Annotated in this window: 44 protein-coding genes and 1 tRNA gene (1 of these 45 only partly in view); 16 read left to right on the forward strand and 29 right to left on the reverse strand. The window is 70.6% G+C overall.

The genetic code is table 11. From position 1 onward, the window contains the following. Nucleotides 1–1648, forward strand: partial view of a putative bifunctional diguanylate cyclase/phosphodiesterase gene (locus tag ASF60_RS23070; RefSeq protein ID WP_056190722.1) — the 3' portion only. The gene continues 683 nt to the left of window position 1, outside the view; 1648 of the gene's 2331 nt are visible here — the last part of the coding sequence; its start codon lies off the left edge, out of view; it ends in the stop codon at nt 1646–1648. A 7-nt stretch (nt 1649–1655) separates the two neighbouring features. On the opposite strand, the gene ASF60_RS23075 is transcribed toward ASF60_RS23070, so the two are convergent. The 4 genes from ASF60_RS23075 to ASF60_RS23090 all read right to left on the reverse strand — a co-directional run bounded on the left by ASF60_RS23075 (nt 1656) and on the right by ASF60_RS23090 (nt 6359). Next, entirely contained in the window at nt 1656–3311 is a 1656-nt protein-coding gene (locus ASF60_RS23075) for an acyl-CoA thioesterase (protein ID WP_244478549.1), read from the reverse strand. Nucleotides 3312–3744: 433 nt separating this feature from the next. Then, entirely contained in the window at nt 3745–4539 is a 795-nt protein-coding gene (locus tag ASF60_RS23080; protein WP_056190627.1) for an ABC transporter ATP-binding protein, read from the reverse strand. A gap of 16 nt (nt 4540–4555) precedes the next feature. Next, nucleotides 4556–5359: an ABC transporter permease gene (locus ASF60_RS23085; protein WP_056190629.1), complete on the reverse strand. Its 804-nt coding sequence runs from the start codon at nt 5357–5359 to the stop codon at nt 4556–4558. A 7-nt stretch (nt 5360–5366) separates the two neighbouring features. Continuing rightward, a complete protein-coding gene (locus tag ASF60_RS23090) occupies nt 5367–6359 on the reverse strand; it encodes an ABC transporter substrate-binding protein (RefSeq protein ID WP_082508158.1) in 993 nt (330 codons plus the stop codon). 115 nt (nt 6360–6474) lie between these two features. On the opposite strand from ASF60_RS23090, the gene ASF60_RS23095 reads away from it, so the two are divergent. The 4 genes from ASF60_RS23095 (at nt 6475) to ASF60_RS23110 (ending at nt 11114) form a co-directional block, all read left to right on the forward strand. After that, nucleotides 6475–7413: a 3-hydroxyacyl-CoA dehydrogenase NAD-binding domain-containing protein gene (locus ASF60_RS23095; RefSeq protein ID WP_056190630.1), complete on the forward strand. Its 939-nt coding sequence runs from the start codon at nt 6475–6477 to the stop codon at nt 7411–7413. A 143-nt stretch (nt 7414–7556) separates the two neighbouring features. After that, nucleotides 7557–8492, forward strand: a complete 936-nt coding sequence (locus ASF60_RS23100; protein WP_056190633.1) for a dihydrodipicolinate synthase family protein — start codon at nt 7557–7559, stop codon at nt 8490–8492. A gap of 22 nt (nt 8493–8514) precedes the next feature. After that, entirely contained in the window at nt 8515–10233 is a 1719-nt protein-coding gene (locus ASF60_RS23105; RefSeq protein WP_056190636.1) for an IlvD/Edd family dehydratase, read from the forward strand. Between the two features lie 89 nt (nt 10234–10322). Beyond that, on the forward strand, nt 10323–11114 hold the full coding sequence (locus ASF60_RS23110) for a 2-keto-4-pentenoate hydratase (RefSeq protein ID WP_056190638.1): 792 nt from the start codon (nt 10323–10325) through the stop codon (nt 11112–11114). Nucleotides 11115–11152: 38 nt separating this feature from the next. On the opposite strand, the gene ASF60_RS23115 is transcribed toward ASF60_RS23110, so the two are convergent. After that, nucleotides 11153–12391, reverse strand: coding sequence for a CaiB/BaiF CoA transferase family protein (locus ASF60_RS23115; protein WP_056190640.1), 1239 nt, complete (start codon nt 12389–12391; stop codon nt 11153–11155). 154 nt (nt 12392–12545) lie between these two features. Between ASF60_RS23115 and ASF60_RS23120 the strand changes: the two genes are divergently transcribed. Continuing rightward, complete coding sequence (locus tag ASF60_RS23120; RefSeq protein ID WP_056190642.1) at nt 12546–13775, forward strand: acyl-CoA dehydrogenase; 1230 nt, start codon at nt 12546–12548, stop codon at nt 13773–13775. Between the two features lie 121 nt (nt 13776–13896). Further along, complete coding sequence (locus tag ASF60_RS23125) at nt 13897–14550, forward strand: TetR/AcrR family transcriptional regulator (protein WP_162241346.1); 654 nt, start codon at nt 13897–13899, stop codon at nt 14548–14550. A gap of 28 nt (nt 14551–14578) precedes the next feature. Here the strand turns inward: ASF60_RS23125 and ASF60_RS23130 are convergent, their stop codons facing one another. The 3 genes from ASF60_RS23130 to ASF60_RS23135 form a co-directional block, all read right to left on the reverse strand. Next, nucleotides 14579–14791, reverse strand: a complete 213-nt coding sequence (locus ASF60_RS23130; protein ID WP_056190646.1) for a hypothetical protein — start codon at nt 14789–14791, stop codon at nt 14579–14581. Continuing rightward, a complete protein-coding gene (locus ASF60_RS26065; protein ID WP_274533606.1) occupies nt 14791–14922 on the reverse strand; it encodes a hypothetical protein in 132 nt (43 codons plus the stop codon). Before ASF60_RS26065 ends, ASF60_RS23130 begins: the two co-directional genes overlap by 1 nt. A gap of 123 nt (nt 14923–15045) precedes the next feature. Next, complete coding sequence (locus tag ASF60_RS23135) at nt 15046–15420, reverse strand: hypothetical protein (protein WP_056190648.1); 375 nt, start codon at nt 15418–15420, stop codon at nt 15046–15048. A 144-nt stretch (nt 15421–15564) separates the two neighbouring features. On the opposite strand from ASF60_RS23135, the gene ASF60_RS23140 reads away from it, so the two are divergent. Then, nucleotides 15565–16644, forward strand: a complete 1080-nt coding sequence (locus ASF60_RS23140; protein WP_056190726.1) for a UV damage endonuclease UvsE — start codon at nt 15565–15567, stop codon at nt 16642–16644. Nucleotides 16645–16663: 19 nt separating this feature from the next. Here the strand turns inward: ASF60_RS23140 and otnC are convergent, their stop codons facing one another. Both otnC and ASF60_RS23150 read right to left on the reverse strand, forming a co-directional pair. Beyond that, nucleotides 16664–17380 (reverse strand): 3-oxo-tetronate 4-phosphate decarboxylase, encoded by a 717-nt coding sequence (gene otnC, locus ASF60_RS23145; RefSeq protein ID WP_056190650.1) that lies wholly within the window; start codon nt 17378–17380, stop codon nt 16664–16666. Between the two features lie 27 nt (nt 17381–17407). Continuing rightward, nucleotides 17408–18424 carry a LacI family DNA-binding transcriptional regulator gene (locus ASF60_RS23150; protein ID WP_056190652.1) on the reverse strand — a complete coding sequence of 339 codons (1017 nt, stop codon included), beginning with the start codon at nt 18422–18424 and terminating at the stop codon, nt 17408–17410. 225 nt (nt 18425–18649) lie between these two features. Here ASF60_RS23150 and ASF60_RS23155 point away from each other — a divergent pair, with 225 nt between their 5' ends. The 5 genes from ASF60_RS23155 (at nt 18650) to denD (ending at nt 24104) form a co-directional block, all read left to right on the forward strand. Continuing rightward, nucleotides 18650–19960, forward strand: a complete 1311-nt coding sequence (locus ASF60_RS23155) for an MFS transporter (RefSeq protein ID WP_056190729.1) — start codon at nt 18650–18652, stop codon at nt 19958–19960. A 133-nt stretch (nt 19961–20093) separates the two neighbouring features. Continuing rightward, nucleotides 20094–21011 carry an L-threonate dehydrogenase gene (gene ltnD / locus ASF60_RS23160; RefSeq protein ID WP_056190653.1) on the forward strand — a complete coding sequence of 306 codons (918 nt, stop codon included), beginning with the start codon at nt 20094–20096 and terminating at the stop codon, nt 21009–21011. A gap of 14 nt (nt 21012–21025) precedes the next feature. Beyond that, nucleotides 21026–21838, forward strand: a complete 813-nt coding sequence (gene otnI / locus ASF60_RS23165; RefSeq protein WP_056190656.1) for a 2-oxo-tetronate isomerase — start codon at nt 21026–21028, stop codon at nt 21836–21838. Continuing rightward, nucleotides 21835–23127, forward strand: coding sequence for a 3-oxo-tetronate kinase (otnK, locus tag ASF60_RS23170; protein WP_056190658.1), 1293 nt, complete (start codon nt 21835–21837; stop codon nt 23125–23127). Before otnI ends, otnK begins: the two co-directional genes overlap by 4 nt. A gap of 17 nt (nt 23128–23144) precedes the next feature. Beyond that, nucleotides 23145–24104, forward strand: coding sequence for a D-erythronate dehydrogenase (gene denD, locus ASF60_RS23175; RefSeq protein ID WP_056190660.1), 960 nt, complete (start codon nt 23145–23147; stop codon nt 24102–24104). Nucleotides 24105–24144: 40 nt separating this feature from the next. Here denD and ASF60_RS23180 read toward each other — a convergent pair whose 3' ends face one another. From ASF60_RS23180 to mdcA, 8 genes are read right to left on the reverse strand one after another with little or no spacing between them, the layout of a single operon-like run. Continuing rightward, nucleotides 24145–25149 carry an aldo/keto reductase gene (locus tag ASF60_RS23180; RefSeq protein ID WP_056190662.1) on the reverse strand — a complete coding sequence of 335 codons (1005 nt, stop codon included), beginning with the start codon at nt 25147–25149 and terminating at the stop codon, nt 24145–24147. 25 nt (nt 25150–25174) lie between these two features. Beyond that, the gene (locus ASF60_RS23185) at nt 25175–26134 is read right to left on the reverse strand and encodes an acyltransferase domain-containing protein (protein WP_056190664.1); all 960 of its coding nucleotides are present in this window, start codon (nt 26132–26134) and stop codon (nt 25175–25177) included. A 13-nt stretch (nt 26135–26147) separates the two neighbouring features. Continuing rightward, nucleotides 26148–27032 carry a triphosphoribosyl-dephospho-CoA synthase MdcB gene (mdcB, locus tag ASF60_RS23190; RefSeq protein ID WP_082508160.1) on the reverse strand — a complete coding sequence of 295 codons (885 nt, stop codon included), beginning with the start codon at nt 27030–27032 and terminating at the stop codon, nt 26148–26150. Nucleotides 27033–27035: 3 nt separating this feature from the next. Beyond that, nucleotides 27036–27752 carry a malonate decarboxylase holo-[acyl-carrier-protein] synthase gene (gene mdcG, locus ASF60_RS23195; RefSeq protein WP_244478550.1) on the reverse strand — a complete coding sequence of 239 codons (717 nt, stop codon included), beginning with the start codon at nt 27750–27752 and terminating at the stop codon, nt 27036–27038. After that, complete coding sequence (mdcE, locus tag ASF60_RS23200) at nt 27745–28470, reverse strand: biotin-independent malonate decarboxylase subunit gamma (RefSeq protein ID WP_056190666.1); 726 nt, start codon at nt 28468–28470, stop codon at nt 27745–27747. Before mdcE ends, mdcG begins: the two co-directional genes overlap by 8 nt. 1 nt (nt 28471) lies before the next feature. Continuing rightward, entirely contained in the window at nt 28472–29404 is a 933-nt protein-coding gene (locus tag ASF60_RS23205) for a biotin-independent malonate decarboxylase subunit beta (RefSeq protein WP_056190668.1), read from the reverse strand. Then, the gene (gene mdcC, locus ASF60_RS23210; RefSeq protein ID WP_056190670.1) at nt 29404–29715 is read right to left on the reverse strand and encodes a malonate decarboxylase acyl carrier protein; all 312 of its coding nucleotides are present in this window, start codon (nt 29713–29715) and stop codon (nt 29404–29406) included. The genes ASF60_RS23205 and mdcC overlap by 1 nt, the downstream gene beginning before the upstream one ends. 13 nt (nt 29716–29728) lie before the next feature. After that, entirely contained in the window at nt 29729–31375 is a 1647-nt protein-coding gene (gene mdcA / locus ASF60_RS23215) for a malonate decarboxylase subunit alpha (protein WP_056190673.1), read from the reverse strand. Between the two features lie 166 nt (nt 31376–31541). On the opposite strand from mdcA, the gene ASF60_RS23220 reads away from it, so the two are divergent. Continuing rightward, nucleotides 31542–32222 (forward strand): GntR family transcriptional regulator, encoded by a 681-nt coding sequence (locus ASF60_RS23220; protein ID WP_056190676.1) that lies wholly within the window; start codon nt 31542–31544, stop codon nt 32220–32222. A gap of 198 nt (nt 32223–32420) precedes the next feature. Next, nucleotides 32421–32687 (forward strand): hypothetical protein, encoded by a 267-nt coding sequence (locus tag ASF60_RS23225; RefSeq protein ID WP_056190679.1) that lies wholly within the window; start codon nt 32421–32423, stop codon nt 32685–32687. A gap of 84 nt (nt 32688–32771) precedes the next feature. Here the strand turns inward: ASF60_RS23225 and ASF60_RS23230 are convergent, their stop codons facing one another. Genes ASF60_RS23230 through ASF60_RS23275 form a run of 10 tightly spaced genes read right to left on the reverse strand, consistent with a single transcriptional unit; the run spans nt 32772 to nt 44215 of the window. Continuing rightward, nucleotides 32772–33098: an oxidase gene (locus ASF60_RS23230; RefSeq protein ID WP_056190682.1), complete on the reverse strand. Its 327-nt coding sequence runs from the start codon at nt 33096–33098 to the stop codon at nt 32772–32774. Nucleotides 33099–33108: 10 nt separating this feature from the next. Then, entirely contained in the window at nt 33109–33774 is a 666-nt protein-coding gene (locus ASF60_RS23235; protein ID WP_056190684.1) for a cytochrome c oxidase subunit 3, read from the reverse strand. Beyond that, nucleotides 33771–35450: a cytochrome c oxidase subunit I gene (locus ASF60_RS23240; RefSeq protein WP_056190686.1), complete on the reverse strand. Its 1680-nt coding sequence runs from the start codon at nt 35448–35450 to the stop codon at nt 33771–33773. The genes ASF60_RS23235 and ASF60_RS23240 overlap by 4 nt, the downstream gene beginning before the upstream one ends. Continuing rightward, entirely contained in the window at nt 35447–36433 is a 987-nt protein-coding gene (gene coxB, locus ASF60_RS23245; RefSeq protein WP_056190689.1) for a cytochrome c oxidase subunit II, read from the reverse strand. The genes ASF60_RS23240 and coxB overlap by 4 nt, the downstream gene beginning before the upstream one ends. Next, nucleotides 36430–36936, reverse strand: a complete 507-nt coding sequence (locus tag ASF60_RS23250; RefSeq protein WP_056190691.1) for a hypothetical protein — start codon at nt 36934–36936, stop codon at nt 36430–36432. The genes coxB and ASF60_RS23250 overlap by 4 nt, the downstream gene beginning before the upstream one ends. Beyond that, nucleotides 36933–37928, reverse strand: coding sequence for a hypothetical protein (locus ASF60_RS23255; protein ID WP_056190692.1), 996 nt, complete (start codon nt 37926–37928; stop codon nt 36933–36935). The genes ASF60_RS23250 and ASF60_RS23255 overlap by 4 nt, the downstream gene beginning before the upstream one ends. Continuing rightward, on the reverse strand, nt 37925–38479 hold the full coding sequence (locus ASF60_RS23260; RefSeq protein WP_056190694.1) for a c-type cytochrome: 555 nt from the start codon (nt 38477–38479) through the stop codon (nt 37925–37927). The genes ASF60_RS23255 and ASF60_RS23260 overlap by 4 nt, the downstream gene beginning before the upstream one ends. Further along, nucleotides 38476–40467 carry a quinol:electron acceptor oxidoreductase subunit ActD gene (locus tag ASF60_RS23265; RefSeq protein WP_056190695.1) on the reverse strand — a complete coding sequence of 664 codons (1992 nt, stop codon included), beginning with the start codon at nt 40465–40467 and terminating at the stop codon, nt 38476–38478. Before ASF60_RS23265 ends, ASF60_RS23260 begins: the two co-directional genes overlap by 4 nt. Nucleotides 40468–40472: 5 nt before the next feature. Next, nucleotides 40473–43556 carry a TAT-variant-translocated molybdopterin oxidoreductase gene (locus ASF60_RS23270; RefSeq protein WP_056190736.1) on the reverse strand — a complete coding sequence of 1028 codons (3084 nt, stop codon included), beginning with the start codon at nt 43554–43556 and terminating at the stop codon, nt 40473–40475. Beyond that, on the reverse strand, nt 43556–44215 hold the full coding sequence (locus ASF60_RS23275; RefSeq protein ID WP_056190697.1) for a cytochrome c3 family protein: 660 nt from the start codon (nt 44213–44215) through the stop codon (nt 43556–43558). Before ASF60_RS23275 ends, ASF60_RS23270 begins: the two co-directional genes overlap by 1 nt. Nucleotides 44216–44568: 353 nt before the next feature. Between ASF60_RS23275 and ASF60_RS23280 the strand changes: the two genes are divergently transcribed. Continuing rightward, nucleotides 44569–45360, forward strand: coding sequence for an SCO family protein (locus tag ASF60_RS23280; RefSeq protein ID WP_244478551.1), 792 nt, complete (start codon nt 44569–44571; stop codon nt 45358–45360). Nucleotides 45361–45407: 47 nt separating this feature from the next. Here the strand turns inward: ASF60_RS23280 and ASF60_RS23285 are convergent. Then, a tRNA-Met gene (locus ASF60_RS23285) sits at nt 45408–45484 on the reverse strand.

Consider the following 45484-nt stretch of genomic DNA (forward strand, 5'->3'; position numbering starts at 1 on the left):
CAGCGACTGGCTCTGGGAGACCAATTCCGACCTGCGCCTGCAATACGTGTCCCCGCGCCTGATCGAGGTCGCGGGCTCCTCCGAGCGCCAGCTCCAGGGCCTTCCGCTCGAACGGCTGCTCCTGCCCTCGCTTGCCGCGCCGTTCGGGCATCCGAGCGCGAGCCTGTGGAAGCATATCGAGGAGCGCCGCGCGTTCCGGAACATCCTGCTCCCCATCGACATCGCCGGCGAGGCGCGCACCTGGTCCTTGAGCGGCAAGCCGACCTTCAGCCGGAAGGGCGAGTTCGCGGGCTTCCGCGGCGTCGGCTCAGACGTCACCGAGAAGCGGCGCTCCGAGGAGCGGCTGTCGTACCTGGCCCTGCACGATTCCCTCACCGACCTCCCCAACCGCGTCCTGTTCCAGCAGCAGCTCGACAGCCTTCTCGCGGACCTCGGGGAGGCCGACCGGTTCGCCGTGCTGGCCCTCGATCTCGACGAGTTCAAGAGCGTGAACGATACCTTCGGCCACGCCACCGGAGACGCGCTGCTGCGCGCCATGGCCGAGCGGCTGCGCCGGGCCGCGCCCGACGTGCTCCTCGCGCGCCTGGCCGGAGACGAGTTCGCGATCCTGGCGACGGGGTCGCACCTGCGCGACGACTACGCCCTCGAGGCCCTGGCGAGCGGGATCGTCGAGGCCATCGCCCTGCCGTTCCACATCGAGGGCATCTGCGTCAGCGTGGGCATCAGCATCGGCATCGCGGTCGCCCCGAAGGATGGGCGCCGCGAGATCATGCACCGCGCCGACCTGGCGCTCTACCGGATGAAGAACGAGGGCCGCAACGGCTACCGCTTCTACGAAGCCGAGATGGACGAGCGCATCGAGGCCCGGCGCGCCCTGACGGCGGATCTGCGCGGCGCGCTCGATCGCGACGAGTTCGTCCTCTACTTCCAGCCCATCGTCAGTGCGGCGGACGGCCGGATCCACGGCTTCGAGGCGCTGCTGCGCTGGAAGCACCAGATTCGCGGCTTCGTCTCCCCGGCCGAGTTCATCCCCCTGGCGGAGGAGACCGGCATGATCATCCCGATCGGGGAATGGATCATCCGGGAGGCCTGCCGGATCGCCGCGAGCTGGCCGCGGGGCCTCCACATCGCCGTCAACCTGTCGCCGATCCAGTTCCGCCACTCCGACCTGACCCTGATCGTGCGCTCGGCCCTGCGGGACAGCGGCCTTCCGGCCGGCTGCCTCGAACTCGAGGTGACGGAATCGGTGTTCCTCGAGGCGACGCCGGCCGTCCACACCACCTTGATCAAGCTGCGCGAGATGAACGTCCGGCTCTCGCTGGATGATTTCGGGACGGGCTATTCGAGCCTGAGCTACCTGCGCCGCATCGCCTTCGACAAGATCAAGATCGACCAGAGCTTCGTGCGCGACCTGCCGCACGAGAAGAGCGGCGCCGCGATCGTGCGGGCCATCGTCGACCTGGCGATGAGCCTCGACATGACGATCACCGCCGAGGGCGTGGAGACCGAGGCGCAGCGCCTGTGCCTGGCCCAGCAGGGCTGCCACGAACTCCAGGGCTACCTGTTCAGCAAGCCCCTGCCCCTGAAGGAGGCCGCGGCGCTGGCGGCGCTGCGGGTGATCCGCCCGAGGCAGCCTCACGCGGCCTGATCCCGGCTCAGCGTCCCCCGATCGCCGCACTCTCCGCGGCCTGCTGCGGCTGGACCGTATGAGGCGAGGATTTCGGCCAGTAGGGCAGGAAGCCCTCGACGATCGAGCGGGGGATATCCAGGGGCCGGAACAGCTGCGTGTCCACGAACATCAGCGACTGCTCGCCCCGGCCGAGAAGGCCGTGCCGCTCGCTGTGGATCTCGTGGGCGAGAGTGACGAACTTGCGATTGTGGTTGGCGATCCGCAGCCGGACGACGATGGGCTCGAACTCCGCGGCCTCGCGCCGGAAATCGTGGGTGAAGGACTTGGTCAGGACGTAGAAGCTCGTCGTCTTCAGGTCGAACCGCGGCATGCAGATGTTGAAGAACAGCTCGCGCGTCTTGCCGACCCAGCGGACGTAGTTGGCGAAATAGACGTTCCCGACCGAATTGGTGTCGTCGTAGGTTGGGATCATCCGCATCACGAACCATTGCCCGTCGAACCCGTGCGACATGACCGCGTCCTCGCGCGCCATCGTCACCACGGGGGCGGCGATCGGGGCGGGCGCCTGCGGGACGGCGTTCGGGTCGGTCGCCGAGGCGACGGGCTGGGGCGCGGTCCAGCCGAAGAGATCCAGAATTGCCGGCAGCGCGCCGATCAGGCCGATCAGCGGCGCGATCGCCAGGAAGGCCGGAACGGGCGTGACGTAGCCCGCGAGGAAGATCAGCGCCGCGGTCAGGCCGATCATGTAGCTCAGCACCGGATCGTAGGGCCGTCTGGCACCGAGGGTCTCGCCGACGAGGCTGCCCGCAGCGCCGACCAGGAGCGTGGCGAAGGGGAGCATCAGGTACATCATCGACAGGTTGGCGGCGATCATCGCGAAGGCGAGCGCCAGCGCGGCGAACACGATCCAGACCGGGGAGGCGATGAGGCCCGCCGGGATGAAGGCGAGCAGCGGGGAGGAACTCCGCGCCGTGACCGCCGTCATGAACCAGCGCGTCGCGCCGTAGAAGCTGTCGAAGGTCGAGGCCGCCGCGATGACGGTCCACACCACGAAGGGCAGGACCACTCCGTCGAGGTGGCCGCGAGCGATCGCGAGGGCGACCGCCGGCTGCAATCCGGTGATCCCGTCGGCCGACACGATGCTGCCGGCCGACCCCGCCGCCGCCGCCAGCAGGGCGTTCATCGACAGAAGCCCGAAGAACAGGATCGCGCCGACGCCATAGGCCAGCCGGAGCGACGCGCCTTCGCGCCGGATCTCCACCGCCCGCTGCCAGTGCTGCACGTCCATCCACGGTCCGAGCAGGAAACCCACGAGGGTCGGGACGACGAGACCGGTGAAGCGATCGTCGAGGGCGAACAGCGGGAGGCTGGCGGCCTGCGAGGCCGGCCAGAAGCGCAGGAGCGCCACGCCGGCGGCGATCAGCCCGATGACCAGATACGCCGCGTGGAGTGTCTTGAGCCTCCGCAACGGAAGCGCGTGTCCGATCGAGCAGGCGGCCAGGATCAGAACGGAGAGTCCGAGTTCGGCCTGCGTGCCGAACAGCGGAATCCACGCGTAATACGCGAAACCGAACACTGTGATGGCGAAGGCAAACAGTTGGCACAATTGGAACAGGAGCGCGTATCGCGACCCGACATCGGCCAGGATCTTGGCAGGATTTCTCTGAGGCGCTCCGAGCATCCACCCGAATAGGCAAAGCCCTCCCGCATTAGGCAGTGCAAACGCAAGGAACCCAAGCCATCCATTGGTCAGGGTCACATGAATAGTATAGAAGAACCCCAATCCCCAGAACCATGACAAGGCGATGGTGGGCGACCACATTAGGGATCGAGAAAAACTAGACTGCATTTTAATCACTTGGCAGAGGATTACCTCGCGGTTTTTATCTGATCAGATCTCCAAGTGAAATACGATTATCATAAGAAAGGACGGGACGCTGAGGGTCGGCCGACAGACATTCGAAAGGTCGCGGTGCGCCGAGGCGCCGGGCCCATCGGGCGCGCGGATGAGGTGCGGATCACACGCGGATCGAAACGTCAGGATCCAGCCCTGATCAGGCCGGGGCGACGACCGGGCGAGCCCGGTTCCGGGTCCCACCGGCGGGGGTTGCAGTTCAGTCCACCGCGGCCCCGTGCAGCTCCGCGCTGGTGAAGCGCTGCTGCTCGGCCATCACCAGGCCGGCGAGTTCCCGCTTGAGGGCGTTGAACTCGCCCGAGGCGGTGTCGCGCGGGCGTGGGATCTCGACCGTGAGGTCGCGCTTGATGCGGCCCGGCCGGTAGGTCATCACCAGGATGCGATCGGCGAGATAGATCGCCTCCTCGATCGAGTGGGTGACGAAGATCACCGTCTTGCGGGACTCGGCCCAGATCCGTAGCAGCTCGTCCTGCAGGGTGCGGCGGGTCAGGGCGTCCAGCGCCCCGAACGGCTCGTCCATCAGCATCACGGGCGGGTCCAGCGCCAGGATGCGGGCGATGGCCACGCGCTGGCGCATGCCGCCGGACAGGTCCTTCGGGTAGCGCTTGCGGAAATCCGACAGGCCGAGGGTGGCGACGATGCGGTCCACCGTCACCGTGGCGTCGGCGCGCGGCACGCCCTGGATGTCGAGGCCGAAGCGGACGTTGTCCTCCACGTTCATCCAGGGAAACAGGGCGTATTCCTGGAAGACCATGCCCCGGTCCGGGCCCGGCTCCGTCACCGGGCGCCCGCCCATGCGGATCTGCCCGGCGCTGAGGGGCATGAAGCCCGCCACCGCGTTGAGCAGGGTGGACTTGCCGCAGCCGGACGGCCCGAGCAGGCAGAGGAACTGCCCCTCCGGCACCGTCGCGGTGATGTCGTCCAGCGCCGGCACGGCGCTGGCGCCCGTCCCGAACACCTTGCTGGCGTGGGCGATCTCGATCTGCGCCGACATGATCAGCCGTCCCGGTTCAGCGTTCAAGGCCGCGATGCCAGCGCAGGAGGTGGTCGTTGAGGCGCGACATCGCCCCGTCGATGATGAGGCCGAGGATGCCGATGGTGAGCATGCCGCCGATGATCTTGTCCGACCACATGTACTCGCGCGCCTCGAGGATGCGGTAGCCGAGGCCGTCCGAGACCGCGATCATCTCGGCCACGATGACCACGATGAAGGCGGTGCCGATGCCGATACGCATGCCTGCGAGCACGTAGGGGCTCGCCGCCGGCAGGATCACCCGGCGGAACATCGTCCAGGGCTTCGCCCCGAGATTGCGGGCGGCGCGGATGTAGATCGAATCCACCTGCCGCACGCCCGCGATGGTGTTGACCAGCACGGGGAAGAAGGTCCCGAGCGCGATCAGGAACAGGGCCGGCGGGTTGCCGAGGCCGAACCACACGATGGCCAGCGGGATGTAGGCGATGGGCGGAATCGGCCGCAGGATCTGGAGAAGCGGGTTGAACAGCCCATAGAGCCGGTCGCTGGTGCCGAGGATGAGCCCGACCGGCACCGCGAGCCCGGCGCCGACGCAGAACCCCATGAGGACGCGCGCGAGGCTCGCCACCGCGTCGTGCGGCATCTCGCCGGAGACCAGCCACTGCCCGTAGCTCTCCGTCGCCGGATCGTAGGGCAAGCCGGGCAGGAGGCCCTGGTACCACTTCACCGCCACCGCGCTCGGCGGCGGCAGGACGATCGGGGAGAACACGCCGGCCCGGCTGAGGATCTCCCACAGGACGAGGAGGACGAGGGGGACGAGAGCGCCGCGAAACCGGTTCATGGTCCGCTCAGTTCGTCTTGAGCTCGGCCTTGGCCTTGTCGAGGAGGTCGGTCTTCACCCACTCGGCGTCGGATTTCGGCGGGTTCACCATCTTCCCGAGGCCGTACTTCGTCATGTAGTCGGTCGTGGTCTGCATGTGCCCGGCCGGCACGTCGTAGGTGTACTTCGCGTTGGCCATGCCGTCGCGAAAATCCTGGCTCGAGAGCTGGCCCTTGAACACCGTTTCGCGGACGTACTTCTCGGCGAGCGCCGGATCGTCGATGAAGGCCTTGGTGGCGGCCACGAACAGCTTGAGGACCCTGGCGGCGACCTCGGGCCGCTCGTTGTACATCTTCTCGGTCATCACCAGCGGGCGCACCGGCACGCCGATGGGGGTGTCGTAGGGCTTGACCACCTCGGTGGCGTAGCCCGCGCTGATGGCCTGGGTCGATTGCGGCTCGCTCTGGCAGATCACGTCGACGTATTTCTGCGCGAGCGCCTGGTTCAGGTCGGCGTAGTTGTTGAAGTAGATCAGCTGCACGTCCTTGCCGGCCCGCTCGGACCAGGTCATCCCGTGCTTGTCGAGCTCGGCCAGCAGCATCAGATCCTGGGTGCCGCCCCGCACGGTGGCGACCTTGAGGCCCTTCACGTCCTTCAGGGTCTTGACCGTGTCGAGGTCGGGCCGGCGCAGGATGCGGACGCCGCCATTGGCGAAACCCGCCACCACGTAGAGCTTCACGCCGTTGCCGCGCGCCGCCACCGCGCCATCGGCGCCCGAGGCCGAGATGTCGATCTGGTCCACCGCCATGGCGGGGTAGATGTCGGCTCCCTTGGCGAAGACCTTCTCGTCGATCTTCAGGCCGTATTTCGGGGCGATCTCCTTCATGTAGGAGATCGCCCCGTAATGGGCGAACTTCAGGTTGCCGAGGCGCACCACGTCGTCGGCCCGGGCGCTGCCGAGAGCCCCCAGGGTCGCGAGAACGAACAGGGCTGCGCGCGTCGTCGCGTGGCGCTTGAACATCGGTGTCCTCCGGTCGCGGGTCGTGGCGCCCGCTTTGTCCGCCGTGAAAACGGTCGGTACAGTCTTGAGTTAAGCGTATTCTGGATTCGAATGTAAAGCGCCGGGAGGGAGAGTTTTGGCAGGCCTTGAAACGGATGAAATCGGCCGGGTCACCGTGCTGGGCTGCGGCACCCTGGGTGCCAGCTGGGCCGCCCTGTTCCTGGCTCACGGCCTCGATGTGGCGGCCTGCGATCCTGCGCCCGGGTTCGAGGCGAGCGCCGGCCGGGCGATCGAGGCGGCGCGCGCGCAGTTGGCCGAGCTGGGCTTGCGCGGGCAGGGCGCGCTGCAATTCTACGGCCGCCCGGAGGACGCCCTCGCCGGCACGGACTACGTGCAGGAGAACGCGCCGGAGAACGAGGCGGTGAAGCGCACCCTGCTGGCGGAGGTCGATCGCCTGCTGCCGCCCTCGATCCTCGTGGCGTCGAGCACCTCGGCGATGCTGCGCAGCGCCCTCGTGGCCGATTGCGTCCGGCCGGAGCGGATCCTGGTGGCGCATCCGTTCCACCCGCCCCACCTCGTGCCGCTGGTGGAGATCGTCGCCGGCACGCCCGCGGTGGCGGCGCGGGCCGCGGCCTTCTATGCCCGCCTCGGGCGCCGGCCCGTGATCCTCGACCGCGAGATGCCGGGCCACATCGCCAACCGCCTCGCCTCGGCCCTGTACCGGGAGGCGGTGAACCTCGTGGCCGAGGGCGTGGCGAGCGTCGCCGACATCGATGCCGCCCTGTGTAACGGTCCCGGCCTGCGCTGGGCCGCGATGGGCCCGCACATGACCTATCACCTGGGCGGCGGGGCGGGCGGCATCCGCCACTATCTCGACCATCTCGGCCCGAGCCAGGAGCGGCGCTGGGCCAGCCTCGGCACCCCGAGCCTGACGGAGGCGGTCAAGAACCGGATCGTGGACGGAATCGAGGCCGAGGCCGCCGGCCGCTCGCTCGAGGTCCTGGCCGAGCGCCGCGACCGGTCCCTCATCGAGATCCTCAAGGCCCGCATCGAGGTGGCAGGGGAGGGCTCCTGAAGCCTCGCGCGGACCGCCCGATCCGCGGCCGGCCGCGGTCCGACCTCGTCACCCCGGCAGCGCCGACGATCCCCCGACAATCCCCTGCCACTTCCTCGTCACTTGCCCGTTCCTCGGCCCCGCCGACCCCCAAGGAGGACACCATGGCTCTGACCAGCGCGATCAAGGGGGTGATCCCCATCGCCCCGACCCCCTTCCATCCCGACGGCCGGGTCGACGAGGCCTCCCTCGACCGGATGTGCGGGGTCTTCTCGGGCGCGGGCGTCGATGGCGTCACCATCCTGGGCCAGCTCGGCGAAGCGCCGAAGCTCGACCATGCCGAGGCGGTCGCCATCGCCAAGCGGGTCGTCGGGCGCCTGGATATCCCCGTCCTCGTCGGTGTTTCGGCACCCGGTTTCGCCGCCATGCGGTCGCTCGCCCGCGAGGTGATGGATCTGGGTGCGGCCGGCGTCATGATCGGGCCGCCCAACACCCTGCGCACCGACGATCAGGTGGTGGCCTATTACCGCAACGCCGCCGAGGCGATCGGCGCCGACGTGCCCTTCGTGATCCAGGATTACCCGCTGACCTTCTCGGTGGTGATGACCCCCGCGGTCATCCGCCGGATCGTCACCGAGAATCCGTCCTGCGTCATGCTCAAGCACGAGGATTGGCCGGGGCTCGACAAGATCACGGCGCTGCGCGCCTTCGAGCAGGACGGTTCGATGCGCCACATCGCGATCCTCACCGGCAATGGCGGCCTGTTCCTCGACTTCGAGATGGAGCGCGGCGCGGACGGCGCCAACACCGGCTACGCCTTCCCGGAGATGCTGGTCGACGTCGTGCGGCTGTCGAAGGCCGGCGCGCGCGATGCGGCGCACGACCTCTTCGACGCACACCTGCCGTATCTGCGATACGAACAGCAGCAGGGTCCCTTAGGCCTCGCGGTGCGCAAGTACGTTTTCCAGAAGCGCGGCATCTTCGCCTCGGATGCCCAGCGCAAGCCGGCCGCGAGCCTGTCGGCGCAGGGTAGGGCGGAGGTCGACTACCTTCTGTCGCGCATCGCCCGCGTCGACCCGCGCGCCCGCGTGGCGCCCTGACATCCGGAACGGGACACGCATCATGAGCAAAGGTCTGCGCAAGGGCCTCACCAGCTACGGCGACGCGGGCTTCTCCCTGTTCCTGCGCAAGGCCTTCATCAAGGCGGCGGGCTACTCGGACGATGCCCTCGACCGGCCCATCGTCGGCATCACCAACACGGCGAGCGACTACAACCCCTGCCACGGCAACGCCCCCGCCCTGATCGAGGCGGCCAAGCGCGGGGTGATGCTGGCCGGCGGCCTGCCGATGGTGTTCCCGACGATCTCGATCCACGAGTGCTTCGCCCACCCGACCTCGATGGTCCTGCGCAACCTGATGGCCATGGACACCGAGGAGATGCTGCAGGCCCAGCCGATGGACGCGGTCCTCGTCATCGGCGGCTGCGACAAGACTCTGCCGGCGCAGATCATGGCGGCGGCGAGCGTCGACCTGCCCACCGTGGTCATCCCGGTCGGCCCGATGGTGGTGGGCCACCACAAGGGCGAGGTGCTCGGCGCCTGCACCGATTGCCGCCGGCTCTGGAGCGCTCATCGGGCCGGCGCGATCGATGCCGAGGAGATCGAGCGGGTCAACAGCCGCCTCGCCCCCTCCGTCGGTACCTGCATGGTGATGGGCACGGCCAGCACCATGGCCTGCGTCACGGAAGCGCTCGGCCTGTCGCTGCCGATGAGCGCCACCGTGCCGGCGCCCCATGCCGAGCGCATCCGCATCGCCGAGGCGAGCGGTCGCCGCGCCGCCGAGATGGCGGTCTCGGGCGGCCCGCGGCCGAGCGAACTCCTGACACCGGCCGCCTTCCGCAACGCCCAGGTGGTGATGCAGGCGATCGGCGGGTCGACCAACGGCCTGATCCACCTGACCGCCATCGCCAATCGGACGCCGCACGGCATCGATCTCGACGCCTTCGACGCAATCGGCCGGGCCGTGCCCGTGCTGGTCGACCTCAAGCCCTCGGGCCAGCACTACATGGAGCATTTCCACCATGCGGGCGGCCTGCCGACCCTGCTCCGGAACCTGGGATCGCTGATCGATCGCGACGCCCGCACCGTGGCGGGCGGCACCTTGCGGGACGTGGTGGCGCAGGCTGAGGACGTGCCGGGCCAGACCGTGATCCGCTCCGCCGGAGACCCGATCAAGCCGGTCGGCGCCATGGCGGTCCTGCGCGGCAATCTCGCCCCACGCGGCGCCCTGATCAAGCACAGCGCCGCAAGCCCCGCCCTGCTTCAGCACACCGGCCGGGCGGTGGTGTTCACCTCGATCGCCGACATGACCACCCGGATCGACGATCCCGACCTCGACGTCGGACCGGACGACGTCCTCGTCCTCCAGAACGGCGGACCGAAGGGCGCCCCCGGCATGCCCGAGGCGGGCTACCTGCCGATTCCGAAACAGATCCTGGCGCGCGGGATCAAGGACATGGTGCGGATCTCCGATGCGCGCATGAGCGGAACCGCCTTCGGCACCATCGTCCTCCACATCACGCCGGAATCGGCCGTTGGCGGCCCCCTCGGCCTCGTCCGGACCGGCGACCTCATCCGCCTCGACACCGCGGGCCGGCGCATCGACGTGCTGGTCGACGATGCGGAGCTGGAGCGGCGCCGGATCGCGCTCGGACCGCCCGTCAGACCGGATTGGGCCAGGCGCGGCTACTTGCACCTGTTCTACGAGACGGTGCTGCAGGCGGACGAAGGCTGCGACTTCGATTTCCTGCGGGCCGAGCCTTCTCCGGACAGGGCGCGCTGAGGAAAGAGGCGCATTCGGGCGCAGGAATCCGGTAGAGAATCCGGGAGGGGATCGGTCGCGCTCCGCTCCGCCCGACAGCAAGGTCCGCCATGCCCGATACGTTCGATTCCGATACCTTCGATCCCCGGCCCGCCGCGGAGCTGCTGCGGGATGCCTATCGCGACGGGCGGCCCTTCGTCGAATTGCCGGAGGCCGTCCGCCCGCGCACGATGGCGGAGGGCTACGACGTCCAGGATCGGCTCCTGGCCGCCCTCGGCGCGGAATCCGTCGGCTGGAAGCTCGCCATCGGCAGTCACAAGGGCAAGCGCAGTTCCGGCGTCGGCCGCTCCATCGCGGGCCGGGTGCTGAAGGATCACCTTCACGCCGACGGCGCCGCGCTCCGGATGCCGCATGCCGGCGCGGTCACGATCGAGTTCGAGATCGCGTACCGGATCGCCCGCGATGTCGCCCCGGACGCTCCCGTGGTCCCGGCGGCCGACATCGTCGGCGAGACCTGCGCGGCGTTCGAACTCGTGCTGTCCCGGTTCTTCGATCGCCGCGCCGTCGGCTGGCCGAGCTTCGCCGCCGACAATTCCGCCTTCCAGGCCCTGGTGCTCGGCCCGGCGATTCCGGCGGCCGACCTCGCCGAGGTGGCGCGCAGCCTCGTGGTCGAGGTCGACGGGACCGAGCGGGTCCGCGCCGTCACGGGCGACGACGTGACCGACCCGCTCGCCGCGCTCACCGACCTGATGGCCGTGGCGCGCGAGCGCGGCATGACTCTTCCCGCCGGCAGCATCGTCTCCACCGGCACACTCTCGGTGCCGTTCGACCTGGCGGGGCCGGGCCGGATCACGGCGCGCTTCGCGGGCCGGAGCCTCGGGTTCACGCTGCTGCCGGTTTGAAGACGCCTGCGGGTTCGAGGGATCGCCCTCGGGTCGCGCTACGGTTTTCCGTCCACCGGCTCCGCCCGGATCTCTCCCACGCGCCGCGCGTCGGATTCCGCTCGGATCTCGGCGCTCGACGCCCCGAGGGCCGGCGGCATCAGGCGGACGGGCAGGCGCTCCCCGTCGAGGCGATAGGGCGGGGCGAGGACGTGGGCGCCCGGATGGGCGTCGCCGCCCTGGGGCAGCACGAGGGTACCGGCCCGCGCCCGATCGGAGGTCAGGGCCTCGTGCAGACCCAGCACCTCGCCGCAGGGAATACCCGCCGCGTCCAGCCGGGCGACGAGATCGGCCCGGGTCCAGCGGGCGAGTTCGGCCTCGAGCGCCGGCAGGAACTGCGACCGGTTGCGCGAGCGCTCCAGGTTGGTGGAAAAGCGCGGATCGGAGGCGAGGTCGGGACGCTCCAGCACCTGCTCGCACAGGCGGCGGTACTGGCCGTTGTTGCCCACCGCCAGGACGATCGGGCCGTCCCCGGTCTCGAACACGCCGTAGGGCGCGATCGACGGATGGGCGTTGCCGGCACGGACGGGATCGTGCCCCCGCACCATCGCCTCCAGGCCGCAATAGGCGGTGAGCGCCACGCCGCAATCGAACAGGGCCAGTTCGACGTGGCGCCCGAGCCCGGTGCGCTCGCGCTCGAACAGGGCGGCGAGCACCCCCTGGGTCGCGTATTGCCCGGTGAAGAGGTCGACCGCCGCGAGGCCGAACTTCAGGGGGGGCCGGTCGGCCTCGCCGTTCAGCGCCATCAGGCCGGCCTCGCCCTGCACCACGATGTCGTAGCCCGGCCGCGTCGCCTCGGGGCCGTCCGAGGCGTAGCCGGAGATCGAGCAGTAGATCAGGCGCGGGTTCTCGGCGCTGAGGTCCGCGTAGCCGAGGCCGAGGCGATCGGCGCCGCCGGTCTTGAAATTCTGCACCACCACGTCGCTGGACCGGGCGAGATCGCGCGCGGTCGCCAGCCCCTCCGGGGTGGCGAGGTCGAGGGTGATCGAGCGCTTGTTGCGGTTGGCGCTGTCGAAATACGAGGTGTTGGTGGCGCCCGTGCGCAGGCCCCAGTCGCGGGTGTCGTCGCCCCGCTCCGGGTGCTCGACCTTGATCACTTCGGCCCCGAGATCGCCCAGGCACATGGCGCACCAGGGGCCGGCGAGCACGCGCGAGAGATCGAGCACGCGGATGCCGGTCAGCGGCAGGGCCGGCGATGGGGGCTGTGGGCCGCCGTCCTGCGCCGTCGTCTCGCCCATACGTGTTCTCCCATCCCTGCGCCGCCCGGCACGACGCCCTCCGGCGCGGTGCCTGTCTACCAGGAATTCGCCCCGTTCCACTCCGGCGCCGCGCGGGTGGCCTCTCCGGCGCGGCCTGATAGGATCGCCGGAACAGACAATTCGAGGAACGCCGATGAACGCTCCGACGCGCCCGCCCGGCTCAGCCGCGCCGACAGCCCCCGCTTCCGCCGGCTTCGCCTGGGACGATCCCTTCCTGATGGACGACCAGCTCACCGAGGACGAGCGCGCCATCCACGAGGCGGCCCGGTCCTTCGCGCAGGAGGAACTCCTGCCCGGCATCGTCGAGGCCTACGCCCACGAGACCCCCAACCCCGAACTCTTCGCCAAGATGGGCGCGCGCGGGCTGCTGGGCGTGACCCTGCCGGAGGAATACGGCGGCGCCGGCGCCACGTACGTCGCCTACGGCCTCGTCGCTCGCGCCGTCGAGGCGGTGGATTCCGGCTACCGCTCGATGATGAGCGTGCAATCCTCGCTGGTGATGTACCCGATCCACGCCTACGGCTCGGACGACCAGCGCCGCAAGTTCCTGCCCAAGCTCGCCGCCGGCGAGTGGATCGGCTGCTTCGGCCTGACCGAGCCCGATGCCGGCTCGGACCCGGCCGGCATGAAGACGAAGGCCGTGAAGACCGACGGGGGCTATCGCCTATCGGGAGCCAAGATGTGGATCTCGAACGCGCCCTTCGCCGACGTGTTCGTGGTCTGGGCCAAGTCCGAGGCGCATGAGGGCGCGATCCGGGGCTTCATCCTGGAGAAGGGCATGCCGGGTCTCTCGGCCCCGACCCTGAAGGGCAAGCTTTCGCTCCGCGCCTCCACCACGGGGGAGATCGTGATGGCGGATGTCGAGGTGGGGGAGGACGCGCTTCTGCCCAACGTCTCGGGCCTGAAGGGGCCGTTCGGCTGCCTCAACCGGGCACGCTACGGCATCGCCTGGGGCGCCATGGGGGCGGCGGAGGATTGCTGGCACCGGGCGCGGTCCTACACCCTGGAGCGCCAGCAATTCGGCCGGCCGCTCGCCCAGACCCAGCTCGTTCAGAAGAAGCTCGCCGACATGCAGACCGAGATCGCCCTCGGCCTCCAGGCCGCACTGCGGGTCGGGCGCCTGTTCGACGCGGGGCGGATGGCGCCCGAGATGATCTCGCTGATCAAGCGCAACAATTGCGGCAAGGCCCTCGACATCGCCCGGGTCGCCCGCGACATGCACGGCGGCAACGGCATCATGGGCGCGTACCATGTGATGCGCCACGCCCAGAACCTCGAGACGGTGAACACCTACGAAGGCACGCACGACGTCCACGCGCTCATCCTCGGCCGGGCGCAGACGGGGCTGCAGGCGTTCTTCTGAAACGGCAGGAGGGGCGAGCCGGATCAACATGGCGGAACCGGGTCCACATGGCGTTGGTGCCGCCGCCCTGGTGTTCGCCGGGCAGGGCTGGCATCGTTTCCCCGGGGGAGGACACCGCGCCGTGACTCAGAGGGACGTGACGCCGTCGCCGGTCCGGCGCCTCGGCCGCCCGCCGCGCGGGACCGAGGGCGACGTCCTGCTGCGCGTCCTGGCCGCAGCCAAGGCGGTGTTCCTCAACGAGGGCTTCGAAGCGGCGAGCATCGACGCGATCGCGGGTTCCGCCGGCCTGTCGAAGAAGACGATCTACACGCGCTTCACCTCCAAGGTCGATCTTTTCGAAGCCGTCTGCGTGCGCTTCATCGAGGAGAACGTGCCCTCCATCGAGCGGGTGGCGGCCGAGGCGGGCTCCCTGGAGGAGCGGCTCCACCGCATTGCCCTCGCCATCCTCGAGACGGTCCTGACCCCCGACTGCATCGCGTTCCGGCGGGTGATGGTGGCCGAGGCTGCGCGCTTCCCGGAATTCGCCCGCGCGCTCCATGATTTCGGATTGGCACGCGTGGTGCCCCTGGTCGAGCGCTGCCTGGAGGAGGGGGTCCGGTCCGGCGAGATCGCCGTGGAGGATGTCCGGCACGCGGCGGACGCCTTCCTGGGGCTGACCATCCGGGGATTCGTCGACCGGACGGAACTCGGCCTGGAGCGGCCGGGCATGACCCACGTCAAGCGCGAGACGTTGAAGCGCTCGCTGGATTTCTTCCTGCGGGCCTGCCGGCCCTGAACGCGGTCCCCGCCGTGCGACGCGGGTCCTACGGCGCCTTGGCGGGCGGGAAGGCGGTTCCCGGACAATTGGCGGCGAGCCCCGTATCGCCGACCCGGTCGGGTGCGCAGGCGGGAATGGCCGGGCGGCCGCCACTCTCGATGCGCGCCTCCTGCAACCGCTCGAACTTCCACAGGCCGAGGCCGATCACCACCAGGATGGCGAGCAATGCGGCGCCCGCGAGCGGCAGCCAGCGCGGCATCAGCGGGCGCTCGCGCCGGCTTCCGGCACCGGCTGGGTGTGGGCGGTGTCGCCGTGCTTGACGAAGGTGAACAGGATCACCCCTGCCAGGAGAGCGACGGCGGCGATGAAGACGGGAAACAGGCGACGCATCGGAAGAAGACCACGCTGATCGAACGGAGCGCCGGGTGTGCGCCGGCGGAGGTGTGTAACGCGCGGACCGGCGCCTGGGTCGCAGGATCCGTCATCACGAATTGGGCGGCGGGGAAGATGGCGTCAGCCGCCCGCCGTGAGCCGCTGACCGGCCTCGCCGTAGCCGAGCCGCGCGCCCTCGCGATTGACGATCCCGAAGCGCAGGGTCGCCTGTTCGAGGTAGTCGATCGCCGCGACGAGGGCGCGGCGCGCCGGCTCGACGGCCTTGGGCTCGTCGTCGGGCGGCGTCTCGGCGAAGTTGACGGCGGCGATGAGCACCCGGTCGCGCTCGTCCTCGATCCGGCGATCGCGTTCGACGCGCCCGCGGATGTCGGCGTCGAAGGCGGCCACGACCGCGAAGGGAAAGTCGTCGCGGCGCGACCCCTTCGGGTAGGCCAGGGTCAGCCTGCGGGCGAGGTCGGCCGCGTGCCGGACCTGATCAGCGAGTTTGGCGTCCATCGGGGCTCCGGGGCCGGCGTGGGAGCCGGCACGTTACGCTTGCACCAGACCACCCTGCACAAGGGTTCGGCGCCGGGGCAACGCGCCTGGGCCGGCCGGGGGTTCCGGCCGTGCACCAATGGCGTTCCGCCGCGTTATCGCCCCATGACCGATTCAACACCCCGCCTCGGCTTCTGCTGCAAGTTCATCCTCGAGGCCCCGCCCGAGAGCTTCAAGACCCTGAAGGCCGCCCGCGAGGCGACCCTGCAGATGAATCTCACCCACGCCACCATGGCGCATCTGAAGACGCTGGCGCCCGCCGCGCGGCGGGCGAAGCTCGAGGGTCTGGTGCGCCACAACCTCGGCGCCCTGGAGCGGCAGGTGGCCTGGGTCGCCGCCCGGCCCGTGATCGAGCGCCTGCTGCGGATCGCCAGCAACGTCCTGCCCGGCTACACCCACGCGGTGGCGCAGGACATCTACGCCGAACCCGAGATGCGCCGCCTCGTCGAGGACGGCCTCGCCCGGATCGGCGCCATCGCGCGGGACGGGGCGGTGCGCCTGAGTTTCCATCCGGGGCCGTTCTGCGTCATCGCCTCGCAGAACCCGAATGCCGAGCGCAACGGCATCGAGGAACTCGAGCACCACGCCGAACTCATGGCGATGCTCGGCTACGGCCAGGGCTGGCATCCGCAGGGGGCCCACATCAACATCCATGTGGGCGCCCGCGACCCCGGCATCGCCGGCTTCCGGGCCAGCCTGCCCAAGCTCTCGCAGACGGCGCGCGACCTCCTTACGGTCGAGAACGACGAGAACGTCTTCGGGCTCGACACGGTGCTGGGCCTCGCCGACGTCGTTCCGGTGGTGCTCGACCTGCACCATCACTGGGTCGAGAGCCGGGGCGCGTATATCGAGCCCGACGACCCGCGCGTGATGCGCGTGCGCGAATCCTGGCGCGGGGTGCGCCCCGTGGCGCATATCAGCGTCTCGCGCGAGAGCCTGCTGGAGGGCCACGCACCCGACGCCCTGCCAGATTTCGCCGCGCTGACGGAGGCCGGCCACAACTGGCGCGACCTCGCCGCCCATTCGGACATGATGTGGAACCGGGCTGTCAACGCCCTGGTGGCCCGCCACATGGCCTGGGCCGATTTCGAGATTGAGGCGAAATCCAAGAACATCGCCTCGGTCGGCATCGCCGCCGAGATCGCGGCCGCCCTGCCGGGGGCGCAGATCGAGGTGGCAGCCTGAATCGACGCCGGTCGCGGTCTCAATGCCCGTGGTCGTGCCCGTCCGGCTCCGGCAGGGTCAGGCCGAAATGGCTGACGAGATCCTGGACCTGCCCTGGGCTGAGGTGGCGCGGATTGAGGTTGCGCAGGAGGAGGTAGAGCTTGGCCGTCTCCTCCAGCTCCTCGGTGGCGAAGACCGCGTTCTCCAGGGTGGTGCCGGCCACCACCGGGCCGTGATTGGCCAGCAGCACCGAGGCGTAGCGGCCGGCGAGCCCCCGGATCGCGTCCGCCACCGCCGGGTCGCCGGGTCGGTAATACGGCACCAGGGCCGTGGCGCCGGCCCGCATCAGGTAATAGGGCGTCAGCGGGGGCAGCACCGCCTTCGGGTCGATCTCCGGCAGCATCGAAACCGCGACCGCGTGGGTCGAGTGCAGGTGGACGATGGCGCGCGCCTCCGTGCGGCTGTCGTAGAGCGCCGCGTGAAGCGGAATCTCCTTCGTGGGCGCGTGTCCCGAGACCAGGGCGCCCGTCGCGTCCAGGCGCGAGATCGTGGCCGGATCGAGGAAGCCCAGCGAGGCGTTGGTGGGCGTCACCAGCCAGCCGCCGTCGTCGAGGCGGAGCGAGATGTTGCCCGACGAGCCCGGCGTCAGGCCGCGCTCGAACAGCGAGCGGCCGAACCGGCAGATCTGTTCGCGAAGCCGGGACTCGCTCGGTGTAGTCTCGCTCGATGTTCTCTCGCTCGATGTTCTCTCGCTCATGGCGTTCCTTGATCGTGAGGGGCGATCTCAGGCGGTGGCGCCGGGGATCAGTTCATAGCCGAGATCGATCACCTCCGGCGGGCCGTCCGCTCCGAGGCGCTCGGCCGCCATCGCGCCGATCTCCAGGCGCGGGGTGCGGATGGTGGCGAGGGGCCGGGGCATCGCCGCGGCGATGTCGAGGGCGTTGAAACCGAACAGGGCGAGGCGCCCCGGCACCGCGATGCCTTCGGCGAGGCAGTGGAAGTAGCCGCCGAGCGCCATGTCGTCGTTGGAGAAGTAGACCGCGTCGAGGTCGGGCCGGCGGGCGAGGAGTTGTCCCAGGGCCTCCCGCCCGGCCGCCGCCGAGGAGGGGCCCGACGCGATCGCGCGCTCCACCAGGGGATGGCCGGCCTGGACCAGCGTCTCGCAGAACCCCGCCAACCGCTTGGCCGCGCGCAGGTCCCGCGTGATGTCGTGCCCGACATAGCCGATGCGGCGGTAGCCCCGGTCGAGCAGGTGCCGGGCGCTGTCGCAACCCACCGCCCGGTTCGAGAACCCCACCACGATGTCGAGGCCGGTGCCGTCGGTATCGATCATCTCGACGACACGGATGCCGCTCGCCCGCAGGCGCGCGACCGCACCGGGCGTGTGCTCCAGGCCGGTGACGATGAGACCGGCCGGGCGCCAGGAGAGCAGGGCGCCGATCAGCGCCTCCTCGCGGCTCGGGTCGTAGTCCGAGACCCCGATCACGCTCTGGAAACCGTCGCGGTCGAGGGCGGCGTTGGCGCCGCGCAGGAGATCCGGGAACACGATGTTGGTGAGCGACGGGATGATGATGCCGACCAGCTTGGCGCCCGCCGTGGTACCGGAGCCCGCCAGCATGCCGGCCAGGCGGTTCGGCACGTAGCCGAGGCGCGCCACCGCCTCCGCGACCCGATCCTGGGTGCGCTTCGAGAACGAGCCCTGGTTGCGCAGGACGCGGGAGACCGTGCTCTCGCCGACCCCGACCGCGCGGGCGACGTCGGCCAGGGTCACGAGCCGGCGCTCGGGCTCATGCACGTTCATCGGCGACCTTCATCCTCGGGGCAGGGACGGCAGAGCCATAGCAAGGTTAGCGACCCGCAACAATCAGATTGGCAGCGCTGCCAATCACTGTTATCCAAGATGCAAGCGCTGCCAACAGGAGTCGCGCACCGATAAAATTCTGCAACGCCAGAACGGTGATCCGCAAAGCGGGCGCCCGCAGGAGGAAACATGACCGTGCAAGCTTCAACGGCGAAGGCTTCGACCATGCCGGGCGCATCCGCGCGCGGCGCCGGCGCGCCCTCGTCGGATTTCGTCGAGCAGACCTACACGAAGGTATTCTGGCGGCTCGTGCCGTTCCTGATGCTCTGCTACGTGGTCGCCTATCTCGACCGCGTGAACGTGGGCTTCGCCAAGCTGCAGATGTCCCAGGAGCTGGGCTTCAGCGAGACGGTCTACGGCCTCGGCGCCGGCCTGTTCTTCATCGGCTACTTCCTGTTCGAGGTGCCCTCGAACGTCATCCTGCACCGGGTCGGCGCCCGGGTCTGGATCGCCCGCATCATGATCACCTGGGGCATCATCTCGGCCGGGTTCATGTTCGTGAACTCCGCGACCTCGTTCTACCTCATGCGCTTCCTGCTCGGCCTCGCGGAGGCCGGCTTCTATCCGGGCGTGATCCTCTACACGACGACCTGGTTCCCGGCTCATCGCCGCGCCCGGGTGATCGCGGTGTTCATGTCGGCGATCCCGGTCTCGGGCATCTTCGGCAACCCGCTCTCCGGCTGGATCATGGACACGTTCAACGGCACGCACGGCCTGTCCGGCTGGCAGTGGATGTTCCTGATCGAGGCGGTGCCGGCGGTGCTGGTGGGTCTCGCCGTGTTCTTCTATCTCGACAACCGCCCCTCGGAAGCCAAGTGGCTGAACGCCGCCGAGAAGCAGGTCATCGAGCGCGACATCGCCGCCGACGGCGCCGGCAAGGAACAGAGCCCGCATTCCATCGCCACCGTGTTCCGCAACGGCCGGATCTGGTTCATGAGCCTGATCTACTTCGCCTTCGTCACCGGTCAGTACGGCCTGACCTTCTGGATGCCCACCATCGTCAAGGCGTCCGGCATCCAGGGCAACCTCAACATCGGTCTCGTCAGCGCGATCCCGTTCCTGTTCGCGGTCTTCGTCATGATCCTGCTCGGCCGCAGCGCCGACCGGATGCGCGAGCGGCGCTGGCACCTCATCGTCCCGGCCCTCTGCGGCGCGGTCGGCTTCGTGGTCGCGGCCAGCACCGGCAGCACGGTCGTGGCCATCGCGGCGCTGGCCGTGGCGGCCGGCGGCGTGCTCACCTGCGCGCCGCTGTTCTGGTCCCTGCCCACCGCCTTTCTCAGCGGCGCGGGTGCGGCGGCCGGCATCGCGCTGATCAACTCGGTGGGCAACCTCGCGGGCTTCGCCAGCCCCTACGTGATCGGGGCCCTGCGCGATTCCACCGGCAGCACCGCCGCCGGCATGTACGCGCTCGCCGTGATGCTGGTGATCGGCGCGGTCTGCGTGTTCGTCACCCCGAAGCACGTGGTCAATCGCTGAGCCGGACGGATCCGAAACCCACACCGTGATTCCGGGGCTGCGCAGCAGAACCCGGGATGACGGGGTGAGTGGCAGGAGCATCCGTTCGATCCGCCTTCCCCTGATTTCGAAATTCCATCCGACAGGTCCCTCCATGAGCACGAACACCCAGAACCGCCGCGTAGCCGTGATCGGCCTCGGCTCCATGGGCGCCGGCATGGCCGGTTCGCTCCTCCGGGCCGGCTTCCAGGTCACCGCCTGCGACGTGAACGCGGAAGCGGTCGCGCGCTTCGCCGAGAGCGGGGGACAGGCGGCGGCGAACCCGGCGGCGGCGGCGGCGGGCGCCGACGTGGTGGTCTGCGTCGTGGTCAACGCCGCCCAGACCGAAGCGGTGCTGTTCGGGCCGGACGGGGCTGCCGAGACCATGCCCGAGGGCGCCGTGTTCGTCTCCTCCGCCACCATGGACCCGGCCATCGCCCGGCGCCTCGCGGCCCGGCTGGAGGAGACCGGACGGCACTATCTCGACGCCCCGATGAGCGGCGGCGCGGTCCGGGCGGCGGACGGCGAACTCACCTTCCTGGCCTCCGGCAGCACGGCGGCCTTCGATGCCGCCCGACCGGCCCTGGAGGCGATGGCCGGCAAGCTCTACGCGCTCGGCGACGCGGCCGGGCAGGGGGCCGCCTTCAAGATGATCAACCAGCTGCTCGCGGGCGTGCACATCGCGGCCGCCAGCGAGGCCATGAGCTTTGCCGCCAAGCAGGGGCTCGACCTGCGCAAGGTCTACGAGGTGATCACGGCCTCAGCCGGCAATTCCTGGATGTTCGAGAACCGCATGCCGCACGTGATCGACGGCGATTACAGCCCGAGAAGCGCGGTCGACATCTTCGTCAAGGATCTGGGCATCGTGCAGGACATGGCGCGGGCGGAAAAGTACCCCGTGCCGGTGGCGGCCGCCGCCCTGCAGATGTTCCTGATGGCGTCGGGCTCCGGCATGGGCCGGGACGACGACGCCTCGGTGGCCCGCCTCTACGCCCAGGTGGCCGGCGTCACCCTGCCGTCGCCCAAGGCCTGAAGGGAGAACAGCCGATGCCGCGTTTTGCCGCCAACCTCACCCTGATGTTCACCGAACGCCCCTTCCTCGACCGCTTCGCGGCGGCCCGGGAAGCGGGCTTCACCGCCGTCGAATTCCTGTTCCCCTACGACCATCCGCCCGAGGCCATCGCCGAGCGCTTGGCGCAGTACGGCCTTACCCAGGCCCTGTTCAACCTGCCGCCGGGCGATTGGGCGGCGGGCGAGCGCGGCCTCGCCGCCCTGCCGGACCGGTTCGCGGAGGTGCAGGCGGGCGTCGAGACCGGCCTGACTTACGCGAAGGCCACCGGCGTGGCCCGGCTCCACCTCATGGCCGGCATGGCGGATGCGCAGGATCCGGCGGCGCAGGCGGCCTATCGCCGGGCCGTGGCCTGGACCGCCGAGCGGGTGGGTCGCGAAGGGCTCGACCTCGTGCTCGAGCCGATCAACGCCCGCAACATGCCGGGCTACTTCCTCAACGACTTCGCCATGGCCGCCCGCCTGATCGAGGACCTCGCCCTGCCGAACCTGAAGCTGCAGTTCGACCTCTACCATTGCCAGATCCTGCACGGGGACGTGACCACCCGCCTGCGGACCCTGATGCCGATGGTCGGGCACGTCCAGACCGCGAGCGTGCCCACCCGGCACGAGCCCGGCACCGGCGAGATGAACGACGCCTTCCTCTTCGCCGAGCTCGACCGCCTCGGCTATGCGGGCTTCGTCGGCTGCGAGTACAACCCGGCCGGCGGCACAGGGGAGGGCCTCGGCTGGTTCGAGCCCTACCGCGCGTCGCAGGGACAGCAGGCGCAAATCCGGGAGGCCACCCGATGAGCCTCGCCCTCGGATCGGTGGCCGACGACTATACCGGCGCCTCGGACCTCGCCAACACGCTGACCCAGGCCGGCCTGCGCACCGTGCAGACCATCGGCATCCCGGCCGACGACCTCGATCTGGCCGGGGTCGATGCCGTGGTGGTGGCCCTCAAGAGCCGCTCCATCCCGGCTGCGGACGCGGTGGCGCGCTCCCGCGCGGCCGTGGCCTGGCTGCGTGGCCGGGGCGCCGCCCACGTCCTGTTCAAGATCTGCTCGACCTTCGATTCGACCGATCAGGGCAATATCGGTCCCGTCCTGGACGCCCTGCGGGGCGATGCGGGCGAGGCCATCGCCCTCGTCACGCCCGCCTTCCCGGAGACCGGACGCACCGTCTACCAGGGCAACCTGTTCGTCGGCGCCGTGCCGCTGAACGAGAGCCCGCTCAAGGACCATCCCCTCAACCCGATGCGCGACGCCAACCTCGTGCGGGTGCTGGCCCGCCAGAGCGCGGCGCCCGTGGGCCTCGTGGATTTCGCCACTGTGGCGAAGGGGCCGGACGCCGTCGCCGCGCGCCTCGACGCGCTCGCCGCCGAGGGCGTGGGCGCGGCCATCGCGGACGCCGTGAGGGAGACCGATCTCGAAATCCTCGGGGTGGCGGCGCTCGGCCATCGCATCTCGGTGGGCGCCTCGGGCCTCGGCCTCGGCCTCGCCCGCGCGCTCGTGGCGGCCGGCCGGGCGGCGGCGCCGGACAGCGCCTCGGATCTCGGCGCGCCCGTTGGGGGCCTGGCCGCCTGCCTCGCCGGAAGCTGCTCGCAGGCGACGCTCGGACAGATCGCGGCGGCGCAAGCCGTGATGCCGGTGCGGCGCCTCGACCCCGAGCGCCTGCTCGCCGCGGGTGAGGCCGAGATCGAGGCCGCCGTGGCCTGGGCCGGCGAGCATGTCGGCGCCGGCCCCGTCCTCATCGCCAGCAGCGCCGAGCCCGAGACCGTGCGCGCTCTCCAGGCCCGCCACGGTGGCGACCGGGTCGGCCATGCCATCGAGGCCGCTTTGGCCCGCATCGCCGGGGACCTGGTGGCGCGCGGTGTGCGCCGCCTCGTGGTGGCGGGCGGCGAGACCTCCGGCGCGGTCGTCGACACGCTCGGGCTGAAGGCCTTCCGTCTCGGTCCCGAGATCGCCGCCGGGGTGCCGGTGCTCCGGACGATGGGGCAAGGGGCAGCCGGCCTCGGCGATCCCATGCTGCTCGCTCTCAAGTCCGGCAATTTCGGCGGCCGCGACTTCTTCTCCCGCGCCCTCGACCTGATGCGCTGAGCCCGAAAGGACGCCCCATGCACGCTCTGATCCTCGGCGCCGCCGGCATGATCGGCCGACGCCTCACCGACGCCCTCGCCGCGCAGGGCGATGCCCGCGCCCTCACCCTGGTGGACGTGGTGGAGCCGACGCCGCCGACGGGCTTCACCGGCCCTGTCGCCACGGCCGCCGCCGACCTCGCGATCCCGGGCGCGGCGGAGGCCGCCATCGCGGGCCGGCCGGACGTGATCTTCCACCTCGCGGCGATCGTGTCGGGCGAGGCGGAGGCCGACCTGGAGAAGGGCTACCGGGTCAATCTCGACGCCACGCGCCTGCTTCTCGACGCGATCCGGCAGGCCCACGGGGCGGAGGGCTACCGGCCCCGCGTGGTCTTCACCTCGTCGCTGGCGGTGTTCGGGCCGCCGCTTCCGGGCGTGATCCCGGACGACATGATCCTGACGCCGGCCACCTCCTACGGCACCCAGAAGGCAATGGGCGAGTTGCTGCTCGCCGATTACACCCGGCGCGGCTTCCTCGACGGCATCGGCTTGCGCCTGCCCACCATCTGCGTACGGCCGGGCAAGCCGAACAAGGCGGCCTCCGGGTTCTTCTCCGGGATCATCCGCGAGCCGCTGGCCGGCCAGGAGGCGATCCTGCCGGTGCCCGACAGCGTGCGCCACTGGTTCGCCAGTCCACGCTCGGCCACCGAATACCTTCTGCACGCCGCCCGCATCGACCTTGGTCCCCTCGGCCTGCGCCGCAGCCTGACCATGCCGGGGATCTCGGCGACGGTGGCCGACGAGATCGAGGCCCTGCGCCGCGTGGGCGGTGATCCGGCGGTGGCGCTGATCCGGCGTGAACCGAATCCGGCCATCCAGGCGATCGTGGAGACCTGGCCGGAGGCCTTCGATACCCGCCGCGCCCTGGAACTGGGCTTCAAGGGTGACGCCAGCTTCGACGCGCTGGTGGAGTTGCACCTGGCCGAGACGCGGGGGTAAACAGGCTGAACGCGCCTCCCTTCCCCCGCACAATGGCGTTTTACCCCCGCACGCGCCCCTCGATCGGATAGGCCGGATCGTTGTAGCCCGGGGTCGAGGGGTGGCCGGTGACGACGTGGGCGTCGACCAGCGCCTCGTCCTCGTCCGTGAAGGTGTAGCCGAGAGCGCCCAGATACTCGTCCCACTGCGCCTCCGTGCGCGGCCCGGCGATGACCGAGGTGACGGTGCGGTTGGCCAGCACCCAGTTCACCGCGAACTGCCCCGCCGTCAGCCCGCGCGCGGCCGCGTGGGCCTGGAACGTGCGGGCGATCACCAGGGATTCCGGGCGCCATTCCGTCTGCATCATGCGGGTGTCCTGGCGCCCCGCGCGGGTGCCTTCGGGGGGCGGGGCATCGGGATCGTACTTCGCGGTCAGCACGCCGCGGGCGAGCGGCGAGTACGGCACCACGCCGAGGCCGTAATGGGCGCAGGCCGGCAGGTGCTCGGTCTCCGGCATCCGGTTCAGGGCGTTGTAGTAGGGCTGGCTCACCACCGGACGGTCGATGCCGAGATCGTCGCACAGGCGGCAGATCTCGGCGACGCGCCAAGCCCGGTAGTTCGAGACGCCGAAGTAGCGGATCTTGCCCTGGCGCACGAGCTGCGCGATGGCGCCGATGGTCTCAGCCAAGGGCGTCGTGTGGTCCTCCTTGTGGAGGTAGTAGATGTCGATGACGTCGGTGCCGAGCCGCCGGAGGCTGGCCTCGGCGGCGCGCAGCACGTGGGCGCGGGACAGGCCCCGGTCGTTGACGCCCGGCCCCATCGGGTTGGCGACCTTGGTGGCCAGCACCCAGGCCTCGCGGTCCCGGGCGATCGCCCGGCCCACCACCTCCTCGGAGCGGCCCTCGTTGTAGACGTCCGCCGTGTCGAGAAAGTTGATCCCGGCGCTCCGGGCGCTGTCGATGATGCGGCCGGCGGTGGCCTCGTCGGTGGGGCCGCCGAACATCATGGTGCCGAGACAGAGCGGCGAGACCTTGAGGCCCGAACGGCCGAGATTGCGATACTGCATCGTGTGCGTTTCACTCCGTCGGGGTTCAGGCCCCGTCCTCGATCCATTGAATCACACCGGCGGACCTCCGAAAATCCTCCAATGCATGAACCCGCGCGTCGGGCAGGGCCGCCCGGGCCATGGTGGCGAGGGCGTGGCCGGGACCGAGCTCGAGAACGTGGTCCGCGCCGAACTCGCCGATGCTCTCCAGGCAGGCGGCCCAGTCCAGGGTCTGCGAGAGCTGCGCGGCGAGCTTGGCCAAGCCCACCTCCGGCCGGAACACCGCCGCCCCGTCGAGGCCGCTGAGGAGGCGCGGGGCCGGACGCGGGGGCGTCGCCAGGGGCGCTTCGGCCAGCCGTTCGGCGAAGCGGGCCGAGGCCTCGGCCAGGAGCGGCGTGTGGGAGGGGATATGGACGGGCAGGCGCACCGCCCGCGCGGCGCCGGCTGCGAGCGCGGCCGCGCAGAGCCTGTCGAGGGCCTCGACGGGACCGCCCACCACCACGCTGTCGACGGCGTTGCGGATCGCCGGGTGGCACCCATGCTCCCCCGCCATCGCGAAACACCGCTCGGCGGGCAGGCCGCGCAGGCCCGCGAGGCCGTAAGGAATGCCGCGGCCGGAATCCGGACCCGCCACCGCATCCATCGCCTCGGCGCGGGCGGCGGCGAGGTCCAGCACCGTCTCGGGCGCGAACAGGCCGGCGCAGCCGAAGGCCGCGAGATCACCGATGCTGTAGCCGGCCACCACGACGCGCGCGGGTCTCGCGGCTTGCGAGGCTTGGGCGGCTTGCACCAGGGTCCAGGCGGCGAGGCCGGCGACGCAGCACAGGATCTGCCCGGTGCGGTTGGCGTGGAGGTCCGCGCCCGTGCGCACGAGGTCGCGCGGGTCCTGGCCGAGGAGCGGGGTCGCCGCCGCGAAGATGCCTTGCGCCTCCGGCCGATCGGCGGTGAGGTCGAACATTCCCGAATGCTGGCCGCCCTGGCCGGACAGCAGGATCGCGAGGGTCATGACGGCGCGACGATCATGGTCGCTCCCAGGCGTCGACGAACAGGGTCATGGCGAGAAGGTCGGCGGCCCCGCCGGGGCTGAGGCGGCGGGTGACGAAAGTCCGGTGCAGCGCCTCCGCCCGCGAAAACCAGTCGTCCGGCGCGATACCGCCCGCGGCGATGAAGCGGGCGGCTTCCGCCCGCGCGAAGGCATACCCTTCGGGGCCGCCGCGATGCAGCAGGTTGGTGTCCTCCAGGCAGGCGACGAGGGCGAGGCAGGCCTCCACCCGCGCGGCCTCGGGCGCATCGGGGCGAAGAGCGCGGGCCCGGCGCAGGGCCGGCAGCCCGGTGCCGTAGAGGCTCGGGAACCCGGCCGCCGCCTCGGCCGGCGCGCCCCCGACGCCGTGTCGGCGCCGCGCCCGCGCGCCCGGCGCGTGCAGCAGTTCGGGGCCGTCGAGGATCGCGTCCGCGTGGCGCGCGCGGACATGGGCGCCGAGGCTCCCGGCCGCCGGGCGCATCCCTGAGGCGCCGGCCGCGGCACTGAGGAGGCCGAGGCCGAAAATGGCGCCCCGGTGGGTGTTCACGCCCCCGGTGGCCGCCCGCATCGCCGCTTCCGCCGCGAGGCCGATCCGGCGCAGATGCGCCATCTCGGCCCCCGCCGCGCCGGCCTCGGCGAGCTCCGCGAAGAAGGGCTCCAGGGCATCGGCACTCGCCCGGAAGCGGCCCGCGTCCATGTCGGAATGGCTGCCGCTGTCCACGTGGCTGACGAGGCCGGGCTTGGGATAGGTGGCGAGCTCGCGGTGCAGGCATGCGGTGGCGAGGCGGGCGATCCGCCGCGACAGGCCGCGGGGTCGCGCCGGGTCGGGCACCGCGGACGGGATGGCAGCTCCCTGGACCGCAGATGCGGAGGCGGACGGCATCGCTCAAGCTGCCGGGGACAGGGCGGCGCGGAGTGCCGCGACGGGCCGAAGCTCCAGGCGCAGCAGGCCCTTGACGAGGACCGCCTCGTCGGGTCCGGCCGCGTGCAGTTCGCGCCAGTTCACGGCGAAACCGTCCGGTAGACAGATCTCGCCGTCGAGGCGCATCGGCGCCGGTCCCGCGATGCGCGCCAGACCGCCGAGGAAGGCGCGATCGAGGGAGGCGTGGGCGAGGAAGGCGCGATCGAGGGAGTCGGGCCAGAGCAGGTCGAGGTCCGAGGTGTCCGAGAGATAGGGCAGGCCGGTCAGCGCCTGCCAGAGCAGGCCGCCGAACACGCGCGGCACGCAGCCATGGGCCGCCCCGTGCGCGACGAGGGCCGCGATGGTCGGGTGCCAGGCGGCGGGGGCGGCCCCGCCGGCCTCGGTCAGGGTCAGGCCTGGGCGGGGCGTGACGGAGCCCGGATCGAGGGCGAGGCCGATGCGGCGCTTGCCGAGGGCGGGCGGCAGCGGCAGGCCGGCGGCGACGAGGCCGGCATCCTCGCCGGGCCCGCGGCGCCGGGCGATGACGGGCCAGCCGCGTTCCGCCCAGCCGGCGAGATGGGGAATCTCCGCGAGGTCCGGCCGTCCCGCCAGCACTCGGCTCCAGGCGCCGGGCGTCACGGTGAGAAGGTCGTGGCGCGCGAGGGGCGACAGAGGCGACAGGGGCGACACAGGATCACGCACCCTGCGCCTCGCGCACCACCCGGGCGGCGATGTCGTGGGCCAGCGGACGGCCGCCCCGCTCACGACCGAGGGCGTCGCGGGTATCGCGGATGTCGGCTGCAGCCCCCTGCGCGATCAGCGCGGCGACCTGGGGACCGAGGGGCCGTGTGGGATCGAGAACCGCCTGCACGGCACCGGTCTGGACCATGTTGTCGAGGCCGGGGGCGAAGACCGGCGTAGCGCGAGCCATCTCTTCCAGCTTCTCCAGGGGCAGCTTGGTGACGCGGGCCACCGAGGGCAGATCCATCACGCTCGGATGGGCGCCGGGCAGGGCCACGAGCACGCGGGTGGCGAGCGCGGTGGCGATGAAGGCGCCGGCCGCGCTGTGGCCGTAGAGCAGGCCGATGGTCGGATGGCCTTGCGCGTCGGCCAGCAGCAGCGCCTTGGCCAGATGGGCGAGATACTCGTTGAGGCCGAGCAGTTCGTCGCGCCGGCTCATGCGCTGGCTGTCGGAATCGATCAGGACGAGGATCGGCGTCTCGCCGCCGGCCCGCACCACGTCGAGGACGCGCCCCGCCAGGTGGCAGGCGCCCTCGATCCCGAGGGCCGTGTTCCCGTCGATGCCGACCACGGCGATTCGGCCGGCCCCGAGAGGACCATCCCCGGTGATCAGACCGTCCGACACCGTGACGGCGTGGCCCGCGGGAAAGAGCGCGGCGAGGATCGCCTCGAGGGCCATCTTATCGGGCATGGTGCGGCTCCTCCGGCAGGCGGGCGAGCAGGGCGTCGAAGCCCTCGGTGGTCAGGCCCGGCACGGCGGCGGGGTCGGCGATGCCGAGGCCGCCCCAGATCTCGGTGGCGTCCCGGGCATCACCGAAGCGGTCGAGGCGGGCTTCCAGGCGGGCCTGCTCGGCTTCGAGCGTGGCGAGGTCGAAGGAGGGGGCTGCCGGGATCGCCGCCAGGACGGCCTTGCGGAACGCCCCGATGGTGTCGTCGACGAAGGCGTCGGCGGCGCCGATGAGGCGCCGGTGCTTGCCGCCCATGGTGCGCCACACCAGCGCCCGGTCGCGGGAATCGAATTCCTCCGCCCCCCGGTTGGTCTCGATCACCTCGGGACCGGAGACGCTGAGGCGCCCGCCCTCGGAGATGACGAGGCGCGCGCAGGTGCCGGCGATGAGCCCGCCGCCACCGTAGCAGCCGGCCCGGCCGCCGATCAGCCCGATCACCGGGATGCCGGCGGTGCGGACCTGCGTGATCGCCCGCATGATCTCCGCGATGGCGGTCTCGCCGGCATTGGCTTCCTGCAGGCGCACGCCGCCGGTGTCGAACAGGATCAGCACGGCGGCCGGCTTCACGGCCAGCGCCGCCCGCAGCAGGCCGACGAGCTTGGCGCCGTGGATCTCGCCGAAGGCGCCTCCCATGAAGCGGCCCTCCTGGGCGGCGACCAGCACGGGTCGCTCTTCAAGCAGGCCGCGCCCGACGATCATCCCGTCGTCGAAGGCGCGCGGCAGGTCGAACAGCGGCAGGTGCGGGCTCATCATCCGCTGCTCGGGGCCGATGAATTCCTGGAACGTGTCCGCGTCGAGGAGACCCGTGAAGCGGGCGCGGGCGCTGGCCTCGTACCAGCTCTGGTCGAGCGGAGAGGTGGAGAGAGAGACGGGTTTGAAATCCATCACGGCATCTCCATCAGGCGCGCGCCCTGGGCGAGGCGCAGGGACACGGTGTCGGGGCGCGCGCCCCCGTCGTTGATGGTGATGGTGAGCCCGCCGGGCTGCCGGCGCGCCACGAAATCCGCCACCACGGCGGCCCAGACCGCCCCGTAACCGGCGATCGCGGTGTCGATCTCGACGCAGCAGGCATCGGGCGCGAGATTGCGCTCCAGCAGCACTTCGAGGTTGCCGGAGGCGACGACCCCGGTGATCGCGCTGGCCCGGGTGCCGGGGAGCGCCGTACGGGTGGCATGGCGGAAGCTCAGTTTCTCCATCGGCGAACCCTCCTCACCAGTTCCGGAACTTGGCCGGGGGTTCGTAGAGCCCGCCCGACCAGTGCACGAGGTCCTTGATCGAGCGCGCCGCGAGCAGCGAGCGGTCGGCGTCGAGGGGCTCGATGCCGAGGTCTTCCGGCCGCTGGATGATCTTTCGCGCGCGCAACGCCTCGACCATCGCGTGATCGCGGCCCCGGCCCACATCGGTGTAGCCGGCGACCCCGCGGATCGCCTGCTCGCGCTCGTCGAGGGTCCGGCACAGCAGCAGGTTGGCGATGCCCTCCTCGGTGACGATGTGGGTGACATCGTCGGCGTAGACCATCACGGGGGCGAGCTCGAGGTTGAGCTTTCTGGCCAGTTCCAGGGCGTCGAGACGCTCCACGAAGGCCGGCACCAGCTTGTCGCCGAAGGTTTCGACGAGTTGCACCACGAGCTTGCGTCCGCGCCGCAGGGCCGGATCACCGGTGCCGCCGGCCTCGCGGCCCGCCTTCATCCAGGTGTCGGAGGGATGGCGCCGGCCGTGCGGGTCCGAGCCCATGTTCGGCGCACCGCCGAAGCCCGCCACCCGGTTGGTGGTCACGGTAGAGGAATGGCCCTGGAGATCGATCTGCAGGGTCGAGCCGATGAAGAGGTCGCAGGCATAGAGCCCCGCCGTCTGGCAGAAGGCGCGGTTCGACCGGAGGGAGCCGTCGGAGCCGGTGAAGAACACGTCCGGCCGGGCGCGGATGTAATTGTCCATGCCCACTTCGGACCCGAAGCAGTGGATCTGCTTCACCCAGCCGGATTCGATGGCCGGGATCAGGCTCGGATGCGGGTTGAGCGCCCAGTGGGTCGCGATCCGACCCTTCAGGCCGAGGCGTTCGCCGTAGGTGGGCAGCAGCAATTCGATGGCCGCCGTGCCGAAGCCGATGCCGTGGTTGAGGCGGCGGATGCCGTACGCGGCATAGATGCCCTTGATCGCCATCATGGCCATCAGGATCTGCGTCTCGGTCACCGCCGCCGGGTCGCGGGTGAAGAGCGGCTCGACGTAGAACGGCGTGTCGGCCTCGACCACGAAGTCGACCCGATCACCCGGGATGTCGACGCGCGGCACCCGGTCGACGATGTCGTTCACCTGCGCCACCACCACGCCGTTCTTGAAGGCGGTCGCCTCCACCACGGTGGGCGTGTCCTCGGTGTTGGGGCCGGTATAGAGGTTGCCGTCCCGGTCGGCCGAAACGCCCGCGATCAGGGCCACGTTCGGCGTGAGGTCGACGAAGTAGCGCGCGAACAGTTCGAGGTAGGTGTGCACCGCCCCGAGTTCGATCTGGCCGCCATACAGCATCTTGGCGATGCGGGCGCCCTGGGGGCCGGAATACGAATAGTCGAGCCGCTTCGCGATCCCCTGTTCGAAAACGTCGAGATGCTCGGGCAGCACGATGCCGGACTGCACCATGTGCAGGTCGTGGACGCGGGCCGGATCGCAGGCGGACAGGCCGCGGGCGAGGCAATCGGCCTGCTTCTGGTTGTCGCCCTCCAGGCAGACCCGGTCGCCCGGCTGGAGGATCGCCTCGAGGAGGTCGACGACCCGGGACGCCGGCACGACCTTGCCATCCGCGTGCGGCCGCGCCCGTTCCAGGCGCGCCTCGCGGATGTCGCGCTCCTTCTGCCACTGGCTCATCGGATCGGCTCCCGGACTCTGACCCGCTTCGTATACATGATAACGCGAATTTCGGCCATCGATATCCCGAACCAGGGGAAAACGACTCCGTGACGTCATCTGACGTGCTATAGCGCTTCCTCCGTATACGCAGCCGGGCACTGCCCGGTCTCCGCGAGGCGACCCGATGGACGAACACGGAACGGAACGCGGCCTCCTGTCGGACCAGATCCGCAACGCGCTCATCGACGAGATCGCGGCCGGTCGTCTGGCTGCCGGCACCGCCCTCGACGAGCAGGATCTCGCCGACCGCTTCGGCGCGTCGCGCACCCCCGTGCGAGAGGCGCTTCGGCAGCTCGCGTTCAACGGGCTGGTCGAGTTGCGCCCCCGCCGGGGCGTCGTGGTCACGCGCATGACGCCCGAGCGGATCATGGACATGTTCGAGACCACCGCCGAGTTCGAGGCGATGTGCGTGCGGCTCGCCACCTACCGGATGACGCCGCTGGAGCGGAGCCACCTGATGGACCTGCACGCGCTCTCCGGTGCCATGGTGGCGGCCGGCGATGTCGACGCCTACGACAGCCTGAACCGCAGCTTCCACGAGGCGCTCTACGGCGCGACGCATAACGGCTTCCTGAAGGAGCAGGCGTTGGCGCTCCGCACCCGCCTGTCGGGCTTCCGCCGGACGCAGCTGCGCCATGGCGACCGCATCCGCGGCTCGCGCGAGGAGCACGGAGCGATCCTGGCGGCGATCGCGGAGGGCGACGGCGAGGCGGCGGCCCGGCGCATGCGCGCTCACATGCTCAATGCCGCCAGCGCCCTGCGCCACTACATCGACGCTCACTCGGACGCCCACTCCGACGCGTGATGCGTCAGGCGCATGAAGAACGGCAAGACCGAAGGCAGAAATGCGCCTGGCACATGCAACGGGTGCTGCAGCGCACGCCGTCCTCGAAAAGCCCGGCCTATATCGAGACCGTACCAAGAAGAACGGCCCCCGGACATCCTGAGCTTGATCCAGGATCGTTTGACGGAGACCGGACCTGTACATCTGGATACTAGCGCTATGAACACCCGTCTTGCTTCCGCCGCCGTCGCCCTCGTCCTGACCCTCGGCGCCCCCGCCACATCCGCCCTCGCGCAGAGCTACAACGCCCCGGCCGGCATCCCCGCCGCCGCCGCGCCCGGCAGCCGCGTCGTCGGCGCCTTCGATGACGTGACCACCGGCTCGCTCGGCCGCCGCGCCGACGACTCGGCCAAGGCCGGCAACGCCGAGCAGAACAACAAGCCGACCGCCAATTACGGCACCACCTCGGGCGGCCCGGCCTATTGAGGGCCGCGCAACACCTGAGCTGACAAAGGCGGGGCGCGAGCCCCGCCTTTGTCATAGGGGCGCGATCTCCTCCGATGGCGCGCCTCAGCGCGCGAGGTAATCGGTCAGCGTCATCCCGAACAGGATCGCGGCCCAGAAGAAGCCGACCCCGGCGAAGAGCCGGACGAGGGGCGCCTCGTGGCGGACCTCCATCGACACCAGGATGATGATCGCCGCCATCACGGCGACCACCGCGAGTTCGACGATCCAGGCCTGGGCGAAGGGCCGCGTTGCCCCGAGCGTCACGTTCACGGCGAGCAGGGCCAGGAGCGCCAGGAAGGTGCGGACCGGTCTGCGCAGGCGGCTCCACAGGAGCGCGCGATCCTGGGGACCGAGAGCTTGGGGACCGAGAGCCTGGAAGGGGTTGCGCATCGCCGTCGTCCTACCGGTTGACCACGTAGAGCACCGGGAAGGCGATGATCCAGATCAGGTCGATGAAGTGCCAGTACAGGCCGTAGACCTCGATCCAGTTCTGGTGCCGCAGCAGGAATCCGGGACGCGAGGCCTTCCAGGTGAGTCCGAGCAGGATGGCGATGCCGGTGACGAGATGGACCGCGTGCAGTGCGGTCGCCACGTAGTAGAGGTTAACGAAGAGTCGCGTCGCCGGCTGTTCCGCCAGCGCATAGGGCCGGCGGGCGAGGAAGGGCATCATGTGCTCCTCGTAATCGGCGACATACTCGTAGCCCTTCAGCACCAGGAACAGCAGGCCGAGGCTGGCGGTGGCGAGGAGGCAGCCGACCATCGGCCGCTGCCAGCCGAGACGCGAGAGTTCGATCGCGGCCGACATGGTCAGGCTGGAGCAGAGCAGCACCACCGTGTTGACCACCCCGATCCAGAACTTGAGGTGCCCGGCCGCCGCCTGCACGGCCTCGGGATGGAGCAGGCGCAGGATCAGCGCCGTGAGGAACAGGCCCGAGAAGAGCAGGAGTTCGGTGAGCAGCCAGGCCCACATGCCGAGGGTGGCGGCATGACGCTGCTGAGCCACCGTGGCGAAGTGCTCGGCACGCGTCACGCCGACCGGGTCGGCACCGATGGAATCAGCGCTCATGTGTGCTGCCTCCCGGTCTCCTGCGCCTGGATCGGGTAGTCGTAGGGCACCTCCGGCACCTGCGGCGGCTGCGAAAAGTTGTGCGGCGGGGGCGGGGAGGTCGTCTCCCATTCGAGCCCCTTGGCGTCCCAGGGATTGCCGGGTGCCCTGCGCCCGAACCACAGGGCATAGACGAGGTAGACCATCGGGAAGAGGTAGCCCGCCGCCAGGATGGTCGAGCCTGCCGAGGACAGCACGTTGAGGAGCTGGAATTCCGGCGGGTAGGTCGCGTAGCGCCGCGGCATGCCGAGATAGCCGAGGATGAATTGCGGGAAGAAGGTGACGTTGAAGCCGAGGAAGATGAACAGCGCCGAGATCCGGCCCCAGGGCTCGCTGTACATCCGCCCGGTGATCTTCGGCCACCAGAAGTGCAGCCCGCCGAGGAAAGCCAGCACCGTGCCGCCGACCATGATGTAGTGGAAATGCGCCACCACGAAGTAGGTGGCGTGGACGTGCTGGTTGATGGCCAGCGTCGCGAGGTAGAGCCCCGTCAACCCGCCGAGCACGAACAGGCCGATATAGCCCATGGCGTACAGCATCGGGGTATCGAGGCGCAGGCGGCCTTTGTGGATGGTGGCGGTCCAGTTGTAGACCTTGACCGCCGAGGGCACCGCCACCGCGAAGGACAGGGCCGAGAAGGCCAGCGAGGCGAGGTCGCTCTGCCCGTTGACGAACATGTGGTGGCCCCAGACGAAGAACGTCACGGAGGCGAGCCCGATCGCCGCGTAGGCGACGAAGCGGTAGCCGAAGAGCTTCTTCTGGGCGAAGGCCGGCACGATCTCGGAGATGACCCCCATCCCGGGCAGGACCATGATGTAGACCGCCGGGTGCGAATAGAACCAGAACAGGTGCTGGAACAGCACCGGGTCACCGCCATAGGCCGGGTCGAACACACCCACGTGGAAGGCCCGCTCGGCGATGAGCAGGATCAGCGCGATGGTGATGACGGGGGTCGCCAACAGGAAGATCAGGCTGGTGGCGTAGTGGGTCCAGACGAAGATCGGCAGGCGGAACCAGGTCATGCCGGGCGCCCGCATGGTGTGGATGGTGACGACGAAGTTGAGCCCCGTCAGGATCGAGGAGAACCCCACGATGGTGACGCCGATGAGCGCGGGCAGCACCCAGGTGTTCGAGAAGGCGGTGGAGAGCGGCGCGTAGAAGGTCCAGCCGGTATCGACCCCGCCCAGCACCACCGAGACCAGGGTGAACAGGGCGCCGGCCATGAAGACGTACCAGCTCGCCAGGTTGAGCCGCGGGAAGGCGAGGTCCTTGGCCCCGATCATCAGCGGGATCAGGAAGTTGCCGAAGGTGTTCGGAATCGACGGAATGAGGAAGAACCACACCATCACCACCCCGTGGATGGTGAAGGCCTTGTTGTAGGTGTCGTTGGTCATGATCGCGCCGTTCGGCACGACGAGGGCGAGGCGCACGAAGCCGGCCGCCACCGCGCCGATGACGAAGAAGGCGGTGATGCTGGCCAGATACAGGAGCGCGATGCGCTTGTGGTCGGTGGTGAAGAACCACGAGCGCAGGGTCGATTCGGCGTGGAGATAATCCTCCGGCCGGTCCAGGGTCGGCGCCGGGATGTGAGGATCGCGCGCGGCGGCGTCGCCGTGCAGGGTTCCGGCGCTGCTCATCGGGGGGTTCCTCGAGACGTTTCCTGGGGCATGCCTTCGGCGACGCGATCATAGGATCTGAGGTAGCCGACGAGACGGTCGAGGTCGTCGGCCGGGATCACCCCGCGAAAGCTCGGCATCACCTGCTTGCCGCCGCCGGCGAGCCGGTTGGCGTTGGGGTTGAGGATCTTGGCCCGGATGTAGTCCTCATCCGCCGTGAGGGTGCGGCCATCGGCGAGGTGGACCGGGCGGCCGTAGAGGCCGGCGAGGGACGGCGCCTTCACACCCGCGACCGCGCCGTCGTGGCAGCCGGCGCAGCCATAGGACTCGTACAGGACGCGGCCCGCCGCCACGTTCGATTGCTGCGCGCCCGCATGGGTGAGCCAGTGCTGGTACTCGGCCTGGGTCATCAGGGTCAGGTTGCCGTCCATGACCGAGTGGTCGGTGCCGCAATATTCCGAGCAGTAGAGCCGATAGGTCCCGGTGCGGTCCGCCTTGAACCAGATCTCCGTCGTCCGGTCGGGCAGGGCGGCGATCTGCAGGCGCAGGGCCGGCAGGTAGAGGGCGTGGATCACGTCCTGGCTGGTGATGCGGATGCGGACCGGCTGGTCGATCGGCAGGTGCAGGTCGTTGATCTCGGACTGGCCGGTCGGATGCTGGAACTTCCACATCCATTGGCGGCCCACCGCCTCCACCACCATGGCCCCCGGCGGCGGATGGCGGGACTCGATGAAGAGCTTGGCGCCCCAGCCGAAGAAGATCAGCGTCAGCCCGTAGGGGATCAGCATCCAGCTGATCTCGATCAGGAAACTGCGGCGCTCGTCGGTGCTGCGGTCGACCTGCTCGCCGGCCCGGTAGCGCAGGGCGAAATACGTGATGGCGAGGAAGACCGGCACCGTGAGGAGCAGGGTCAGCACCGTGAAGCCGAGGATGATGTGGTCGGTCTCGACCGCCGTGGCCGAGGCGGCCGGGGGCCAGAGCGCGAGGGCGGATTGGGCCTTCATGGCGCCGGGACCCGCGGGTTTTCCGGGTCGAAGGACCGGCCGGCCATCAGCGCCATGGCCCGGTCGATCGGGATGCGGGCACGGGTGCGGGACGCGTCGAGATAGGCGTAGCCGGACAGGCGGCCGGCTTCGTCCGCCTCCTTCGCGTCGATATCCGCATAGGGATCGGGCTGCAGGTTCGGGGGCGGCGGCCGGATCGCCACGATCTGCTGGGGGGTGAGCGGGGGCAGGGCGCGGCGCTGGTGGCCGAGGACGACGTGGTCGAGAAGCAGGACCGCGCCGATGGTGGCGAGCACGGCGCCGGCGAGGCCGAGCATCACCCAGGCCGTCTTGCCGGCCGCGGCGTCGCTGTGCTCGTAATCCCAGTCCTGCGCCGGAGGTTCGGAGCCTGAAGCCTCGGCGGCGCGGGTCGGGACGGCGCCGGTGCGACGCAGGATCAGACCGGCCAGGATCGCCGGGAGGAGGCCGAGGCTTGAGCGGCGGGTGTCGTTCGGCGCGCTCATGCGGGTCTCTCCGGGGCGAGGCGAGCGGGGTGGCGCAGAGCGGGATGGGAAGCGAGGCCGAGGGCGAGGCAGGCGACGGCGAATCCGGCGAGGCCATCCTGCCCCGTGACCACGAAGGCCCCGCGCGAAGCCGGGGTGACGAGCCAGGCCATCTCGGCGCCATGGACCACGAGGGCGAGCCCCGCCAGGACTCGGGTCGTCCACGGCCCCGGCCGCAAGGTCAGGAGGGCGGCGAACACCGCGACGGCTCCGCCCGCGACGCTGAGGGCGCGCCCCAGGAGGCCGCCGCGCGCCAGGTACCAGGACACCTCCGCGGGCAGGTTGGCGGACCAGACGACGAGGAACTGCACGAAGTGCAGGAAGACCCAGGCCGCCAGCAACAGGGCGAGCGGCAGCAGCCCGGCCTCGGGGCGCTTGCCGGGCGGTAGAACCAGAAGCGCCGCGGCAAGGGCCGCACCGCTCCAGGCCACCATCATGAGGAGGCCGATCAGGCTGGAGCCGAGGCGGGGGTCGAGGGCGGTGACGAGGTCGAAGCTCACGAGGGTCGCCAGCACGGCGTGCAGGCCGAGCACCAGGGCGACCGGTCCGCGGCCGGCGGCGACCCGGAGACAGAGCCAGACCCAGAGGGCGAGGGCGGCGACGATCCGCGCGGCGAAGAACGGGGTGGTCAGCCAGATTTCGGCGAGTGGGGTCGCGGCGGGGGTTCCGCCGGCGAAGGGATAGAGCGCCGGCACCACCCCGACGAGGGGGAGGGCGAGGAGGGCCGCCACCGGCATCAGCCCGAGGCAGCGCCGCAGAGACGGGCGCAGGGACAGGAATCCTCGGGGCGCGAGCGCATCGAGGCCCGCCGCCAGGGGGAGGGCGCCCAGCGGCAGGGCCAGGAGGCCAAGCCACGCGGCCAGATAGGACGCCTGCCAATCGCCGAGACGGACGGCGAGGCCGAGGGCGGCAAGGCCGGCCAGGAGTGCGGCGAGCGAGCGGCCGGCGCTCATCGGGCGGTCTCCGCGAGCCGGGTCCGGTCCAACTCCGGCAGATCCGCCACCGCCGCGCCCTGGCTCAACTGCAGGGCGCGGATATAGGCGACGATGGCCCAGCGGTCGGCCGGGGCCACCTGCGCGCCCATGCCGAACATCGCACCGTGCCCCTGGGTGATCGCCCTGTAGAGCGCGTCGGCGCTGGCGCCCCGCAGGCGCGCGTCGGCGAAGGACGGCGCGGCGGGAAAGCCGCGCGCCACGATCATGCCCCGACCGTCGCCGCTGCGACCGTGACAGGGCGTGCAGGCGATGCCGTAGCGCTCCCGGCCCCGCGCCAGAAGGGCCGCGTCGATGACGGCCGGGCGCGGCACGAAACGGGCCGGATCAGTGCGGGGCACGGTCCCGGCCACGGGTTCGCGCATGGTCATGCCCTGCGGGAAAAAGCGGTTGGCGTCCCAGGTGTTGGCCTTGGCCTGATCGCGCATGTTCGCCTCGCCGCAGCCGGGCAAGGTCAGGGACAGGCTCACGGACAGGACGAGGGGGAGACCAGGGTCGAGCCAGCGCCTCATCGCGGCACCCGCCGGATGGCGAGGGGACGTCCGCCTCCCTCGGGAAGGCTCACGAGTCGGCGCTCGATGCGCGCCGCGTCGAAGTCGGTGCTACGGGCCTCGGCGGCCAGGAAGTAGCGGTCCTGCGACGCCCGCCCGAATTCCGGGATGTTGAAGGCCGGGTGGTTGAGACGCGGCAGGCGGTTCACGAACAGGAAGACCGCGTGCACGGCCAGCGTCCCGCACATCACGCCGAAGGACAGGCTCGGCACCACGAACGAGGGCCAGGAGAAGCGCGGCCGCCCGCCGACATCGAAGACGTAGCCGTAGGCGGTCGCGTAGACGCACATCCCGTAGAAGGCCGCGCCGCCGGCCAGCGACGCGCCCAGGGCATAGGGGAGGATCGAGCGGTTCCGGCGCGCGAGCCCGTCCAGGGCATCCGGCATCGGCACGGGGCCGAAGGCATCGAGGCGCACCGTCGTGCCGTGATGGGGATGGGGGCGGGCCAAAGCGCGCATGGCACAGGCCATGTCCGCCTCGGTGTCGAACTCCGCGCTGACGCCCCAAAGCGGCGTCTCGGCGCCGACCGGCCGGTCGGCGGGCACGGGTCCGGCCGGGGCGCGCGGCTCGGCCGGCGCAGCCGCGCGCAGGTCGGCGATCGAGAGCACCGGCAGCGTGCGCAGGACCAGGAGCAGCAGCACGAGGAACAGACCCACCGAGCCGGCAAACGTCGCCACGCCCCACAGCCCGACCCAATACGCGAGGGCGGAGGAGGGCAGGAAATCGTGCGAGAGGGTCACCACCAGCACCATGACGTGGTCCGCATAGGCTCCGATCGCCACGAGGCCGCCCACCAGGGCCAGCGTCGGGCTCGAGCGCCGGAAGCGCGCCCACCAGAACAGGTGGACGGGGAGCAGCGCGCAGGTCAGCACGGTCCAGAACGCCCAGGCCTGCGCCCCGGTGAGCCGCCGCACCAGGGTCGCCCGCTCGAAGGCGTCGCCGTGCAGGAAGCCGGACAGGAACTCGGCCCCGTGGCAGTACAGGCTGGCGAGGCCGAGGCCGAGGAGAAGCCGGGCGAGACGCTCGACGTGCCGCTCGGTGATCAGATCGTCGAGGCCGTAGACGGCGCGGATCAGCACCGCCAGGGCGGCGATGACGGCCACGCCGGAGAACACCGCGTTCACCAACTCGGCGACGGGCAGGATCGTGTCGTGCCAGCCGGGAAGGACGGAGCCGGCGAACATCACGGAAGCCCCGGTCTGGAGCGCGACCACGAGGAGCAGGCCGAGCAGCGCGACGATGCGGTAGGCCTGCCCCCAGAGCTGCCAGTGCGAGGCGGAGCCGCGCCAGCCCGCCGCCGCGATGCCATAGGCCTGGGCCTTCAACCTCGGCCAGCGGCGCGGACGCCCGGCGCGCCGGGACTTGATCTCGGCCTCGGCATAGGCCCGGTCGCGCAGGGTCGCGAGATCGGGCAACAGGCCGAGATACCAGAGGCTCACCGTCACCACGAGGAAGCTGACGATGTCGACGGCGTCCCAGACCAGGGGCGAGCGGAATTGCGGCCACAGCCCCAGCGTGTTGGGATAGGGCAGGTTCCAGTAGAAGAACCACGGGCGCCCGAGATGGATGATCGGGTAGAGCCCGGCCGCGAGGGTGCAGAGAAGCGCATTCGCCTCCGCGATCCGGCTGATCGCGCCGCGCCAGGGCGCATCGGTGAGGCGCAGGGTTCCGGCGACCACGACGCTGCCGCAGGCGATGCCGATCCACCAATCGTAGGAGGCGATGTCCAGCGCCCACACCACGGCATTGTTGTTGTTCCAGATCCCGACGCCGGTGAAGAGCAGGACGAGGATCACCCCGAAGAACAGGGCGAGCAGGCCGGACGCCGCCGCGAAGGCGATCCACCAGCGCCGTCCCGGCGGATTGTGCAGAGCCCGCACCGCGATCGCGCGCGCGATCCCGGCGCCGGAGCGGGTCGAGGTCTCGGGACCGAGGACCGCGTCGGCCATGCCGCTCAGCCCTCCCGACCCGGCTCGGCATCGGGCGCCCCCGGCGCCAGGCTGGCGAGGTAGGTGGTGCGGGGGCGGGTGTTGAGATCGCCGAGCAGGGCGTAGTTGCGCGGGTCCCGGCGTGCCGCGGCGACCCGGCTCGCATCGTCCGCGAGATCGCCGAACACGATGGCCCGGGTCGGGCAGGCGCCCTGGCAGGCAGTCTCCACCACCCCGTCGGGGATCGGCGCATGCGCGTCCTTGGCCGAATCGATGCGCGCGCCGGCGATGCGCTGGAGGCAGTAGGTGCATTTCTCCATCACGCCGCGCGCCCGCACGGTGACCTCCGGATTGCGCTGCTGCTGCTCCACCGGCGCCGCCCCGCCGGTATAATCGAGGAAGTTGAAGCGCCGAACCTTGTAGGGGCAGTAGCTCTGGCAGGTGCGGGTGCCGATGCAGCGGTTGTAGACCTGCAGATTCAGGCCCTCGCTGTCGTGCACCGTCGCCTCCACCGGGCAGCCGAGCTCGCAGGGCGCCTGCTCGCAATGCATGCAGGGCACGGGCTGGAAATGGGTCTTCGGCGCGTCGAGCCCGCCCGCGTAGTAGCGGTCGACCCGAAGCCAGTTCATCCAACGCCCACGCGCCACCTCCTCGCGCCCCACCACCGGGATGTTGTTCTCGGACTGGCAGGCGGTGAGGCAGGCATTGCAGCCGATGCAGGCGTCGAGGTCGATCACCATGCCCCAGGCCCGGGCGCTCTTGCCGCCCGCCGATGCCTCGCCCCGCCCCGCCGACAGCGCCTCGGGGTAGAAGGACGGCACGGCCGCGCCCGGTGGATCGCCGACGCTCGGCGCCCCCACCGCCTGCACGCGCACGAAGTCGTGCCCCTGCATCGTGCCGAGGTCCTGGGTCGTCACCGGCTTCGCATGGCGGCCGGTCCGGGTCAGGGTCACGCCGGAGAGCCCGTAGGGCGTGGCGCTCGACCGGAGCGCGTTGGCATCGTAGCCCAGCCCGTGGGCGAGATGGTCCGGCACCCGCCGACCATAGCCGAGGGTCAGCGTCACCGTGCGCTCGGCCTGCCCCGGCAGGATCCAGGCGGCCCCCTCCAGGCGCCGACCGTTCGCCTCCACCGCGACGATGTCGCCGGTGGAGAGACGGAGGCGTTCGGCGAGCGTCGGGCTCAGCGCGACCACGTTCTCCCACACCACCTTGGTGAGCGGTTTCGGCAGTTCCTGGAGCCAGCCGAGATCGGCCTCCGCTCCATCCCAGACGCAGGGATCGGGGCGGAAGACGAGGGCGATCCTGTCCCCCGAATCCGTGCTCGGCGCCGGCACGACACCGCCGGAGAGGGTGACGGCTTCCACCGCCAGCGCGGAATCGGGCAGGAAGCCGAGGCGCAGGGCCTCGCTGAAGCGCGCCGCGAAGGCGGCGTCGCCCTCGTCCGGGCCGCGCCACTGGCGCTCCAGCAGGACGCGCCCCTGTGGCGCTCCCTCGTTCACGGACGCTTCGTTTGCGGGCCCTTGTGTTCCGGGCCCTTGTGTTCCGGGCCCTTGTGTTCCGGGCGCCTGAGGCGCGGACGCTTCGTTTGCCGGCGCCTCGGCCCCGAACAGGGTCAGGATTTCGTGGGCCGAACGGCCACCATAGAGCGGTGCCACGGTCGGCTGGATCAGCCCCACCGTGCCGTCGAGGGAACGCGCATCGCCCCAGCTTTCCAGCGGGTGGGCCAGGGGCAGGTGCCAGTCGGCATGGGCCGCGGTCTCGTCGAAATAGGCGGCCGCATGAATCTTGAACGGCACCCGCGACAGCCGTTCGGCGAAGGCGAGATCGCCCGGCGCGGCATAGGCGGGATTGACCCCGAGCATCAGCAGGGTGCCGACGCTCCCCCGTGCCATCGCATCGACGAGGTCCGACAGGCTCTCGGCGCCCTGGACCGGAACCGGTGCGGTGTGCAGCACCGTGACGCCGGTGTTTCCCAGCGCCCCGTTGATCCGGTGCACGAGGGCATGGACCTCCGCCGGCTGGCCGAGGCCCGCGGTGACGACGCTGCGTCCGCGATCGGCCAGCAGGGCCGCGCCAGTTCGTGCGATCCAGGCCGCCATCGGTCCATCCGGGACCTCCGGCCGGCCGCCCTCCGCCAGACGCAGCAGGTTGTGCGCGAGGCGCACGAGGTCGTCGGGCTCGGCCGCGAGGGTGTGGTCGGCCTTGCTGCTGGTCAGGCCCGGCGTGGAGGCGGCCGCGTGGAGGGTGAGGAGACCGCCCGCGGCCTGCGCCGCCCGGCGCGCCTCGATCCAGCGTCGGGACAGGCCGACCTGCCCCGGCCCGACCTCCAGGAAGTCGCCATCGAGGGCAACCAGGGTGTGGGCCCGGTCGAATCGGATCTGCGTCTCGAGGGGCCGGCCATAGGCCTGCCGCGCACCCTCGTAGAGGCCCGTGCGCGGCACCGTCTCGGCGACGTGCCAGCGCAGGCCCGGATAGGCCGCGCGCAGCCGCGCGATCCCGGCGGCCAGCGACGGCGACGTGACCGGACCGGTGAGGAGGTGGAAGCCGGCGCCCCCGGTCTCGCGCAGGGTCGTCAGGCGCGGCAGCAGCGCCCCGCGAAAGGCCGCCCACGCGGAGGGGCGGCCGAGATGCTGGACCGCCTGGCTGCGGAACGGATCGTAGAGCCCGAGCACCGAGGCCTGGGCCAGAACGTCGGTGCCGCCCCGGCTCCAGGGATGCTCGGGATTGCCCTCGACCTTCAGGGGCCGGCCGTTGCGGGTGGTGACCAGGATGCCGTTGGCAAAGCCGTCGAACAGCGCCGAGGAGGCGTAGGCGAGGGGAGCGCTCGCCACGATGCGCTCGGGCTGCACCACGTAGGGCACCTCGCGCCCGCGACCGTCGAAGGCATCGCAGGCCGAGAGGCCGGCAAGCGCGAAGGAGGCCGCCATCAGCTTGAGGAAGCCGCGCCGTTCCGGTCCCTGCGCGAGAGCCAGCGCCCCCGGAAACTCGGATCGGAGATAGGCCTGAAAGGCGCTGGTCTCCGCGACCGCGTCGAGGCTGCGCCAGAAGGCGGGTCCATCCCCGGACGCGAGGCAGCGGCGCAGATGCGCGAGGTCGTGGGCATCGGCCATCAGCGGTGACAGATCCCGCATTCGGTGAGCCGGTCGCCGCCGTGAATGTGGTTTTTCGCCACGAGTTCCGGCCCCCGCGTGGCCTGATCGGCGGGCGGACTCCAGTTCATGTTCCAGACCTGATCGGGTGGGCGCACGTATCGGTCCGGCGCCCGGTGGCAATCGAGGCAGAAGCGCATCTCGAACGCGTTGGCACGGAAGGTCATCTGCATGGTCGTGACATCCCCGTGGCAGGTGGAGCAGCCAATCCCCTTGGTCACGTGCACCGCGTGGTTGTAGTAGACGTATTGCGGAAGCTTGTTCAGCCGTGTCCAGCGCAACGGCTCACCGCTGGCAAAGCTGTCGCGCACGGGCTTGAGCATGTCCGACCCGGTCCAGATCTGCGAATGGCAGGTCATGCAGGTCTGGGTCGGCGGCAGCCCGGCGCTGGCCTGGGTCTCCACGGTGGTGTGGCAGTAGCGGCAATCGATGCCGAGTTCCCCCGCATGGTGCTTGTGGCTGAAGGGCACCGGCTGGGCCGGTGCGATCCCGACGCCGGTGACGTAGTCCGAGCGCGCGATCCCCGCGACCACGACGGCGCCCCCGGCGAGCAGGGCCGCCCCGGACAGGACCGCGAGGCGCAGGAGCGCGTCGGCCCCGGGCGCGAACAGTTGCGCCATCAGGAGCGGCGCCGACCTGACAGCACGGTCGGGCGCGGGGTGTCACGATGCCGTCTCATCCGCTTTCCACAGCCCAGGTTTCCGACGACAACCACAGGCCGGAGGCACCGGTTCACTCCGCGGCGGCAGCCCATACGGGTTGGCAGGCCGGTCATCGGGGAGGAAGTCGGGGGGAGGAGGTCGGGGAACGTTTGGGCCGCGTATCCGCTTGCCGTCATGAGAGTGCCGTCCGCAGAGATGTCCCCGCCCTGGGTGCCCTGGGATGTGGGCGCGCAAGCCACCGGGCCGGCCGAGACCTCAGGACCGACCACACGATCCCCATGCGCGTTCGCGACCCGATACGGGCGATCCGGATGACCTCGCGACTGGCGTCCGCCCTGTTGTTCGGCCTGATGGGATCGGTCGTGCTGCCCGGCATCGGGTGGGCGCGCCTGGCGGAGAACGACCTCGCGCGCGTCGCCGTCGCACCCGCGGCCGATGCCCGGGTGGACCTGGATCTGGCCTTCACCGATGCGGCGACGGGAGCGACCACGCTGGGGGCGGCGATGGGCGGACGGGCGACCCTGTTGCTGCCCGTCGATTACACCTGCGCCAATGTCTGCGATCCGATGCTGGCGATGTCCGCAGCGGCCCTCGCGGCCAGCGGGCTCGCGCCCGACCGCGACGTCAGCTTCGTCCTGGTCGGCCTCGACCCGAAGGACGACGCCGAAGCGGCGCGACGCATGCCGCAGGCATCGTCGGGTGGGCCGGTGGCGGCACGGGCGCTCGTGGGCGATGCGCAGGCCATCGCGCGCCTGACCGGAGCACTGGGCTATCGCTACATCGTGGACCGCGACAGCGACAGCATCGCCCATCCGGCCGCCGCGATCCTGTTGACGCCGGAAGGACGCGTCGCGCAGGTGCTGTCGCCCCTGGCCCTCAACGGCCGCGACCTGCGCCTCGCGCTGATCGAGGCGGGGGAGGGGCGGGGCAGCACCCTGGCCGATCGCCTCACCCTGCTGTGCTACGGCTACGATGCAGCCCGCGGCATCTACACGCCGCTGGTGGAGCGCATCCTCAGTCTGGCCGCCGCCGCGACCGTGGTCGTCCTCGGTCTCGGCATCGTCCTGCTTCACCGGCGGAGCCTGCGCGGAAGGGACGCTTGAGACACGAAAAAGCCCGCCCTGGTGTTCCCGGGGCGGGCTTTTGTGTTTGGTTGCGGGGACAGGATTTGAACCTGTGACCTTCAGGTTATGAGCCTGACGAGCTACCGGGCTGCTCCACCCCGCG

This window comes from Methylobacterium sp. Leaf113 (assembly GCF_001423325.1).
Taxonomy (GTDB): domain Bacteria; phylum Pseudomonadota; class Alphaproteobacteria; order Rhizobiales; family Beijerinckiaceae; genus Methylobacterium.

Excerpts from the sequence above, each read along its gene's own strand:
- ASF60_RS23075 (WP_244478549.1), bottom strand. The coding sequence starts at position 3,311 with ATGCTCGGAGCGCCTCAGAGAAATCCTGCCAAGATCCTGGCCGATGTC.
- ASF60_RS23080 (WP_056190627.1), bottom strand. The coding sequence starts at position 4,539 with ATGTCGGCGCAGATCGAGATCGCCCACGCCAGCAAGGTGTTCGGGACG.
- ASF60_RS23085 (WP_056190629.1), bottom strand. The coding sequence starts at position 5,359 with ATGAACCGGTTTCGCGGCGCTCTCGTCCCCCTCGTCCTCCTCGTCCTG.
- ASF60_RS23090 (WP_082508158.1), bottom strand. The coding sequence starts at position 6,359 with ATGTTCAAGCGCCACGCGACGACGCGCGCAGCCCTGTTCGTTCTCGCG.
- ASF60_RS23100 (WP_056190633.1), top strand. The coding sequence starts at position 7,557 with ATGGCTCTGACCAGCGCGATCAAGGGGGTGATCCCCATCGCCCCGACC.
- ASF60_RS23105 (WP_056190636.1), top strand. The coding sequence starts at position 8,515 with ATGAGCAAAGGTCTGCGCAAGGGCCTCACCAGCTACGGCGACGCGGGC.
- ASF60_RS23110 (WP_056190638.1), top strand. The coding sequence starts at position 10,323 with ATGCCCGATACGTTCGATTCCGATACCTTCGATCCCCGGCCCGCCGCG.
- ASF60_RS23115 (WP_056190640.1), bottom strand. The coding sequence starts at position 12,391 with ATGGGCGAGACGACGGCGCAGGACGGCGGCCCACAGCCCCCATCGCCG.
- ASF60_RS23120 (WP_056190642.1), top strand. The coding sequence starts at position 12,546 with ATGAACGCTCCGACGCGCCCGCCCGGCTCAGCCGCGCCGACAGCCCCC.
- ASF60_RS23130 (WP_056190646.1), bottom strand. The coding sequence starts at position 14,791 with ATGCCGCGCTGGCTGCCGCTCGCGGGCGCCGCATTGCTCGCCATCCTG.
- ASF60_RS26065 (WP_274533606.1), bottom strand. The coding sequence starts at position 14,922 with ATGCGTCGCCTGTTTCCCGTCTTCATCGCCGCCGTCGCTCTCCTGGCA.
- ASF60_RS23135 (WP_056190648.1), bottom strand. The coding sequence starts at position 15,420 with ATGGACGCCAAACTCGCTGATCAGGTCCGGCACGCGGCCGACCTCGCC.
- ASF60_RS23140 (WP_056190726.1), top strand. The coding sequence starts at position 15,565 with ATGACCGATTCAACACCCCGCCTCGGCTTCTGCTGCAAGTTCATCCTC.
- otnC (WP_056190650.1), bottom strand. The coding sequence starts at position 17,380 with ATGAGCGAGAGAACATCGAGCGAGAGAACATCGAGCGAGACTACACCG.
- ASF60_RS23150 (WP_056190652.1), bottom strand. The coding sequence starts at position 18,424 with ATGAACGTGCATGAGCCCGAGCGCCGGCTCGTGACCCTGGCCGACGTC.
- ASF60_RS23155 (WP_056190729.1), top strand. The coding sequence starts at position 18,650 with ATGCCGGGCGCATCCGCGCGCGGCGCCGGCGCGCCCTCGTCGGATTTC.
- ltnD (WP_056190653.1), top strand. The coding sequence starts at position 20,094 with ATGAGCACGAACACCCAGAACCGCCGCGTAGCCGTGATCGGCCTCGGC.
- otnI (WP_056190656.1), top strand. The coding sequence starts at position 21,026 with ATGCCGCGTTTTGCCGCCAACCTCACCCTGATGTTCACCGAACGCCCC.
- otnK (WP_056190658.1), top strand. The coding sequence starts at position 21,835 with ATGAGCCTCGCCCTCGGATCGGTGGCCGACGACTATACCGGCGCCTCG.
- denD (WP_056190660.1), top strand. The coding sequence starts at position 23,145 with ATGCACGCTCTGATCCTCGGCGCCGCCGGCATGATCGGCCGACGCCTC.
- ASF60_RS23180 (WP_056190662.1), bottom strand. The coding sequence starts at position 25,149 with ATGCAGTATCGCAATCTCGGCCGTTCGGGCCTCAAGGTCTCGCCGCTC.
- ASF60_RS23185 (WP_056190664.1), bottom strand. The coding sequence starts at position 26,134 with ATGACCCTCGCGATCCTGCTGTCCGGCCAGGGCGGCCAGCATTCGGGA.
- mdcB (WP_082508160.1), bottom strand. The coding sequence starts at position 27,032 with ATGCCGTCCGCCTCCGCATCTGCGGTCCAGGGAGCTGCCATCCCGTCC.
- mdcE (WP_056190666.1), bottom strand. The coding sequence starts at position 28,470 with ATGGCCCTCGAGGCGATCCTCGCCGCGCTCTTTCCCGCGGGCCACGCC.
- ASF60_RS23205 (WP_056190668.1), bottom strand. The coding sequence starts at position 29,404 with ATGGATTTCAAACCCGTCTCTCTCTCCACCTCTCCGCTCGACCAGAGC.
- mdcC (WP_056190670.1), bottom strand. The coding sequence starts at position 29,715 with ATGGAGAAACTGAGCTTCCGCCATGCCACCCGTACGGCGCTCCCCGGC.
- mdcA (WP_056190673.1), bottom strand. The coding sequence starts at position 31,375 with ATGAGCCAGTGGCAGAAGGAGCGCGACATCCGCGAGGCGCGCCTGGAA.
- ASF60_RS23220 (WP_056190676.1), top strand. The coding sequence starts at position 31,542 with ATGGACGAACACGGAACGGAACGCGGCCTCCTGTCGGACCAGATCCGC.
- ASF60_RS23225 (WP_056190679.1), top strand. The coding sequence starts at position 32,421 with ATGAACACCCGTCTTGCTTCCGCCGCCGTCGCCCTCGTCCTGACCCTC.
- ASF60_RS23230 (WP_056190682.1), bottom strand. The coding sequence starts at position 33,098 with ATGCGCAACCCCTTCCAGGCTCTCGGTCCCCAAGCTCTCGGTCCCCAG.
- ASF60_RS23235 (WP_056190684.1), bottom strand. The coding sequence starts at position 33,774 with ATGAGCGCTGATTCCATCGGTGCCGACCCGGTCGGCGTGACGCGTGCC.
- ASF60_RS23240 (WP_056190686.1), bottom strand. The coding sequence starts at position 35,450 with ATGAGCAGCGCCGGAACCCTGCACGGCGACGCCGCCGCGCGCGATCCT.
- coxB (WP_056190689.1), bottom strand. The coding sequence starts at position 36,433 with ATGAAGGCCCAATCCGCCCTCGCGCTCTGGCCCCCGGCCGCCTCGGCC.
- ASF60_RS23250 (WP_056190691.1), bottom strand. The coding sequence starts at position 36,936 with ATGAGCGCGCCGAACGACACCCGCCGCTCAAGCCTCGGCCTCCTCCCG.
- ASF60_RS23255 (WP_056190692.1), bottom strand. The coding sequence starts at position 37,928 with ATGAGCGCCGGCCGCTCGCTCGCCGCACTCCTGGCCGGCCTTGCCGCC.
- ASF60_RS23260 (WP_056190694.1), bottom strand. The coding sequence starts at position 38,479 with ATGAGGCGCTGGCTCGACCCTGGTCTCCCCCTCGTCCTGTCCGTGAGC.
- ASF60_RS23265 (WP_056190695.1), bottom strand. The coding sequence starts at position 40,467 with ATGGCCGACGCGGTCCTCGGTCCCGAGACCTCGACCCGCTCCGGCGCC.
- ASF60_RS23270 (WP_056190736.1), bottom strand. The coding sequence starts at position 43,556 with ATGGCCGATGCCCACGACCTCGCGCATCTGCGCCGCTGCCTCGCGTCC.
- ASF60_RS23275 (WP_056190697.1), bottom strand. The coding sequence starts at position 44,215 with ATGGCGCAACTGTTCGCGCCCGGGGCCGACGCGCTCCTGCGCCTCGCG.
- ASF60_RS23280 (WP_244478551.1), top strand. The coding sequence starts at position 44,569 with ATGACCTCGCGACTGGCGTCCGCCCTGTTGTTCGGCCTGATGGGATCG.